50 protein-coding genes, 1 tRNA gene and 1 pseudogene are annotated in these 56,566 nt (G+C 68.7%); 34 read left to right on the top strand and 18 right to left on the bottom strand.

From position 1 onward, the window contains the following. The first annotated feature begins 500 nt into the window (after positions 1 to 500). Together ACWEFL_RS24870 and ACWEFL_RS24865 are read left to right on the top strand one after the other, a co-directional pair. Positions 501 to 1,064, top strand: coding sequence for a hypothetical protein (locus ACWEFL_RS24870; protein WP_451716523.1), 564 nt, complete (start codon positions 501 to 503; stop codon positions 1,062 to 1,064). 33 nt (positions 1,065 to 1,097) lie between these two features. After that, on the top strand, positions 1,098 to 1,601 hold the full coding sequence (locus ACWEFL_RS24865) for a response regulator transcription factor (protein WP_451716522.1): 504 nt from the start codon (positions 1,098 to 1,100) through the stop codon (positions 1,599 to 1,601). A 249-nt stretch (positions 1,602 to 1,850) separates the two neighbouring features. On the opposite strand, the gene lepB is transcribed toward ACWEFL_RS24865, so the two are convergent. The 3 genes from lepB to ACWEFL_RS24850 form a co-directional block, all read right to left on the bottom strand. Then, the gene (gene lepB, locus ACWEFL_RS24860; protein WP_451716521.1) at positions 1,851 to 2,516 is read right to left on the bottom strand and encodes a signal peptidase I; all 666 of its coding nucleotides are present in this window, start codon (positions 2,514 to 2,516) and stop codon (positions 1,851 to 1,853) included. Between the two features lie 718 nt (positions 2,517 to 3,234). Further along, positions 3,235 to 3,522: a hypothetical protein gene (locus ACWEFL_RS24855; RefSeq protein ID WP_451716520.1), complete on the bottom strand. Its 288-nt coding sequence runs from the start codon at positions 3,520 to 3,522 to the stop codon at positions 3,235 to 3,237. Positions 3,523 to 3,620: 98 nt separating this feature from the next. After that, positions 3,621 to 4,754 (bottom strand): IS630 family transposase, encoded by a 1,134-nt coding sequence (locus ACWEFL_RS24850; protein ID WP_451716518.1) that lies wholly within the window; start codon positions 4,752 to 4,754, stop codon positions 3,621 to 3,623. A gap of 443 nt (positions 4,755 to 5,197) precedes the next feature. Here ACWEFL_RS24850 and ACWEFL_RS24845 point away from each other — a divergent pair, with 443 nt between their 5' ends. Genes ACWEFL_RS24845 through ACWEFL_RS24835 form a run of 3 tightly spaced genes read left to right on the top strand, consistent with a single transcriptional unit; the run spans position 5,198 to position 8,324 of the window. Beyond that, positions 5,198 to 6,484: a hypothetical protein gene (locus ACWEFL_RS24845; protein ID WP_451716517.1), complete on the top strand. Its 1,287-nt coding sequence runs from the start codon at positions 5,198 to 5,200 to the stop codon at positions 6,482 to 6,484. Continuing rightward, positions 6,484 to 7,629 (top strand): DUF262 domain-containing protein, encoded by a 1,146-nt coding sequence (locus tag ACWEFL_RS24840; RefSeq protein WP_451716516.1) that lies wholly within the window; start codon positions 6,484 to 6,486, stop codon positions 7,627 to 7,629. The genes ACWEFL_RS24845 and ACWEFL_RS24840 overlap by 1 nt, the downstream gene beginning before the upstream one ends. Next, positions 7,626 to 8,324, top strand: a complete 699-nt coding sequence (locus ACWEFL_RS24835; RefSeq protein ID WP_451716514.1) for an MAE_28990/MAE_18760 family HEPN-like nuclease — start codon at positions 7,626 to 7,628, stop codon at positions 8,322 to 8,324. Before ACWEFL_RS24840 ends, ACWEFL_RS24835 begins: the two co-directional genes overlap by 4 nt. 195 nt (positions 8,325 to 8,519) lie before the next feature. Here the strand turns inward: ACWEFL_RS24835 and ACWEFL_RS24830 are convergent, their stop codons facing one another. From ACWEFL_RS24830 to ACWEFL_RS24815, 4 genes are read right to left on the bottom strand one after another with little or no spacing between them, the layout of a single operon-like run. Then, positions 8,520 to 8,894, bottom strand: a complete 375-nt coding sequence (locus ACWEFL_RS24830) for a hypothetical protein (protein ID WP_451716512.1) — start codon at positions 8,892 to 8,894, stop codon at positions 8,520 to 8,522. After that, positions 8,888 to 9,253 carry a hypothetical protein gene (locus tag ACWEFL_RS24825; RefSeq protein ID WP_451716511.1) on the bottom strand — a complete coding sequence of 122 codons (366 nt, stop codon included), beginning with the start codon at positions 9,251 to 9,253 and terminating at the stop codon, positions 8,888 to 8,890. Before ACWEFL_RS24825 ends, ACWEFL_RS24830 begins: the two co-directional genes overlap by 7 nt. Continuing rightward, positions 9,247 to 9,732, bottom strand: coding sequence for an ATP-binding protein (locus ACWEFL_RS24820; protein WP_451716568.1), 486 nt, complete (start codon positions 9,730 to 9,732; stop codon positions 9,247 to 9,249). Before ACWEFL_RS24820 ends, ACWEFL_RS24825 begins: the two co-directional genes overlap by 7 nt. 10 nt (positions 9,733 to 9,742) lie before the next feature. Further along, the gene (locus ACWEFL_RS24815) at positions 9,743 to 10,150 is read right to left on the bottom strand and encodes an NUDIX hydrolase (RefSeq protein ID WP_451716566.1); all 408 of its coding nucleotides are present in this window, start codon (positions 10,148 to 10,150) and stop codon (positions 9,743 to 9,745) included. A gap of 108 nt (positions 10,151 to 10,258) precedes the next feature. Between ACWEFL_RS24815 and ACWEFL_RS24810 the strand changes: the two genes are divergently transcribed. Beyond that, on the top strand, positions 10,259 to 11,047 hold the full coding sequence (locus tag ACWEFL_RS24810) for a GntR family transcriptional regulator (protein WP_451716509.1): 789 nt from the start codon (positions 10,259 to 10,261) through the stop codon (positions 11,045 to 11,047). 107 nt (positions 11,048 to 11,154) lie between these two features. Next, positions 11,155 to 11,842: pseudogene (locus tag ACWEFL_RS24805) on the top strand (tyrosine-type recombinase/integrase); the annotation flags it as partial. A gap of 52 nt (positions 11,843 to 11,894) precedes the next feature. On the opposite strand, the gene ACWEFL_RS24800 reads toward ACWEFL_RS24805, so the two are convergent. After that, positions 11,895 to 11,968 (bottom strand) — tRNA-Gly (locus ACWEFL_RS24800). A 479-nt stretch (positions 11,969 to 12,447) separates the two neighbouring features. Between ACWEFL_RS24800 and dcd the strand changes: the two genes are divergently transcribed. Together dcd and ACWEFL_RS24790 are read left to right on the top strand one after the other, a co-directional pair. Next, complete coding sequence (dcd, locus tag ACWEFL_RS24795; RefSeq protein WP_399245410.1) at positions 12,448 to 13,023, top strand: dCTP deaminase; 576 nt, start codon at positions 12,448 to 12,450, stop codon at positions 13,021 to 13,023. Positions 13,024 to 13,036: 13 nt separating this feature from the next. Continuing rightward, positions 13,037 to 13,534: a phosphoribosyltransferase gene (locus ACWEFL_RS24790; RefSeq protein WP_451716507.1), complete on the top strand. Its 498-nt coding sequence runs from the start codon at positions 13,037 to 13,039 to the stop codon at positions 13,532 to 13,534. A gap of 112 nt (positions 13,535 to 13,646) precedes the next feature. Here ACWEFL_RS24790 and ACWEFL_RS24785 read toward each other — a convergent pair whose 3' ends face one another. The 3 genes from ACWEFL_RS24785 to ACWEFL_RS24775 form a co-directional block, all read right to left on the bottom strand. After that, complete coding sequence (locus tag ACWEFL_RS24785) at positions 13,647 to 14,543, bottom strand: Yip1 family protein (RefSeq protein ID WP_451716506.1); 897 nt, start codon at positions 14,541 to 14,543, stop codon at positions 13,647 to 13,649. Between the two features lie 314 nt (positions 14,544 to 14,857). Continuing rightward, on the bottom strand, positions 14,858 to 17,152 hold the full coding sequence (locus ACWEFL_RS24780) for a heterodisulfide reductase-related iron-sulfur binding cluster (RefSeq protein ID WP_451716505.1): 2,295 nt from the start codon (positions 17,150 to 17,152) through the stop codon (positions 14,858 to 14,860). Positions 17,153 to 17,333: 181 nt separating this feature from the next. Then, positions 17,334 to 17,861 (bottom strand): sugar transferase, encoded by a 528-nt coding sequence (locus ACWEFL_RS24775; protein ID WP_451716504.1) that lies wholly within the window; start codon positions 17,859 to 17,861, stop codon positions 17,334 to 17,336. A gap of 545 nt (positions 17,862 to 18,406) precedes the next feature. Here ACWEFL_RS24775 and dnaK point away from each other — a divergent pair. The 4 genes from dnaK to ACWEFL_RS24755 all read left to right on the top strand — a co-directional run bounded on the left by dnaK (position 18,407) and on the right by ACWEFL_RS24755 (position 22,671). Next, positions 18,407 to 20,275 (top strand): molecular chaperone DnaK, encoded by a 1,869-nt coding sequence (gene dnaK / locus ACWEFL_RS24770; protein WP_451716503.1) that lies wholly within the window; start codon positions 18,407 to 18,409, stop codon positions 20,273 to 20,275. Beyond that, complete coding sequence (gene grpE / locus ACWEFL_RS24765) at positions 20,272 to 20,958, top strand: nucleotide exchange factor GrpE (protein WP_451716501.1); 687 nt, start codon at positions 20,272 to 20,274, stop codon at positions 20,956 to 20,958. The genes dnaK and grpE overlap by 4 nt, the downstream gene beginning before the upstream one ends. Positions 20,959 to 21,021: 63 nt before the next feature. Continuing rightward, complete coding sequence (gene dnaJ, locus ACWEFL_RS24760; RefSeq protein ID WP_451716500.1) at positions 21,022 to 22,203, top strand: molecular chaperone DnaJ; 1,182 nt, start codon at positions 21,022 to 21,024, stop codon at positions 22,201 to 22,203. 6 nt (positions 22,204 to 22,209) lie between these two features. Next, complete coding sequence (locus ACWEFL_RS24755) at positions 22,210 to 22,671, top strand: heat shock protein transcriptional repressor HspR (RefSeq protein ID WP_451716499.1); 462 nt, start codon at positions 22,210 to 22,212, stop codon at positions 22,669 to 22,671. Positions 22,672 to 23,068: 397 nt separating this feature from the next. Here the strand turns inward: ACWEFL_RS24755 and ACWEFL_RS24750 are convergent, their stop codons facing one another. Further along, positions 23,069 to 24,052: a helix-turn-helix transcriptional regulator gene (locus ACWEFL_RS24750; RefSeq protein WP_451716497.1), complete on the bottom strand. Its 984-nt coding sequence runs from the start codon at positions 24,050 to 24,052 to the stop codon at positions 23,069 to 23,071. 126 nt (positions 24,053 to 24,178) lie between these two features. On the opposite strand from ACWEFL_RS24750, the gene ACWEFL_RS24745 reads away from it, so the two are divergent. Together ACWEFL_RS24745 and ACWEFL_RS24740 are read left to right on the top strand one after the other, a co-directional pair. After that, entirely contained in the window at positions 24,179 to 24,451 is a 273-nt protein-coding gene (locus ACWEFL_RS24745) for a hypothetical protein (RefSeq protein ID WP_451716495.1), read from the top strand. Further along, complete coding sequence (locus ACWEFL_RS24740; protein WP_451716494.1) at positions 24,448 to 24,768, top strand: (2Fe-2S)-binding protein; 321 nt, start codon at positions 24,448 to 24,450, stop codon at positions 24,766 to 24,768. Before ACWEFL_RS24745 ends, ACWEFL_RS24740 begins: the two co-directional genes overlap by 4 nt. A 447-nt stretch (positions 24,769 to 25,215) precedes the next feature. Here ACWEFL_RS24740 and ACWEFL_RS24735 read toward each other — a convergent pair whose 3' ends face one another. Next, positions 25,216 to 25,626 (bottom strand): pyridoxamine 5'-phosphate oxidase family protein, encoded by a 411-nt coding sequence (locus tag ACWEFL_RS24735; protein WP_451716492.1) that lies wholly within the window; start codon positions 25,624 to 25,626, stop codon positions 25,216 to 25,218. A gap of 126 nt (positions 25,627 to 25,752) precedes the next feature. Between ACWEFL_RS24735 and clpB the strand changes: the two genes are divergently transcribed. Together clpB and ACWEFL_RS24725 are read left to right on the top strand one after the other, a co-directional pair. Then, the gene (gene clpB / locus ACWEFL_RS24730; protein ID WP_451716490.1) at positions 25,753 to 28,386 is read left to right on the top strand and encodes an ATP-dependent chaperone ClpB; all 2,634 of its coding nucleotides are present in this window, start codon (positions 25,753 to 25,755) and stop codon (positions 28,384 to 28,386) included. Positions 28,387 to 28,644: 258 nt separating this feature from the next. Beyond that, positions 28,645 to 29,187 (top strand): YbjN domain-containing protein, encoded by a 543-nt coding sequence (locus ACWEFL_RS24725; RefSeq protein ID WP_451716488.1) that lies wholly within the window; start codon positions 28,645 to 28,647, stop codon positions 29,185 to 29,187. Between the two features lie 102 nt (positions 29,188 to 29,289). Here the strand turns inward: ACWEFL_RS24725 and ACWEFL_RS24720 are convergent, their stop codons facing one another. From ACWEFL_RS24720 to ACWEFL_RS24710, 3 genes are all read right to left on the bottom strand, one after another. Next, positions 29,290 to 30,465 carry a glycosyltransferase family 39 protein gene (locus ACWEFL_RS24720; protein WP_451716564.1) on the bottom strand — a complete coding sequence of 392 codons (1,176 nt, stop codon included), beginning with the start codon at positions 30,463 to 30,465 and terminating at the stop codon, positions 29,290 to 29,292. A 372-nt stretch (positions 30,466 to 30,837) separates the two neighbouring features. Then, positions 30,838 to 32,592 carry a methionine--tRNA ligase gene (metG, locus tag ACWEFL_RS24715; protein WP_451716486.1) on the bottom strand — a complete coding sequence of 585 codons (1,755 nt, stop codon included), beginning with the start codon at positions 32,590 to 32,592 and terminating at the stop codon, positions 30,838 to 30,840. A 358-nt stretch (positions 32,593 to 32,950) separates the two neighbouring features. Then, positions 32,951 to 34,261 carry a pyridoxal phosphate-dependent aminotransferase gene (locus ACWEFL_RS24710; RefSeq protein WP_451716485.1) on the bottom strand — a complete coding sequence of 437 codons (1,311 nt, stop codon included), beginning with the start codon at positions 34,259 to 34,261 and terminating at the stop codon, positions 32,951 to 32,953. A 151-nt stretch (positions 34,262 to 34,412) separates the two neighbouring features. Here ACWEFL_RS24710 and ACWEFL_RS24705 point away from each other — a divergent pair, with 151 nt between their 5' ends. The 8 genes from ACWEFL_RS24705 to ACWEFL_RS24670 all read left to right on the top strand — a co-directional run bounded on the left by ACWEFL_RS24705 (position 34,413) and on the right by ACWEFL_RS24670 (position 44,123). Beyond that, positions 34,413 to 34,748: a hypothetical protein gene (locus ACWEFL_RS24705; RefSeq protein ID WP_451716484.1), complete on the top strand. Its 336-nt coding sequence runs from the start codon at positions 34,413 to 34,415 to the stop codon at positions 34,746 to 34,748. Positions 34,749 to 35,234: 486 nt separating this feature from the next. Next, positions 35,235 to 35,789: a DUF2617 family protein gene (locus ACWEFL_RS24700; protein ID WP_451716482.1), complete on the top strand. Its 555-nt coding sequence runs from the start codon at positions 35,235 to 35,237 to the stop codon at positions 35,787 to 35,789. Between the two features lie 416 nt (positions 35,790 to 36,205). Then, on the top strand, positions 36,206 to 38,014 hold the full coding sequence (locus ACWEFL_RS24695) for a polyamine aminopropyltransferase (RefSeq protein ID WP_451716481.1): 1,809 nt from the start codon (positions 36,206 to 36,208) through the stop codon (positions 38,012 to 38,014). Positions 38,015 to 38,197: 183 nt separating this feature from the next. Beyond that, positions 38,198 to 39,295: an SRPBCC domain-containing protein gene (locus tag ACWEFL_RS24690; protein WP_451716479.1), complete on the top strand. Its 1,098-nt coding sequence runs from the start codon at positions 38,198 to 38,200 to the stop codon at positions 39,293 to 39,295. A gap of 237 nt (positions 39,296 to 39,532) precedes the next feature. Further along, positions 39,533 to 40,324, top strand: a complete 792-nt coding sequence (locus ACWEFL_RS24685) for an aldose epimerase family protein (RefSeq protein WP_451716477.1) — start codon at positions 39,533 to 39,535, stop codon at positions 40,322 to 40,324. 234 nt (positions 40,325 to 40,558) lie between these two features. Further along, a complete protein-coding gene (gene pyrE, locus ACWEFL_RS24680) occupies positions 40,559 to 41,107 on the top strand; it encodes an orotate phosphoribosyltransferase (RefSeq protein ID WP_451716475.1) in 549 nt (182 codons plus the stop codon). Between the two features lie 198 nt (positions 41,108 to 41,305). Beyond that, a complete protein-coding gene (fbaA, locus tag ACWEFL_RS24675) occupies positions 41,306 to 42,352 on the top strand; it encodes a class II fructose-bisphosphate aldolase (RefSeq protein ID WP_451716473.1) in 1,047 nt (348 codons plus the stop codon). Positions 42,353 to 42,593: 241 nt separating this feature from the next. Further along, the gene (locus ACWEFL_RS24670; protein ID WP_451716471.1) at positions 42,594 to 44,123 is read left to right on the top strand and encodes an MFS transporter; all 1,530 of its coding nucleotides are present in this window, start codon (positions 42,594 to 42,596) and stop codon (positions 44,121 to 44,123) included. Between the two features lie 159 nt (positions 44,124 to 44,282). On the opposite strand, the gene ACWEFL_RS24665 is transcribed toward ACWEFL_RS24670, so the two are convergent. Beyond that, the gene (locus ACWEFL_RS24665; protein ID WP_451716469.1) at positions 44,283 to 44,720 is read right to left on the bottom strand and encodes a hypothetical protein; all 438 of its coding nucleotides are present in this window, start codon (positions 44,718 to 44,720) and stop codon (positions 44,283 to 44,285) included. A gap of 253 nt (positions 44,721 to 44,973) precedes the next feature. Here ACWEFL_RS24665 and ACWEFL_RS24660 point away from each other — a divergent pair, with 253 nt between their 5' ends. From ACWEFL_RS24660 to ACWEFL_RS24625, 8 genes are all read left to right on the top strand, one after another. Further along, entirely contained in the window at positions 44,974 to 45,387 is a 414-nt protein-coding gene (locus ACWEFL_RS24660; protein ID WP_451716467.1) for a DUF3151 domain-containing protein, read from the top strand. 202 nt (positions 45,388 to 45,589) lie between these two features. Further along, complete coding sequence (locus tag ACWEFL_RS24655; protein ID WP_451716466.1) at positions 45,590 to 46,411, top strand: tryptophan 2,3-dioxygenase family protein; 822 nt, start codon at positions 45,590 to 45,592, stop codon at positions 46,409 to 46,411. After that, complete coding sequence (kynU, locus tag ACWEFL_RS24650) at positions 46,404 to 47,891, top strand: kynureninase (RefSeq protein ID WP_451716464.1); 1,488 nt, start codon at positions 46,404 to 46,406, stop codon at positions 47,889 to 47,891. The genes ACWEFL_RS24655 and kynU overlap by 8 nt, the downstream gene beginning before the upstream one ends. Before the next feature lie 129 nt (positions 47,892 to 48,020). Beyond that, the gene (locus ACWEFL_RS24645; protein WP_451716462.1) at positions 48,021 to 49,013 is read left to right on the top strand and encodes an alpha/beta hydrolase; all 993 of its coding nucleotides are present in this window, start codon (positions 48,021 to 48,023) and stop codon (positions 49,011 to 49,013) included. Between the two features lie 163 nt (positions 49,014 to 49,176). Further along, positions 49,177 to 49,998 (top strand): NAD(P)H-binding protein, encoded by an 822-nt coding sequence (locus ACWEFL_RS24640; RefSeq protein WP_451716461.1) that lies wholly within the window; start codon positions 49,177 to 49,179, stop codon positions 49,996 to 49,998. 239 nt (positions 49,999 to 50,237) lie between these two features. Beyond that, entirely contained in the window at positions 50,238 to 51,548 is a 1,311-nt protein-coding gene (locus ACWEFL_RS24635) for a sensor histidine kinase (RefSeq protein WP_451716460.1), read from the top strand. Then, positions 51,545 to 52,327 carry a response regulator gene (locus ACWEFL_RS24630; RefSeq protein WP_451716458.1) on the top strand — a complete coding sequence of 261 codons (783 nt, stop codon included), beginning with the start codon at positions 51,545 to 51,547 and terminating at the stop codon, positions 52,325 to 52,327. Before ACWEFL_RS24635 ends, ACWEFL_RS24630 begins: the two co-directional genes overlap by 4 nt. Before the next feature lie 139 nt (positions 52,328 to 52,466). Continuing rightward, complete coding sequence (locus tag ACWEFL_RS24625; RefSeq protein ID WP_451716456.1) at positions 52,467 to 53,672, top strand: cytochrome P450; 1,206 nt, start codon at positions 52,467 to 52,469, stop codon at positions 53,670 to 53,672. Positions 53,673 to 53,814: 142 nt separating this feature from the next. Here the strand turns inward: ACWEFL_RS24625 and ACWEFL_RS24620 are convergent, their stop codons facing one another. Further along, positions 53,815 to 54,000, bottom strand: a complete 186-nt coding sequence (locus ACWEFL_RS24620; RefSeq protein WP_451716454.1) for a hypothetical protein — start codon at positions 53,998 to 54,000, stop codon at positions 53,815 to 53,817. Between the two features lie 208 nt (positions 54,001 to 54,208). Between ACWEFL_RS24620 and ACWEFL_RS24615 the strand changes: the two genes are divergently transcribed. Further along, the coding region (locus ACWEFL_RS24615; RefSeq protein WP_451716452.1) for a WD40 repeat domain-containing protein at positions 54,209 to 56,566 on the top strand (2,358 nt) is incomplete at its 3' end.

Genomic DNA, 56,566 nt, shown 5'->3' with positions numbered 1-56,566 from the left:
GTCGTACGACCTGCCCAGTTGAGCAGCCGCTGTTCCGCCCGTAAGCGCCGGGCGGAACAGCGGCTGTGCCATCGTACCCGCGCACGAAGGACCCCTGATGCGACTGCTGCACGGCCGGCGGACCGGCACCCCGCTTCTGGCACTCACGCTCGGCACCTGCGCCCTGCTGCTCACCGCCTGCTCCGGTGGCGGCACGGCGGACAAAGCAGGCGGCGAGCCGGAGCTGGGCGCGATTCCCAAGATGCTGGCGACCGCCGGGCTCGAATTCCCCCTCGACGCCTACGAAGCCACCATCGCGGAGCGCACGGCAATCACCCAGGCGCGAAAGAAGCTGGAGGTTCAGTGCATGGCGCGGTACGGCTTCATCTACACGCCTCCGCAGATTCCGGAAACGGGCAGCGGGACGTCCAACACCCGACTCTACGGTGTGGTGGACGCCAAGATCGCCGCCCGGTACGGATATCAGAATCCTCGCACCGTCTCTGCCCCCCCGGAAGCCGGTGGCGAGGCCGCTCACCAAGGCCGAGGAACTCGCTTTGCACGGAGATCCCCAGCTGAAGCCGGAGGAAATCCCGGCGAGCCAGGAGGAAGCCGAACGCGAAGGCGGCGGCAAGCAGAGGATCGCTGGAAAGGCCGTGCCGGTGGGCGGATGCGTCACCGAGGCGTCCCTCAAGGTCCACCGGCCGCAGGGGAACGCGGTGGAACCGCTCTACATCTTCAACCTCAAGGCCGAAGCGCAGTCCCTGGCGCGTGCCGACTCCCGCGTCCGTGAGAATTCGGAGCAGTGGTCCGCCTGCATGCGCGAGGCCGGATACTCCGTCACCGACCCGATGGACGCGACCGATGAACTCGGTTACGAAGGCGACCGGTTGTCCTCTCCGGCCGCGATCACAGCGGCCAAGTCGGATGTCGCGTGCAAGGAGAAGGTCAATCTGGTCGGCGTGCGCTACACGGTCGAATCCGCCTACCAGAAGCGCGTGATCGACAAGAACGCCGAGACCCTGGACCTCGCCCGGAAGCAGTTGGAGGACCGCCTCAAACTCGCCGCCCGGTTGGACGGTTGATCCGCACCCACCGCACCGGTACCCATTGACCGCGTGGCGAGAGGGGGGTGCGTACCTATCCGGCCCCGGCGTGGTCCGATCTCCGTAATCCGTTGCCGACACCATCCCCCGCGTGGAAGCCTTGTCGCGAGGCGATGGCGTCGATTCCGTCGCTCAAGCACACCTCCGGGGGCCACGCTCGTGTCCGAGGACGCCTTACCGTCGTGCAGTGCGGTTTCGCTTCATTGTCCACACAGGACCCGCGACCCCGTCACCACAGCCCTCGCCCGAGTCGGTTCGCTGACCGCACGAGAGAGGGAGGTCTTCTGCCTCTTGGGCCGCGCCGAGTCGAACACGGAGATCGCCGAGTGCCTCGGCATCGGCTCCCGCACCGTGAAGTTCCACATCACGAACATCCGCCGGAAGCTGGGCCTGCTCAGCCATCACCTGCTGTGCGCCGCGTCCTACGTGCACAGCAGGTCGGCCCCCCACCTGACCGGTCCTACGCCTCCTGTCACCGACTGCGCCCGGTCGGCGCCCCAGTCGACGTCGTGCTGAAGCTCCCTGCGGGTGCGCAGCCCCGCCCCTGAGCCGAACACAGGTCGACGGGTTGGTCGGTGGGAGCTGGGTCGGGGCCGGTGTTCGTAGGTGAGGGTGGTGCCCGGCTGGTGGACCGATATGCCACCTCGGCCGTCCTGGAGTCAGTGAGTATGGAATGGCTCCGGTAGTGGACCCTGTCGCCGATCGCGCCCTGACCCACCGAGCCGCCGCGCTCACGCCGGCCACAACACACATGCTCAAGATCGCTTAGGTCAGGGGCCACGGCGGCACAGCCGCGAGCGACCGCCGGGCACGCCGCCCGGCCGCGTACCCTCCGATCCCCAGGCCGATCCCGACCAGGGTCAGCACGATCCCGAGGACCCCGAGCGCCACCGACACCGCTGGCACAGTGAAGCCCTTATGCACTCGCCCGAGCACCCCGGAGGCCGCGACGCTGCCCGACTGCTTGTCGAGGAAGTACCGCGAGTCGTTCGAGTTCCCCCGGTGGTCGCCCAGCAGGAACAACCGCCCGTCCGGCACCTTCACGTCGTACGGTCCGGTAGTCGGGTTCACTTCGCCGCGCATCACATACGGTTCGTCGACCGGCTTCCCGTTCACCGTGATCCGACTTCCGTCGCTCACCACATGATCGCCGCCCATCCCGATGACCCGCTGCAGGACCGGTCTGCCCTGATAGCGATCGGGCACATGGACGAGTACGACATCACCCCTGCGTATCTCGCCCGCGTCGATGCGGTCGATGACCAGCCGCTCACCTGGGCGGTACGTGGGCTCCATCGCCTCGCCCGTGACGGTGGCCCCCTGGTAGTTCGTGAGGAAGTACCCGATGCCCCCCAGCGCCAGGATCAGCCCGAGTGGCACAAGTACCCAGGCCGCGACTCTCAACCCGCTGCCCACTCCCCGCTGCCGCATGAACACCCCTCCCTTGAACCGCCCGAGGCCAGGCGGACCGGTAGAGGCTAAGCGGTCTCGGAGCGGGTACGCACCTCACCCCAAGGCAGCATCGGTCGGTGGAGTCTCTGGCCCAGCCAAGTGCCGGCGCAGGGGCCCAGGAGCATCAGCCTGGAAGATCGGCGCGGAGCGGACCGGAGGCGGGAGCGGAACGAACGACGAGTGCTTGGTGGGCGAGCGTGGCAAGCCGTTCCGGCGGCCCCTGAAGTGGTCTAGATAAAATTCAAGGCCGCGGCCTCTGGCCTGGGCCTTCTCCATGGAGCGGGTGACGAGAATCGAACTCGCGCTCTGAGCTTGGGAATCAGCGATCCGAGGATGGCGTCCGAGTGCTGACCTGCGCCAATGCTCTCCCTCGACGCGTCAGGAAGAGCAATTGCTTGACCGCTGCTGACCGGTGTCCGCTGGCCCTTCTGGCATGACCATGGCACGGAGACCTCCTCGTCCCGAAGTAACTGGGGTGGAGGCTCTGCCTGGGGCTGGTGTGCCTCTCACCTGCGCTGATGGTCCGCAGGCGTTCACCCTCGTCCGCCGCTGTTCATCGGCGTTGTCATGCAGATAGACACCCATGGCTGCTGCGCCGCTTGCTTCGCTGCCGCGTTCCGCGCGTGAGCTTCGCGGTGCAGTCGTCGTTCGTAGTCCCAGATCTGGCGGGCTACGGGGGCACTGGTTGCAGTTCGGATCAGCCGCTCGTTTTCACGATCCACCAAGAAGGGACCGTTGCCTCCCAACCGAGGGTGCTGTCCGCTCCGACCGTCTCTGACTGCCCCCAGTAGAAGATCCACTCGAACGGCAAGGCCCCCACGCGCAGGATCTCAAGGTCGTACGTTACGTGGCCCCGCACGTCGTCGATCTCGGAAAGCACCAGTGGGCGCGCGCCCTCCCCTGTCAGCATCTTCCGATGATGACAGGGCACCATCACATACTGGTTCGGGTACACCCGCTTCAGGGGTTCGATCACCGAGCGCATACGGGGCCACGTCCGCGCCTGCCGCTGAGCGTGGCGCCGGCATCGCCAACGAGAACGATGTGAGCCGTGGAGCGGGGACAGGTACTGCTAGTGCCGGATCAGGCAATGTTTGCCCTGTTGACGACCTTGTGTAGGTGTTTGTCGGCGGCGTGGCGGTTTCGCCAGATGATGTAGCGGCGGATCATGCTGCCCTGTTCCTTGTGGGTGGCGTGGTCGGTGCCGTCCAGGGCGAAGTCGCGCAGGGCGGTGAACTGGGCCTCGATGCGGTTGAGCCAGGAGCTGTTGGTCGGGGTGTAGGCGAGTTCGACGTTGTTCGCCGCGGCCCAGTCGCCGACCAGGCTGTCCTTGGCCGTGGTCAGGTGAGGGGCGAAGTTGTCGAGCACGATCGCGATCCGGATGTGCGGCGGGTAGAGGCTGCGCAGGTAGCGGCAGAACTCCAGGAACCTCGTGCGGTTCTTCGTCGGCTTGATGTGGCCGTAGAGCCTGTCCCGGGCCAGGTCGTAGGCGGCGAACAGGTGCCTGACCCCGTGCGGGCGGGTGTAGGTCGCCCGGCGCCGTCGGCGGGGTTCCCGGTCGGGGTCCTTGTGCTTCCCGCCGCGTTCGGCCCACTGCCGGCCGGGGTGGGGCATCAGGTTGAGCGGCCCGAACTCGTCCAGGCAGAAGACGACTTCGGGCTCGCCGTCCTCGGGTATCACCTCGCCGTCGGCGATCGCGTAGAGGTGCTCGACCCGGGCCTTCCTGGCCGCGTAGTCGGGGTCGCGGGAGGTTTTCCAGGTCTTCAGGCGTTGAAAGGAGACGCCTTCCTCGCGGAGCAGGATGCGAAGGCCCTCGTGGCTGATGTCGTCGACCACCCCCTCGGCGACCAGGAAGTCGGCCAGCCTGGCCAGGCTCCAGGTGGAGAACGGCAGGCCGTGCTCGGCCGGCCTGGACTTGGCGGTCTTCTTGATCTCGCGCCGCTCGGGCAGCGTGAACGTTCTCGGCCTCCCGCCCCTGTACTTCGGATACAGCGAGCCGAAGCCGTCGGTGTTGAAGTTGCGGATCACGCCCCGGACCCGGTCCGCGCTGGTGAACGTCACCTCCGCGATCCCCGCCACCGGCATGCCCTGCGCGGACAGCAGCACCATCTGCGCCCGCCGCCAGGTCACCACCGAACCCGTACCGCGGCGTACGATCCGCAGCAACCGCCTGCCCTCGCCGTCATCAATCTCCCGCCCCCGCACACGTTCAGCCACCCGATCATTCTGACCGTACGGCCCCACCCCACGCAGCAACCACGCACCGACTCATCACAGGGCGAACCTTGCCTGATGCGGCACTAGCCCAGATCGGTGGCCTTTTTGAGCACTCCTCTGCGTCGCGGGTTGGGCCAGTAGCGGTGCAGCGCTGCCAGTGGGTTCTGTCGGTACTGAGCGGTGATCGTCAACTGTCCTGAAAACGCAGAGGCTTAAGCCATGCAGTTTTAGCTCTCCCATCAATTTAGGCTTGCCCCGTTTTGCGTGCCCGGCATGCTCCTGAGAGGTAGGCCGACGCGCCCTGTTCCCTTGTCAGGGAAGCTGACCTCGACTGTCGCTGGCCAGCCGCACTTCGTTTGTTTCTTCGGACAGTTGACAACAGGTCTCGTTTCATGAGATAGACTGGAGCAGTCGATATTGCGCACTCTTAAGAAAGAAGGCTTGTGGAAGGCCAGGCTGATTTCATTGGTAACAGTCACGCTCAGGAGGCATCGGCTTCTCTTCCTGCGAAAAATCCTCCTGGCCAAGTTGTAAGTGGTTCCCTATCTCCCAAGAGGCCAGCAACAGAATCGGCTGGAATGGCGGATGCCTTCCCATACTATGCCGGTTTCTCATTCGAGTGGGCATGCAGCAAAATTAAAGAAGCTCGATCTCAGGACCAGCTGACAATTCTGGATCCTTGGAATGGTAGTGGAACAACGACACTTGCGGCCAACTTTAATGGCCACAGATCTGTTGGAACAGACCGCAATCCCATTGCTAGCCTGGTCGCACAGCTTCGTTGCTTGACTCCACCAAGCACAGTAGTACTCGAGAATCCAACAGTCGCTAATTCAGGGACTAATCGAGATTCGGACCCGTTGAATAATTGGTTTGCCGCTGAGACAGTCACGAGAGTACGTGACTGGACTGAGAGCCTTTCTCTCGCCCCAACAAGTACTCGCACGTTGGGTATGGTCGGCCTGTTCAGAGTCGTAAGAGGGCTCACCAAAAAATTCGGTGGAAGTAACCCCACCTGGGTCAAGCGCGCAAAGAGTCAAGAAGATTTGATTTCTACTTCACCAGGTGAGATTGACCGCTTGGTGGTCGAAGAGCAAAGAATTTTGAAAAAAAGGCTGACAAATACTAGTCGTACCAGTTCGCAGGTTACTCTGCTCACGGCAAATGCCAATCAGCTCCCTATTTCTGACTCCTCGGTGGATTTTGTACTCACTTCACCGCCTTACCTAACACGAATCGACTATGCTGTTGCTTACTCTCGAGAGTTGGCACTTCTAGGAATCGATGTTTTCGCGGATCGCTCCATTCGCTCATCTCTGATGGGTACTACTTTGATTCGCAACGCGGACGGTTTCACCCCGAGTTTCGGCGCTTCTGGGAGGAAACTACTGGAAGATGTTGCGTCACATCAGAGCAAAGCATCTTCTGGCTACTACCTCAAGCAAACTCGGCAATACTTGAGTGACTTGAGCCAGGGGCTGAATGAAATTACTCGAGTTTCCAAGCTCGAGACTGTAATGCATCTCGTGGTTCAAGATTCCTACTATAAAGATATCCCCGTTCCGCTAGCAGAAATCTGCATCGACGAGGCACAATTGCGAGGGTGGGTGCTTGAAGACAAGGAAGAATTTCCTGTGCGGAGACTTCTGACTTCTCTAAATAAGTCAGCACGCGCTTACATCAAGGGAGAAGTGGCGGAGAGCGTCGTCACTCTGAGGAGGAAAAGGTAGTGACGAGCGAAATCACCCCAGTTACGCCCGACGAACTGATTCAAGCTGTCGATAAGAAGATCTCTGCGGTTCGCACCCAGAGCCTGGACTTCTCCTTCAATGAACTGGCCGACATGCATGCTGATGGCGAGCTGATCATTGACCCAGAGTTCCAGAGAATGTTTCGCTGGTCGGAAGGCGGCCAAGCCCGATTCATTGAATCCCTGCTTCTTGAGCTCCCAATTCCTCCCATCTTTCTGATTGAAAGAGAGGACAGGGTCTATGAATTGATCGATGGCCTTCAGAGAATCTCTTCATTCTTGCACTTCAGGGGTCAGCTGAAGATTGACGATGAGCTTCTTGAGCCGCTAGTTCTCTCGGACTGCGATATCGTGAAAGAGCTTAACGGCAAAACATACGCCGACTTGCCGCGCGCTCTCGAAATTAAGCTGAAGCGGAGTTATATCAGAGCGGAGATTCTCAGGAAAGAGAGTGACCCTCGCCTCCGTTACTACATGTTTAAGAGGTTGAATACTGGCGGCGAGAGGCTTGCTGAGCAGGAAGTCAGGAATGCAACTATCCGACTCCTATCTAATGAATTCAATCACTTCATTGTGAATCTGAGTAAGGATGTAAATTTTGCATATTCAGTGGATGCGATCACTGAAAACGCAAAGAAGCGGAAGTTTGATCAAGAACTTGTATTGAGGTTTTTCGCCTTCAAGAATGTGCGACACCTCTACAAGCATGATATCGCAGACTTCCTAACTGACTACCTTGAAGATGTATCAGATTCGAACGTCGATACGGACTTCGACTACGAAGCTGAAAGGGAAGTGTTCGAGAAGACCTTCTTGGTGATCAGGAAGATTGCAGAGTGTCTTGATTACGGCTCTAAGATCTTCGGTACTGTGACAGCAGGAGGCCAGCCGAAGGCCCAGTTCTCCGTTTACCATTACGAGGGAATTGTCTTGGGGCTTCAGCCTGTCATCGATAGAATTGACCCGGAAAATCCTGAAACGATTGAACCGCTGTCCGCTGTAGTGCGAGAAGGGAAGGCAGACAGGGAGTTCCTGAAGGCGACCGGCGGAGGGAAAAACGAGCGAAATGCCTTGCGTGCGCGAATCGAGTACTTCTCAGAACGATTTGAGAGGGCTTTGGGTTGAACATCGCAGACCTGAAGGCCGAACTCGAAGAGGATCTTGTTTGGCGGCTAGACGAGCTTCGTCACCTCAAGAACCGACTGTTGGGGGATGAACCTCGCGATCAGTGGTCTGCGGCGTCAATGCGCACCATTCTTGTGATGCAGTACGCGCATCTCGAAGGTTTTACTCGAAACGCCTTTGCGGTGTACGTTGATGTCATCAATAGCGAGTCGCTTATGGTCAAGGACATGCAGCCACAGCTCATGGCGGCCGCTTTGACAGAGGAATTTGACGCAGTCCGTAAGAATGTAAATTCAGACGGAGATAAGGATGAAGATGGTCGGCTGACTCGAAGGGCAAAGAATCAGGTTGCCTTCGTCGAGAAGATGCATGCTATAGCTGATTCTCCCGTCACTCTCGTTTCGGAAGTAGTGGCATCTATGGAGATGAACCTAGGGCGCGACGTTTTGAGGCGTTGCCTGTATATGCTTGCAATTCCGGGCAGTCAGGTCCCTAAGGCGCAATACAGTGCAATCGAGTTTGTGAAAAATGCGCGGAATGATATAGCTCATGGAAGCCGCAAGGAGCGCATTTCGGTCGGAATGTTTGACGCGCATCGGCAGAAGTGTGAACAATTTATGAAGGATTTGATCCGTCTAATTACCTTGGCTGCCTCCAGTGGATGGTTCAGGAAGGGGGCAATCGAAGTTGACTGATCGAAAGGTCCGCGTAGCCGACCGCCCCAGCCACGACGTACCCCTTCTCTAACCTCAAGCGGCTTACTGCTCTGCGCGCGGCACGGGCGTCGGCCGGGCTGGAGTGGGGCGGAGACAGGAGCGCAGGCCCGGCCGGGGCCGGGCCGCGCGCGGCGCGCTTGCGCGGCGCCTTGAACCCGTAGAGAAGGTTGTAACTCACTGCCCGTCCGGTGGGCTGAACTGGTCTGTGCACGCGGGGGGTCGGCCTGTACTGCGGTGTGCTAGGGGTAGGAAGTGGACTGGGTGGGCGGTCCAGGTGATGCGTTGGCCGGTGCTGGTGAAGGAGACGTTGCAGGGCTTGCCCTGGCGTAGTGCCTCTGCCATGGCCTGGCGGCCTTCGTAGAGCCATTGCCATGCCTGGGCTGCCGAGTTGTCATCGAGTGCGGAGGTGATCGTGTTGAGTGCGATGGCGATCCAGCGGACGGCCTGTCCGGCGGAGTGGGCGTCGAATGCGGCGAGCCGTGTCGGGGCCGTTCCGTCCTTCCCGCCGGTCCAGCATTCGCACCAGTAGCCGGGGGTCGGCTTCACCATCGGTTGCCCTTCGGACGGGTGGGGGTGGCGGTGATGACGTACGTGGTGTGGTCGTCGTGGAGGGTGAGGCGGTAGGCGTGGCCTGCCGCGAGGGAGCTGAGGGCCCGTTCGTGTTCGCGTGCGTCGTTGAGCCAGTGGCGGCCGGGGCGTGCGTATGGGGTGTCGAGCTGGTCGGCGACGGCGGCCGTGCGTTCGCGGAGCCAGCGCAGTGCGAGGCGGGGAGTGGTTGCCGTGCGCGAGCCGAGCGGGATCGTCTCCGGCGGGGCACCTCCGGGTTCATAGCGGGGGCGGGCCGCTGCCCGGCATTCGTAGGTGGTCCGGTCGGCGGCGGGGAGTAAGCCCACAAGGTGCGTCACCACGGGTGGCCTCCGCTGGTCGGGCTCGTGAAGAGTTCGGCGGTGACCGTGCGGCCGTGCTCTCCGTGACGGATCTCGACGCGATGGGCGAGTGCGTTGACGATGCCCAGTCCCCGGCCGTGTGCGGCTTCGTCGGAGGGGCGGCCGATCGTGGGGACGCTGTCGGTGGTGCCGGCGTCGGTGACCGAGAGGGCGACGCAGCGGGCCAGGACGGCCACGGCCAGGTGGAAGCTCCCGTGCCCGGCGGAGTCTCCGGGCGCTCTGCGGCCGCTGGCGGTGTGGAGGATCGCGTTCGCGCTCAGTTCGCTCACGATCAGTTCGGCGTCGTCTGCCAGCGGGGAGCCGCGCAGGATGTCGCGGGTCCAGCGGCGGGCGCGGCTGACCTCTTCGGGTAGACCTGGGCAAGTGAGTCCCCAGCCCCGACCCTTGCTCGTATACTCGTGTGTACAAGTTCCTCCGTGCTGATCGGCCGCTGTGTGCAGCAGGTTCGGGCTAGACGAGTTTCACGCCGTCGTGGGCGCGTACGGCAGGCGGGGACGCCGCGTCCATCGCGTCCAAGACGCGGATCGCGTACGCCTCGTCGGCGAGTTCGGTGACCTCTTCACGGGTGACCCACCGCAGTGCGCGGGTCTCGCTCCCGGTGGCCGGGGTGCCGTCGGCTGCCTCGCAGCGGAAGACCAGCGAGACGATGAGGCCCTTCATGTTCTTGTAGACACCGGTGAGGGTCGCGGGAAGCGCGATCTTGACGCCGGTCTCTTCGAGGACTTCGCGTTGCAGCGCCTCGGGGATGGTCTCCTCGCGTTCGAGGACTCCGCCCGGCGGTTCCCAGTGGCCGTTGTCGCGCCGCTGGATCAACAGGGCCCGGCCCCGGTCGTCCACGATCACTCCGGCGACGCTCATGGAGTGCGGGCGGTCAGTGCTCACGTTCCTCGGGCCCTCTCGGCTGACCAGGCTCTCCACCGTAGCAGCGAAACTCACCCACTCGTCTAGATACCTAAAGGAGTGCACATGCCCTCACTCCCCTCCGCCGCGCTCGGGGCCCTCGACCCCACGAGCGACCGCGCGGTCTTCCGGCAGATCGCCGACCAACTGCGCGAGGCGATCGACCGCGGCCGGTTCAAGGAGGGGGAGAAACTGCCCTCCGAAGCCGAGCTGGTCGAGCATTACGGGGTCTCCCGGATGACCGTACGGAACTCCTTCTCGATCCTCCAGGGCGAGGGCCTGGTCCATGCCGAGCACGGCAGGGGTGTGTTCGTGCGTCCCCGGCCGCCCGTGCGGCGGCTCGCCTCCGACCGGTTCGCCCGTCGCCACCGCGATCAGGGCAAGTCCGCGTTCGTCGTGGAGGCCGACGCGGTCGGCGGCCACCCCCAGGTGGACAGCCTGGAGGTCAAGGAGGAGAAGGCGAGCCAGGACATCTCCACCCGGCTCGGCTCCGTACGCAGGGTCCTCGCCCGTCACCGCCGCTACCTGCTCGACGGGCGGCCGGTCGAGTTCGCCACCTCGTACCTCCCGCTCGACATCGCACGCGGTACGCAGATCGCCGAGCCGAAACTCGGCCCCGGCGGCATCTACGCCCGACTCGAAGAACTCGGCCACCACCTCGACCACTTCGAGGAGGAGATCCGCGCCCGCATGCCCTCACCCGCCGAGGTGAAGACGCTCCGGCTCGCCTCCGGCGTGCCCGTGATCCATCTGATCCGCACCGCGTACGACACCGAAGGGCGGGCCGTGGAGGTCTGCGACACCGTGATGGCGGCGGACGCGTACGTCCTCAACTACCAGCTCCCGGCGACCTGACCACGCCAACGACGGCAGCGCGCAAGGGCACTCCCGAAACGGCCGTCCAACACCCCCGCCTGTTCGCTACCTTCACGGCTCCTGGCTTCGGCCTGGTTCACCACTGGCCGAGCCGCATCAAGGGCGCGGGCATAGGAGTCGTCCGCCGAACGGCAGATCGCCACCGTGGACCAGGTCGACGCTCTCGCCGATGCGCTGGGGCCGAGCTGGCGGCTGATGGTCTTCCTCGGGGCCTACGGGCCGATGCGGCCCGAGGAACTGGCCGAGCTGCGGCGGAAGGATGTGGACCTTGACGCGGTGGTGGTGCGGGTGCGGATGGCAGCGCCCGAGTTGACGACCGGCCGTCGTGCCGAAGGGCCGACCAAGTCCGAAGCGGGGACGCGTCGGGTCGTTCTGCCGGCGTTCCTGCGGACCGATCTGCGGCGGCATCTCGACTGGTACGCGGAGAAGGAGCCGGACGGGCTGCTGTTCGTGGGTGAGCGGGGCAAGCCATTCCGGCGGTCCACCTTCGGGCGGAAGTAGCGTAAGGCGCGTACCGCGGTCGGGCTCCCCGCTGGCTTCCGGTTCTACGACCTTCGTCACACGGGGCACACCCTCGCGACCCGTTCCGGAGCCACCCTCAAGGACACGATGGTCCGGGCCGGACAGTCGTCCGAGCGGGCGGCGCTGATCTATCAACACTCGGATCTCGACCGGCAACAGGAAGTCGCGCACGGCCTGGATCAGCTCGTGCGGGCGGCCCGTCAGAAGGACCGTGACCGGCCTTCTGGTGCGGATCTGGTGCGCGACGCCTGATGTGGTCTAGACAACAATCAAGGCCCCGGTCTCCGACCAGGGCCTTTGTCTGTGGAGCGGGTGACGAGAATCGAACTCGCGCTCTGAGCTTGGGAAGCTCATGTTCTACCATTAAACTACACCCGCGTGGCGGCCGACGATCGAGAACCGCAACGCCGCTCACTCTACCCCATCGCAGGCCCCAGGCGTATGACGCCGCGGGGCCTCATTGCTGTGTGGGTGGCCCGGAGTGCGGTGGATGTGGGTGCGCGGCAGGGGAGTTGAGGCGTAGCGTGGTGGGCGGAGTGCCGCTCCAGGGCGGGGAGGGTTCATACCCTAATGTGGGCGTTCGTCCGCATTTCTTGGGGAAGGGACCTGATGGACTTGATGGAGCGCACCGTCGTCCGCTGTGCCGAGGGGCACGTCTTCACTACCGCTTCGTTGCCGATGCAGCAGCTCGGAACCCGGCGGATCGGACCGGGGAGGCTCATCCGGTGTCCGCGGTGTGCGCGGCTGCGCAATGTCGTGCCGGTGGAGGTCGGTAGGTAGTCGGCCGGCAGGAGAGGCGGGGCGCGCACGGGCCGTCCGGGTGAGGTGGGTCCGTGCGCACTGCGTATCCTCGGGGGGTGCTTCTCTCAGACAAGGACATCCGTGCCGAGATCGACGCCGGACGGGTGCGCATCGACCCGTACGACGAATCCATGGTGCAGCCCTCCAGCATCGATGTGCGGCTGGACCGCTACTTCCGGGTGTTCGAGAACCATCGCTATCCGCATATCGATCCGGCGGTCGAGCAGGCCGATCTGACGCGTACGGTCGAACCCGAGGGTGACGAGGCGTTCATCCTCCATCCGGGGGAGTTCGTGCTGGCGTCGACGTACGAGGTCATCTCGCTGCCCGACGATCTGGCGTCGCGGCTGGAGGGCAAGAGTTCGCTTGGGCGGCTCGGGCTCGTCACGCACTCGACCGCGGGCTTCATCGACCCCGGGTTCTCCGGGCACGTCACGCTCGAACTCTCGAATCTCGCGACGCTGCCGATCAAACTCTGGCCGGGAATGAAGATCGGTCAGCTGTGCATGTTCCGGCTGAGTTCGCCGGCGGAGTTCCCGTACGGGAGTGAGCGGTACGGGTCCCGCTACCAGGGACAGCGGGGGCCGACGGCCTCGCGGTCGTTCCAGAACTTCCACCGGACGCAGGTGTGACGGTGTGGCGGGTGTGAGCGACGCTCGGGAGAACCTGACGTACGAGATGTTCGGGACCGCGGTCCGGGAGCTGGCGCAGGCCGTGGCCGACGACGGGTACGAGCCCGACGTCGTGCTCTCGATCGCGCGCGGCGGGGTGTTCGTGGCCGGCGGGCTGGCGTACGCGCTGGACTGCAAGAACATCCATCTGGTGAACGTCGAGTTCTACTCGGGCGTCGGGCAGACGCTGGAGATGCCCGTGATGCTCGCCCCGGTGCCGGACGCCATCGACTTCAGCGACAAGAGAGTGCTGATCGCCGACGATGTCGCCGACACCGGCGCGACGCTCAAGCTGGTGCATGACTTCTGCCGGGATCACGTTGCCGAGGTGCGGTCCGCGGTGATCTACGAGAAGCCTCACTCCACCGTGAAATGCGAGTACGTGTGGAAGCGCACCGAGGCTTGGATCAACTTCCCGTGGTCGGTCGAACCGCCTGTCGCGCGGCGTCAGGGCCGGATTCCGGACGCCTAGATCCAGACGGTATGGGTCTGCCGGTGGGCTTCTTCGGCCGCAGCGCGACCCGGACCGTACCGGGCGCGCGCCCGATCGCGTCGAGCACGACCCGGCTCGTGCCCAGCGTGAGCTAGATCGTGCCGAGCTTGATGATCGACAGCAGCGCGATCAGCTGGATCGCGGACGCGCCCAGCGCCTTCGGCCACGGCAGGTCGTGCGACTTGCTGACCATCACGGTGAACAGGGCGCCCGCGCCCAGCCAGGTCGCCCAGCCGAGGAGCTGGACCAGGGAGTTCTCGCCGCCGAGGAAGAGGGCGAAGAGAAGGCGGGGCGTGTCCGTGATGGACATGATCAGCATGGAGAGGCCGACGGTCGGCTGCCAGGCGCCCGTGCCGCCCAGCTGGCGGGCCAGGGTGTGGGTCACCGCGCCCAGGATCAGGCCGCCGATCACGAACGCGATCGCCGTCGTCAGGACGAACGGGATCGCGGTGGAGAGGGTCGCGTTGATCGTCTCCTCGCGCGGCTCGTCCAGGCCGAAGATGGCCAGCAGGCCGTAGAGGAACGTCACGACCAGCGCCGGGCCCCACACCGGGTAGTCCCGCATCTGGAGGAACGTCGCGCCCGGGCGCAGGACGACGCCGCTCAGGAGCTGCTTCCAGTGCAGCCGCGGGCCCACGGGGGCGGCGGGGGCGTTGCCCGCCTGGTAGGTCGCGCCCTGGCCGTAGGGGTCGTTGGTGGAGAACACCTGCGTGTGGCCGGGGTTGTTCGCGTACGGGTCGTGGTACGGGTCGCCCTGCGGGGGGCGCTGCTGCTGGTGCGGGTCTCCGTAGTACTCCGGTTCCCCGTACGGGCCCTGGGGCCTCTGCCCGCCCTGATGGCCGCCGCCGCCGGGATAGCCGCCCTGATGGCCGCCGCCCGCCTGGGGCGGCCACGGCTGCTGCCCGTACGGGGGCGCCTGTGGTGCCTGCGGTGGTCGCTGCTGCTGCGTGCGGTTGTCCCGGCCGCGTCCGATCCTGAATCCAGCCACGCTTTCGAACGTACCCGGTTCCGCTGTGCGCTGAGGCTGCCCGGCGGGATGAGGGGCCCTTTGCGGCCGACCTGTGACATCCCTTAGGGGGTCCCCGGGGGGTTGTCCCCAGGTGGCGGACGCTCCGGGAACGCCGCCGCCGTCACTCCCGTCCCGGTGGTTCCGGGAGCCCCACCTCCGCGCCGCCGGATCCCGCCTCCATATCGCCGGATTCCGGCTCCGTACGGACGGAAGCGGGTGGTCCCGCCCCGAGGCAGTGCCACCCGCTTCCGTTTGCCGTTTGCCGTCGCCGGTCGGCGCGGCCCTGTGACCGGCTACTGCACCGGTTCGGGCTCCGGCGCGTCGGTCGGTTCCTCGTCGGGGGCCGGGTCGGCCGGGGGAGTCTTCACCGAGTCGAGGAGGAGCTGTGCCACGTCCACGACCTTGAGGTTCTCCTTCGGGGCGACGCCCTTCACGGAGCCGCCCTCGGCCGCGGCCTTCTTGCTGTTGACGGAGTCGGTGAGCATGACGAGGCAGAAGGGGCAGGCGGTGGAGACGATGTCGGGGTTGAGGGAGAGCGCTTCGTCCATGCGCTCGTCGTTGATGCGCTTGCCGATGCGCTCTTCCATCCACATACGGGCACCGCCGGCGCCGCAGCAGAAGCCGCGTTCCTTGTGGCGGTGCATCTCCTGCTGGCGCAGACCGGGGACGGCGGTCATGATCTCGCGCGGGGGCGTGTAGATCTTGTTGTGCCGGCCGAGGTAGCAGGGGTCGTGGTAGGTGATCAGGCCCTCGACGGGGGTGACGGGGATCAGGCGGCCCTCGTCGATGAGGTGCTGGAGCAGCTGGGTGTGGTGGATGACCTCGAACTCGCCGCCGAGCTGCGGGTACTCGTTCGCGATCGTGTTGTAGCAGTGGGGGCAGGTCGCGACGATCTTCTTCGCGGACTTCGGCTTGCGGGTCGACTCGTCCTCGTCATCTTCGCCGAAGGCCATGTTCAGCATCATGACGTTCTCCTGGCCGAGCTGCTGGAACAGCGGCTCGTTGCCCAGGCGGCGCGGGGAGTCGCCCGTGCACTTCTCCTCGCCGCCCATGATCGCGAACTTCACGCCCGCGATGTTCAGGAGTTCCGCGAACGCCTTGGTGGTCTTCTTGGCCCGGTCCTCCAGGGCGCCCGCGCAGCCGACCCAGTACAGATAGTCGACCTCGGTGAGGTCCTCGACGTCCTGGCCGACGATCGGCACCTCGAAGTCGACCTCCTTGGTCCACTCGACGCGCTGCTTCGGCGCCAGGCCCCAGGGGTTGCCCTTCTTCTCCAGGTTCTTGAGCATCGTGCCCGCCTCGGACGGGAACGCGGACTCGATCATCACCTGGTAGCGGCGCATGTCGACGATGTGGTCGATGTGCTCGATGTCGACCGGGCACTGCTCGACGCACGCGCCGCAGGTGGTGCAGGACCAGAGGACGTCGGGGTCGATGACGCCGTTCTCCTCCAGGGTGCCGATCAGCGGGCGCTCGGCCTCCGCGAGCGCGCCCGCGGGGACGTCCGCGAGCTGCTCGGCGGTCGCCTTCTCCTCGCCCTCCATGCTCTTGCCGCCGCCGGCCAGCAGATAGGGGGCCTTGGCGTGCGCGTGGTCGCGCAGGGACATGATCAGCAGCTTGGGGGAGAGGGGCTTCCCGGTGTTCCAGGCCGGGCACTGCGACTGGCAGCGGCCGCACTCCGTGCAGGTGGAGAAGTCGAGGATGCCCTTCCAGGAGAAGTGCTCGACCTGGGAGACGCCGAACACGTCGTCCTCGCCCGGGTCCTCGAAGTCGATCTCCTTGCCGCCGCTCGTCATCGGCTGGAGCGCGCCGAGCGCGGACGCGCCGTCCGCGTTCCGCTTGAACCAGATGTTGGGGAAGCCGAGGAAGCGGTGCCAGGCGACGCCCATGTTGGTGTTGAGCGAGACCGTGATCATCCAGATCAGCGAGGTGCCGATCTTGATCATGGCGGTGAAGTAGATCAGCGTCTGGAGGGTGGGCACGCTCAGGCCGTCGAAGGCCAGGACGAGGGGGTACGAGACGAAGTACGCGGCCTCGTAGCCGTCCACGTGGTGGATCGCGCCCTCGAGTCCGCGCAGGACGAGGATCGCGAGGCCGATGACGAGGATGACGTACTCGACGAAGTACGCCTGCCACGCCTTGGAGCCGGCGAAGCGGGACTTGCGGCCGGCGCGGGAGGGCAGATTCGCCAGCCGGATGGCCATCAGGACGAGGATGCCCGCCACGGTCATCAGGCCGATGAACTCGATGTACATCTCGAACGGCAGGAAGCCGCCGATGACCGGGAGCATCCAGTCGGCCTTGAAGAGCTGTCCGTACGCCTGCAGCAGGGTCGGCGGCAGGGTGAGGAACCCGATCGCGACGAACCAGTGGGCGAAGCCGACGATTCCCCAACGGTTCATCCGGGTGTGGCCGAGGAACTCCCGGACCAGGGTCAGCGTGCGCTGCCGGGGCGCGTCGGTGCGGCTGCCCGCGGGGACGGCCTGACCGAGCTGCACGAAGCGGTAGATCTGCGCGACGGCTCGCGCGATGAGCGCGACGCCGACCACGGTCAGAACCAGCGACACGATGATCGCGGCGAGCTGCATTTCGGGGCTCCTCGGGCCTGCGAGGGTGGGTGACTGTAAGGCTAATTCAGCACAGTTGGGGCGATTGAGCACCGTGTGCCATGTCACTTGATAATACTAAGCGGTAACTTAATCAGTCCGTGCTGAGAGTACCCATTTCCGCCGCCGCACTGTTAGCCACTCGGCCGGTGATCTGCGTCGCTCAGGCTTGCCTCAGCAGGGGTGCACGTCGCGGGCTCCGGCCCCGTACGGCTGCGGGGAGCGTGCGGGCCAGGATCGTCAGGTCCATGCCCAGCCAGTGCTCGCGCACATAGTGCAGATCGAGTACGGACATCTCCTCCCAGGGCAGTCCGGACCGGCCCCCGATCTGCCAGAGCCCGGTGATTCCGGGGCGTACGGCGCTCCGGGCCCTCTCCTCGGCGGTGAGGATCCTGTCCGGCGGCAGCGGGCGCGGGCCCACCAGAGACATCTCGCCGCGAACGACGTTGATCAACTGCGGCAGATGGTCGAGGTAGTGACGGTGCAGCAACCGCCCCACGGCGGTGGCCGGAGCCATCCGGAACGTCCGCATCGCGAACGGCCGGCCGTCCCGTCCGGAACGCTGCCTGTGTACGAGGACGGGGCCCGGCGAGGTCGCGGCGATCGCGGCGGCGAGGGCGAGGAGCGGTACGGCGAGGAGCAGGAGAAGGAGGGCGCCGCCCAGGAGATCGACGGCTCGCTTGGCGGGCATGGGCGCACTTCCTCACTGGGGTCGCTCGGGGTTGCTCGGGGTTGCTCGGGCCGGTCGGGTTCGGTCGGCCCTGGTCGGGTCCGGTTGGGGCCCGGTCGGGTCCCGTCGGGTCGGGCCCGGTCGTCGGGGGCGCGCTGGAGCCGGGGCGGGTTCCGGGCGGTTCCGCCATGGCTCTGTGGCGGCTCTGGGGTGGCTGTGGGCTTTCGGGGGCGCGTGGCGGCCGTTCGGGTGGTCTCTGTGGAGGTGACGGCTTCCGGCGGGTCCGGGGGCCCTTGGTGTCCGCTCATGGATTTGACGGTGTTCGGTGTATTTGTAAGCCATTGAGAGGTGCGGCCCCGGCATGACGCGCTCCGGAGTGGCCCGACCGCACCCGGTGCGGCCGGGCGCGGCCCTGGGCGAGGGTGGGGCGACGGCAGGATGAGAGCGGGGTGAGGATAAGGGCGGGATAAAAGTTGAGTGGGCTCGACTCAGGTCTGTTGACTCGGGCGGGAAGGTCATGCATCCTTGAGCCAGATCCACTCAAGTAGTCAGCTGGAGGAATTGACATGGCACGTGCGGTCGGCATCGACCTGGGCACGACTAACTCCGTCGTCAGCGTTCTGGAGGGCGGCGAGCCCACCGTCATCACCAACGCCGAGGGTGCCCGGACCACGCCGTCCGTCGTGGCCTTCGCGAAGAACGGTGAAGTGCTGGTCGGCGAGGTCGCCAAGCGCCAGGCGGTGACCAACGTCGACAGGACCATCCGGTCGGTCAAGCGCCACATGGGCACCGACTGGAAGATCGAACTCGACGGGAAGAACTTCAACCCGCAGCAGATGAGCGCCTTCATCCTGCAGAAGCTGAAGCGCGACGCGGAGTCCTACCTGGGCGAGAAGGTCACCGACGCGGTGATCACCGTCCCCGCGTACTTCAACGACTCCGAGCGCCAGGCCACCAAGGAGGCCGGTGAGATCGCCGGTCTGAACGTCCTGCGGATCGTCAACGAGCCGACCGCCGCCGCCCTGGCCTACGGCCTGGACAAGGATGACCAGACCATCCTCGTCTTCGACCTCGGTGGCGGCACCTTCGACGTGTCCCTCCTGGAGATCGGTGACGGCGTCGTCGAGGTGAAGGCCACCAACGGTGACAACCACCTCGGTGGTGACGACTGGGACCAGCGCGTCGTCGACTACCTGGTGAAGCAGTTCGCCAACGGCCACGGCGTGGACCTGGGCAAGGACAAGATGGCCCTCCAGCGTCTGCGCGAGGCGGCGGAGAAGGCGAAGATCGAGCTGTCGTCCTCCACCGAGACGACGATCAACCTCCCGTACATCACGGCGTCCGCCGAGGGCCCGCTGCACCTGGACGAGAAGCTCACGCGCGCCCAGTTCCAGCAGCTGACCGCGGATCTGCTGGAGCGCTGCAAGACCCCGTTCCACAACGTCATCAAGGACGCGGGCATCGCGCTCTCCGAGATCGACCACGTCGTTCTCGTCGGCGGCTCGACCCGTATGCCCGCCGTCGCCGAGCTCGTCAAGGAGCTGACCGGCGGCAAGGAGGCCAACAAGGGTGTGAACCCGGACGAGGTCGTCGCCATCGGCGCCTCGCTCCAGGCCGGTGTCCTCAAGGGTGAGGTCAAGGACGTCCTGCTCCTCGACGTGACCCCGCTGTCCCTCGGCATCGAGACCAAGGGCGGCATCATGACCAAGCTCATCGAGCGGAACACCACGATTCCGACGAAGCGCTCCGAGATCTTCACGACGGCCGAGGACAACCAGCCGTCCGTCCAGATCCAGGTCTACCAGGGCGAGCGCGAGATCGCCGCGTACAACAAGAAGCTCGGGATGTTCGAGCTGACCGGTCTGCCGCCGGCCCCGCGCGGGGTCCCGCAGATCGAGGTCTCCTTCGACATCGACGCCAACGGCATCATGCACGTGACCGCGAAGGACCTGGGCACGGGCAAGGAGCAGAAGATGACCGTCACCGGCGGCTCCTCGCTGCCGAAGGACGAGGTCGAGCGGATGCGCCAGGAGGCCGAGCAGTACGCGGACGAGGACCACCGCCGCCGCGAGGCCGCCGAGACCCGCAACCAGGGCGAGCAGCTCGTCTACCAGACCGAGAAGTTCCTCAAGGACAACGAGGACAAGGTCCCGGGCGAGGTGAAGACCGAGGTGGAGAGCGCCGTCTCCGAGCTGAAGGAGAAGCTCAAGGGCGAGGGCGACAACTCCGCCGAGATCCGCACCGCCACCGAGAAGCTCGCGGCCGTCTCCCAGAAGCTCGGCCAGGCGATGTACGCCGACGCCCAGGCGCAGCAGGCCACGGCCGGCGACGCGCAGGGTGACGCGGGCGCGCCCGGTCAGGCCAAGGCGGACGACGATGTCGTGGACGCCGAGATCGTCGACGACGAGAAGGACGCCAAGGGCGGTGCGGCGTGACGGAGGAGACCCCGGGCTTCGACGAGAAGTCCGACGTTCCCTCCGGCGCCACACCTGACGACGCCGCCGAAGCCGCTGAAGCCGCCAAGCTCTCTGCCAAGGAGGGGGAGGCGGCCCCGGCAGGGGACGCAGCCAAGATCACCGGTCTGACGGCTCAGCTGGACCAGGCCCGTACCGCTGTCAACGAGCGCACGGCCGACCTCCAGCGGCTCCAGGCCGAGTACCAGAACTACCGCCGCCGCGTGGAGCGCGACAGGGTCAGCGTCAAGGAGATCGCCACGGCGACTCTGCTGGGCGAGTTGCTGCCCGTGCTCGACGACATCGGCCGCGCCCGTGACCACGGGGAGCTGGTGGGCGGTTTCAAGTCGGTCGCCGAATCGCTGGAGACGGCGGTGGCGAAGATGGGCCTCCAGCAGTTCGGCAAGGAGGGCGAGCCCTTCGACCCGACGATCCACGAGGCGCTGATGCACAGCTACGCCCCGGATGTCACCGAGACGACGTGCGTCGCGGTGCTCCAGCCGGGGTATCGCATGGGCGAGCGGACCATCCGCCCGGCGCGGGTCGCGGTGGCCGAGCCCCAGCCGGGCGCGGCCCCGGCGTCCGCCAAGGATTCCCAGGACGCCAAGGACTCCAAGGGAGCGACGGCTGACGGCGAGGAGAGCGGTGGCCCGGACGAGGGCTGACGCTGCGGAGGAAGTCGCGGAGGAAGTGAACGTCCGGAGGACCGTCCGGAAGGAGGGACGTCGATGAGCACGAAGGACTTCGTCGAGAAGGACTACTACAAGGTCCTCGGCGTCCCCAAGGACGCCACCGAGGCGGAGATCAAGAAGGCGTACCGGAAGCTCGCCCGCGAGTTCCATCCGGACGCCAACAAGGGCGACACCAAGGCCGAAGAGCGTTTCAAGGAGATCTCCGAGGCGAACGACATCCTCGGGGACGCCAAGCGGCGCAAGGAGTACGACGACGCTCGGGCTCTCTTCGGCAATGGCGGCTTCAGGCCCGGTCCCGGTGCCGCCGGCGGTTCCTTCAACTTCGACCTGGGCGACCTCTTCGGAGGCGCCCAGGGCGGGCAGCAGCAGGGAGCCGGTGGCTTCGGCGGCGGTCTCGGCGATGTCTTCGGCGGGCTGTTCAACCGCGGCGCGGGCGCGGGCACACGCGTTCAGCCGCGCCGCGGCCAGGACATCGAATCCGAGGTCACGCTCAGCTTCACCGAGGCGGTCGACGGGGCCACGGTCCCGCTGCGGATGTCCAGCTCGGCCGCGTGCAAGGCGTGCGCGGGCACCGGTGACAAGAACGGCACCCCCCGCGTCTGTCCGACCTGCGTCGGCACCGGGCAGGTCTCGCGCGGCGGCAGCGGCTCCTTCTCGCTGACCGACCCGTGTGTGGACTGCAAGGGGCGCGGTCTGATCGCGCAGGACCCGTGCGAGGTCTGCAAGGGCAGCGGGCGCGCCCGTTCCTCGCGGACCATGCAGGTCAGGATCCCGGCGGGCGTCTTCGACGGCCAGCGGATCCGGCTGCGCGGCAAAGGCGCGCCCGGTGAGCGGGGCGGCCCGGCCGGCGATCTCTACGTCGTCGTCCACGTCGGCGCGCACCCCGTGTTCGGCCGCAGGGACGCCAACCTCACGGTCACCGTGCCCGTCACCTACACCGAGGCGGTGCTCGGCGGCGAGGTGAAGGTGCCCACCCTCGGCGGACCGCCGGTGACGCTGAAGCTGCCCGCCGGAACACCCAACGGACGGACGATGCGCGCCCGCGGCAAGGGAGCTGTCCGCAAGGACGGCACCCGTGGTGACCTGCTGGTCACCGTCGAGGTCGCGGTTCCCAAGGATCTGAGCGACAAGGCGAAGGAAGCGCTGGAGGCGTACCGCGAAGCCACCGCGGACGAGGACCCGAGGGCCGAGTTGTTCCAGGCCGCGAAGGGAGCATGAGAGTCCATGGACGGAAGGGACCCGAGGGACGGTAGGCGTCGCAACCCCTACCAGCTGACCGATGAGTCGCCGGTGTACGTCATCTCGGTGGCGGCCCAGCTCTCCGGCCTGCACCCGCAGACTCTGCGCCAGTACGACCGGCTGGGCCTGGTCTCCCCGGACCGCACCGCGGGCCGGGGGCGGCGCTACTCCGCCCGCGATATCGAACTGCTGCGCACCGTCCAGCAGTTGTCGCAGGACGAGGGCATCAACCTCGCCGGGATCAAGCGCATCATCGAACTGGAGAACCAGGTCGCGGCGCTTCAGTCCAGGGTCGCCGAGCTGTCGGCGGCGGTCGAGGGCGCGGCGGCGGCGATGCGGCAGCGCGAGGCGCAGGTGCATGCCTCGTACCGGCGCGATCTCGTGCCGTACGAGGATGTGCAGCAGGCGAGCGCGCTGGTGGTGTGGCGGCCCAAGAGGGGCGAGTAGGCGCGCAGGCGCGTACGGGAGTGTCCTCGGGGGGTTCCCACGGACGGACCCCGGTCGGACCCTGGTCGGGCTCCGCGGGTCTTTGCCGGGCTGCGGCGGGCTCCGGCGGGCCTCCGCGCGCTCTCCGCGCGCCTCAACGGCGTTGCGCTGCCGCGTGGATGGGCCTGCGCGGCCCACTCGGGCCCGTACAGCCGTGCGGCGAGGTAAACCCGCTGCCGGAGGTTTATCGCCCGGCACCGCGCCGTCTGGCGCGTTTCGCTCGGGGGTGCCGTCGGTCGCTCGGGTCCGGGCGGTGTACCGGTCGTTGTCCGGGCCGGGCCCCGGAACCACCCGGCCCTGGTCTTCCCGCCGTTCGGCTGGAAACCGTCGCCCCCGGTGAACTCCGGGGGCGACGGTCTCAGGAGTCGTGCTCCAGAACCCCCGACTGCGCGATGAGATAACCCAGTTGGGTACGGCTGCCGCTGCCGAGCGAGGACCCCAGCTTGGCGATATGGGCCCGGCAGGTGCGGACGTTCATCCCCAGCCGGCGTGCGATCGCCTCGTCCACATGGCCCTCCACCAGCAGCTTCGCGATGGAACGCTGGACTCCGGTGATGCCGTCCAGATCGGGTCCGTACGAGATCGGCTGCTCCCACGGAAGTCCGTGCAGCCAGAACTGCTCGAAGACGCCGACCAGATACTCGACGATCCCCTTGTGCCGCAGCTCCAGTGCGAAGAGACGGTCGCTGCTCGCGGGGATGAAGGCGACCTTCCGGTCGACGATGATCAGCCGGTCGATGATCTCCTCGAGCGTGCGCACCTCCACTCCGGCGGGTGCGACCTTCTCCATGTAGGAGAGCGTGGCGGGGTGGTGCCGGGCGGTGTGCTGATAAAGCGTGCGCATCCGCACACCGCGTTCGATCAGGGGTTCTACCCGGCGCAGCGCCTTCTCCAGGGAATGCGGTTGGCGCCCGCTGCCCGGCTGGACTGTGAGAAGCTCCTGCGTGCAGTCGGCGGTGACCTGGTCGAGTGTCGCGTTGATGCGGTTGAGTCCCTCAAGGACGGTTATTCCCTGTGGAACGGTGGAATTCTGAGCTGTGAACGCCATGAATGGCTCAAGAGCGTCGGCGAGCGCCACGGCCCGTCGCCGCCGCTCCTGAATCTCCCTCTCGATGGGGTGAATCAGCTGTGACAGTGCGGTGGTTGGAGGGACCGGATGGAGCCATTCGCCGTCGTACGGATCCGGGTCGAGCAGGGCGAGGTCGAAGAGACACGGTGTGGATTCGGCTACTGACCGGGCGATACGCCCGGTGCGCAGAGCGGTGATGTAAAGACTCTTTCCCGCCTCGCACAGCTTGCCGTCTGAGTGAGGGTGTCCGACTTCGCCCTCGATAGACGCCATATGTACCCCCTCATGTTCCTGCAATACAGGAACATGATGCCTGCCGTCGCTGGTGCAAGCGTTCGGAGTGAGACATCGTCTTATGCGCGGGGGAGGAGGAATGATCAAATGAGGTGGAGAACACCCATGTCTAGGACGGTACGTGCTCTATGTGCCCTTGCCCTGGCGGCGGCCGCGCTGGGTGCGGTGGCTTACAGCGGTGAGCCCTCCTGGGAAGCCCGCTCCGTCGGCACGGTGACGGCGGGGTCCCAAGGCGAGCCTTCGTGGGAGTCGGCCGCCCCGGACACGGCGTGGGGCGGGAACCTTCCGCCGGACACCTCGTGGGGCGGCGCCGTCTCCGTCGGAGTCATCGTCGGCGAGCCCTCCTGGGAGCTCTCTCCCGAAAGCGCACGAGCATGACCGTTCCCCCGGACGACCGGACCTTCCGGCGCGAGATGGAGACGGCCTACCGCTCGGGTTGGCACTTCATCGACCTGGTCACGGCGATTCCCCACAGCGGCGACTCGTTGATGGTCACCCTGTTCGGAGAGCCGATCGTCGTGGCTCGTGAGGAGGACGAGGACGTCCGCGCGTACCGATGCCTCCGGCGGCCGCGTGGTGCACCGCAGCCGGTCCGCTGTGCCATCCGGTACGGCATGATCTTCGTCAACTTGGACCAGCGCGACCACCAGATGGCCGAGCCCGACACCACCACCGCCACCCCCCGCAGTGCCTGAGCGATTCCCCCGTCGTTCCAAATCGCTCCGGCACTACCCCCACACAGCGGCGCCATCGCGGACCTGAAACGCGATGGCGCCGCTGTGCTGCGTGTGCGCTGGGCCGCGCGGGCGGCGCGGGGGCTTGTCCGTGCGGGTTGCATGCTGCCGCAGGGGGCGCGGGGTCTTGTCCGGTGCGGGTTCGGGCGTCCTCCGGGCTCGACTCCTCGGGGTCGGCGGCGTACAGGCCCAACGGTCAGGAGCCCGGGTTTTGCCGCCGATCCCCTGCGGGGACGACCCTGCACACCCCCTCTCTGAGGGAGACGGGAACGCACCGCCCTCGGGGTGTGCCGGAATCGCGAAACTCGAGCTCCTCGGGGAGCGCGGAGGCGTGCGGGTAGCGACCGCCCCTCGCGCCCGCCGGGCACCCTCGCGCCCGCCGGGCGCCCCCGCCCCCGCCGCGTACCGTCATGCCCGCCCGAGCGCCCGGCTCACCGTGATCTCGACGGCCACCCGGTCCGGGTTGGGTCCCGGCATCCGCCCGTACCGTTCCGCGTACCGCCGCACCGCGTCCTCGACCACCTCCGGCTCGGTCCGTACCCGCGCGCGGCCCTCCAGCGTCGCCCAGCGCCCCCGGTCCACCTGGCAGACCGACACCCGTGCGCCGCCCTCGTCCGGCGACCCCAGGATGTTGGCGACCTTCCGGCTGCCCTTGTTGGTGATCACGCGCGCGATACCCGTCTTCGGATCGAACGTCACGCCCACCGGAACGACATGCGGGCTGCCGTCCTGCCGCAGCGTCGTCAGCGTGCAGAGCTGGTACTCGCGCCAGAACGCGAGGTACTCGGGGCTGAGGTCCTTCAGATCTGTGGTGGCCATGGCGCCAAGCGTAGGGACGACCGGGATGGTGGCCCTATCATTGAGTGGAATAGACTCAACTTTATGCAGGTTGATTGAGTCAGTGTGCTGAGTTGCCGTGCTGACCGCAAGGAGGAGAGACCACACGTGGACGCCGAGCTGACCAACAAGAGCCGGGAAGCCCTCAATGCCGCCACTGACCGGGCGGTGTCCGCGGGACACCCCGATCTGACCCCCGCGCATCTGCTGCTGGCCCTGCTCACGGGACAGGGACGGCAGGCGAACGAGAACATCGTCGATCTCCTGGCCGCCGTCGAGGCCGACCAGGCGGCCGTACGGTCCGGGGCGGAGCGCCTGCTGGCCGCACAGCCCAGCGTCACCGGCTCCACCGTCGCCCCGCCGCAGCCGAACCGGGAGTTCCTGGCCGTCGTCTCGGACGCCGCCCAGCGCGCCAAGGAACTGGGCGACGACTATCTCTCCACCGAGCATCTGCTGATCGGCCTCGCCGCCAAGGGCGGACAGGCCGGCGACGTGCTCGCCGAACAGGGCGCGACGGCGAAGAAGCTGCTCGACGCCTTCGAAACGATCCGGGGAGGACGCAGGGTGACCACACCTGATCCCGAGGGACAGTACAAGGCGCTGGAGAAGTTCGGCACGGACTTCACCGCCGCGGCCCGCGAAGGGAAGCTCGACCCCGTCATCGGCCGCGACCAGGAGATCCGCCGGGTCGTGCAGGTGCTCTCCCGTCGTACGAAGAACAACCCCGTCCTCATCGGCGAACCGGGCGTCGGCAAGACCGCCGTCGTCGAAGGGCTGGCCCAGCGGATCGTGAAGGGCGACGTTCCCGAGTCCCTGAAGAACAAGCGGCTCGTCTCGCTCGATCTCGGCGCGATGGTCGCGGGCGCGAAGTACCGCGGCGAGTTCGAGGAGCGGCTGAAGACCGTCCTCTCCGAGATCAAGGAGAGCGACGGCCAGATCATCACCTTCATCGACGAGCTGCACACCGTCGTCGGCGCGGGCGCGGGCGGCGACTCGTCGATGGACGCGGGCAACATGCTCAAGCCGATGCTGGCCCGCGGCGAGCTGCGCATGGTCGGCGCGACCACCCTGGACGAGTACCGCGAGCGGATCGAGAAGGACCCGGCGTTGGAGCGCCGCTTCCAGCAGGTGCTGGTCGCCGAGCCGACCGTCGAGGACACCATCGCGATCCTGCGCGGACTCAAGGGCCGTTACGAGGCGCACCACAAGGTCCAGATCGCCGACTCCGCCCTGGTGGCCTCGGCCACCCTCTCCGACCGGTACATCACCTCGCGCTTCCTGCCCGACAAGGCCATCGACCTCGTGGACGAGGCCGCCTCCCGGCTCCGGATGGAGATCGACTCCTCGCCCGTCGAGATCGACGAGCTGCAGCGCGCCGTCGACCGGCTGCGCATGGAGGAGCTGGCTCTTCGGAACGAGTCCGACCCCGCGTCCCGGCAGCGGCTGGAGAAGCTGCGCCGCGACCTCGCCGACAAGGAGGAGGAGCTGCGCGGCCTCACCGCCCGCTGGGAGAAGGAGAAGGAGGGCCTCAACCGGGTCGGCGAGCTGAAGGAGAAGCTCGACGAACTCCGCGGCCAGGCCGAGCGGGCCCAGCGCGACGGCGACTTCGACTCCGCGTCCAAGCTGCTGTACGGGGAGATCCCGACCCTGGAGCGGGAGCTGGCCGAGGCGTCCGAGGCCGAGGAGTCGGCGCGTTCCGGCAGCCGCCCCACCATGGTCAAGGAGGAGGTCGGCCCCGACGACATCGCGGACGTGGTCGGAGCCTGGACCGGCATCCCGGCCGGGCGGCTCCTCGAAGGCGAGACGCAGAAGCTGCTGCGGATGGAGGACGAGCTGGGCCGCCGGCTCATCGGCCAGAGCGAGGCCGTACGGGCGGTGTCCGACGCGGTACGGCGTACCCGCGCGGGAATCGCGGACCCGGACCGGCCCACCGGATCGTTCCTCTTCCTCGGACCGACGGGCGTCGGCAAGACCGAGCTGGCGAAGGCCCTCGCGGACTTCCTCTTCGACGACGAGCGGGCCATGGTCCGCATCGACATGTCCGAGTACGGCGAGAAGCACTCCGTCGCCCGGCTGGTCGGCGCGCCTCCCGGCTACATCGGTTACGAGGAGGGCGGGCAGCTCACGGAGGCGGTGCGCCGCCGTCCGTACAGCGTGGTCCTGCTCGACGAGGTGGAGAAGGCGCACCCCGAGGTCTTCGACATCCTGCTCCAGGTGCTCGACGACGGGCGGCTCACCGACGGCCAGGGCCGGACGGTCGACTTCCGCAACACGATCCTGATCCTCACCTCCAACCTGGGCAGCCAGTTCCTGGTGGATCCGACGGTGACCGAGGACCAGAAGAAGAAGCAGGTTCTGGAGGTCGTCAGGGTCTCTTTCAAGCCGGAGTTCCTGAACCGGCTCGACGATCTGGTGGTCTTCTCCGCGCTCACCCAGGACGAGCTGAAGCGCATCGCGGGGCTCCAGATCGACCGGCTCGGCAGGCGGCTGGCCGAGCGCCGACTGACGCTGGACGTCACCCCCGCCGCGCTGGAGTGGCTCGCGGAGGAGGGCAACGATCCGGCGTACGGGGCACGGCCGCTGCGGCGGCTGGTCCAGACGGCGATCGGCGACCGGCTCGCGAGGGAGATCCTCGCGGGAGAGGTCACGGACGGCGAAACGGTCCGGGTGGACCGCTTCGAGGACGGGCTGATCGTCGGCCCGGCCACCGGTCCGGCCCCGGCGCCCGCGAAGACGCTGTAACCGTTCGGGACGGCCGCCGACGCGTCGGCGGCCGTCCCGAACCCCGGGTGGCTCGACGCGCCGCGAGGTGTACGTACGCGGCCCTCTCCCGACACCGCCGGAGCCCCGGCACCCGCCTCCCGAGGCCGGTGCCGGGGCTCCTCCGTCGGCACGGGAGGGAGTTTGTGGAAGCAAACAGGACGGCACGTGGGGTGGGGGTTGCCAGTGAGGCACCGGGATGGGGGAGGATGGCGGCATCCGTACGAAGGGAAATCCACGGTGACCATCGATCCGTCCTCGATTCCGAATTTCGGGGGCCAGCCCCAGCCCCAGGCCGCAGGACCGGCGGGCCCCGTCGTTCCCGACCAGGACCTGATCAAGCAGCTTCTGGACCAGATGGAACTGAAGTACGTCATTGACGACGAGGGCGATCTCGCCGCCCCGTGGGAGGCGTTCCGCACGTACTTCATGTTCCGGGGCGAGGCGGAGCAGCAGGTCTTCTCCGTCCGGACCTTCTACGACCGGCCGCTGCCCGTCGACGACCGGGCCCAGATCCTGGAGACCATCGACGAGTGGAACCGCAACACCCTCTGGCCCAAGATCTACACCCACCTCCACGAGGACGAGGAGGGCGGCGCCACCATCCGGCTGATCGGTGAGGCGCAGATGCTGATCGGCACCGGCGTCAGCCTGGACCACTTCCTCCAGTCGACGGTCGGCTGGGTCAGCGCGTCGATCGAGTTCGACAAGTGGTTCGCCGAGCACCTCGGCATCAAGCCGGAGGACGGGCCCGAGGACGAGAAGCCCTCGGACGACGCCTGAGACCGGTTCGCGGACGGCCGCTCCCCGAGGCCGGCCCGTGGACGGCCACTCGTCGGTGCCGAGCCGTGGCGGCGCGTGGTGCGGAGCGCGCCGTCGCGTCCTCTACAGCGCGATCGGGGACAGTGTCAGCAGATACGTCCCATAGGCGAACGAGAGCCCGGCCAGGGCGGCGGTCACGGCGACCCCCGCCCGCGGCCGGGCTTTCGCCAGTGCCAGCGCCACGGGCAGCAGCAGCGGGAACGCGGGCAGCAGAAAGCGCGGCTTCGACTCGAAGAACCCCGACCCGCCGATCGTGATCAGCACGAGCACCCCGGTGTAGACGACCAGGGCGGCCGGTGGCCGCTCCAGCACCAGCAGGACGAAGAGCGCCGCCGAAGCCAGCACGATCAGCAACGCCATCACCAGGGCGAACACCGTCGGCCGCAGCACGATGTCCCGTACCACCCCGAACGCGCCGGCCCCGAAGTCGAACCTCGACGTCCAGCCGCGCTGCACCGCGAAGTAGCCGCCGAGCGGATCGCCCTTGCGGAAGCCGACGTACAGCACATAGGCGCACCAGCCCAGCGGGGCGAGCGCCGCGCCGAGCCAGATGCGCCAGGAGGCGGGCTCCGGGGTGTCGGCCGGGCGCAGCCCCCGCAGCGGGTCCGGCCCGCGCCGCCGGTAGCGCCGGAGGAGTTCGGCGGCGGCGACCGCGGTCACCGCAGCCGCCACCGCGATCCCGTTGGGCCGGGCCAGGCCCGCCAGCGCGGAGAGGACGCCCGCCCACACCCAGTGGCGGGTGAGCACCGCGTACAGGGCCCAGGCGGCGAAGGCGGTGAGCACCGGTTCCGTGTACGCCATGGTCAGCACGATCGAGTGGGGGAGCAGGCCCCACAGCAGCACCAGCACGGTCGCGGTGCGCTGCCCGTACAGCCGCTCCCCGATCGCGTAGATCCCGAGGGCCGCCACGCCCGCCGCCGTCCAGGAGATCAGCAGCCCGACGGTCCCGCTGGTCACCGGCAGCACGGCCGACACGGCCCGCACCAGGCCCGGGTAGAGCGGGAAGAAGGCCAGATCGCTCTGGACCGCGCCGTCGGGCCAGCTCAGGGTGCGGCCGTAGCCGTGTTCGGCGATCAGCATGTACCAGTCGGAGTCCCAGGCCCTGCCGAGGATCGCCCGCGGCCGACGGCCGATGTGCCAGGCCCAGCCCGCCATCACCAGCAGCCCGGTCAGCCGCGCCGCCGCGAACAGCCCGAGCGCGGGTGCCGCCCGTAGGAGTCCGGCACGCAGGCGGGCCATCGACGGGGTGCTCGCCGCCGTTGCTTCGTCGAAGGTCTCGGCGGACAGGGGGCACCTCCGGGCGCGCACAGGGTCGGTCCACCCGACCATGGGCGGCCGGGGCGGCTCGCGCGAGCGCTGAAGACCGGACGGGGCCGTCTGACTCCCGGTTCCCACCCGGTCGGAGGAACGGCCACGTGTCGCACGTGACTCGGCCCGCCCGGCGCTCCCGCCGACGCGTGCCCGCCATGTGGCTGTCCGGTCCGTGTGCGGGAAGGCCCGGCAGGGACCAGGCGGGTCCCGCGTGCGGAGGAACCTGCAACGGCGCCGGGAGCGTTCACGCCCGTACCGTCCGGGCATAGGCGTCGGACGGTACGGACGGCGGGATGTCCGTCAGGCTTCCGGGGCGCCGCCGAAGCGTTCACGGTAGGACTCCAGGTCCTCCTCCGTGATTTTCGCGAAGAGGACCGGCGGCACGGTGAACGCGGTGCCGGCGGGGACGCTGTTCAGGGACTTGGCCTGGTCGGCGGTCACCCAGGTCGCGGTGTCGCCCTCCAGCGCGAAGGCCCCGCGCATGGCGGCGGCCGTGGCCGGGATGAACGGCTCGGAGACGACCGCGTACAGATGGATCAGATTCATCGCCGTACGCAGGGTCAGCGCGGCGGCGTCCGGGTCGGTCCTGATCTCCAGCCAGGGGGCCTTCTCCTCAAGGTAGGAGTTGCCCGCGGACCACAGGGCGCGCAGCGCGGCGGCGGCCTTGCGGAACTGGAGCGCTTCCATGTGCTCCTCGTACTCGGCGAGCAACCGTGCGATCTCCTCGCCCAGCTTCGCCTCCGCCTCTCCCCCGGAGCCTTCGGCCCGGGAGGTGCCCCCAGCCGCGTTGCCCGCGGGGACCTCGTCGCCGAACCGCTTGCGGGAGAAGGACAGCACACGGTTGACGAAGTTGCCGAGGGTGTCGGCCAGGTCCTTGTTGACCGTGGTGGTGAAGTGCTCCCAGGTGAAGGAGGAGTCGTCGGACTCAGGGGCGTTGGCGATCAGGAAGTAGCGCCAGTAGTCGCCGGGGAGGGTCTCCAGCGCCGCGTCCGTGAAGACGCCGCGCTTCTGGGAGGTGGAGAACTTTCCGCCGTAGTACGTCAGCCAGTTGAAGCCCTTGACGACGTCGACCTTCTTCCACGGTTCGCGCACCCCGAGTTCGGTGGCCGGGAACATCACCGTGTGGAAGGGGACGTTGTCCTTCGCCATGAACTGCGTGTAGCGGACGGTGTCGTCGGCCTCGTACCACCACGACTTCCAATCGCGGGTTCCGCCGTCCCCGGCGGCGTCGGACCACTCCTTCGTCGCCGCGATGTACTCGATCGGGGCGTCGAACCAGACGTAGAAGACCTTGCCCTCGGCCGCGAGGTCCGGCCAGGTGTCGGCCGGGACGGGCACACCCCAGTCGAGGTCGCGGGTGATGGCGCGATCGTTCAGGCCCTCGGTCAGCCACTTGCGGGCGATGGACGTGGACAGGTGCGGCCACTGCGCGCTGACGGCGGCGATCCACTCCTCGACCTCCTGCTGGAGCTTGGACTGCAGCAGGAAGAGGTGCTTCGTCTCGCGGACCTCCAGCTCCGTGGAGCCGCTGATCGCCGAACGAGGGTGGAGCAGGTCGGTCGGGTCGAGGACGCGGGTGCAGTTCTCGCACTGGTCGCCGCGGGCCTTGTCGTAGCCGCAGTGCGGGCAGGTGCCCTCGACGTACCGGTCCGGCAGGAAGCGACCGTCGGCAGGCGAGTACACCTGGCGGATGGAGCGCTCCTCGATGAAGCCGTTCTCGTGCAGCTTGCGGGCGAAGTGCTGGGTGATCTCGGCGTTCTGCCGCGAGGAACTCCGGCCGAAGTAGTCGAAGGCCAGCTCGAAGCCGTCGTACACGGCCTTCTGCGCGACGTGGGCCTGCGCGCAGAACTCTGCGACGGAGAGCCCGGCCTCCTTGGCGGCCAGCTCGGCCGGTGTGCCGTGCTCGTCGGTGGCGCAGATGTAGAGGACGTCGTGACCGCGCTGGCGGAGGTACCGGGAGTACACGTCCGCCGGAAGCATCGACCCGACCATGTTGCCCAGGTGCTTGATCCCGTTGATGTAGGGAAGCGCGCTGGTTACCAGGTGTCGAGCCATCCTCGGATGCTCCATTTCGTACGTACGGCGCCGGTGGCGCTGCCACGGGCGGACCCAGGTCGGGAGGCCGCAGGACACGACCGAGAGGTCGCAACGGCGTCACAGACGGTGACGGTTGAATGTGTTTGCAGGCCGTGGGCATCGTATCGAAGGAGTCCTGCGCCGTTCGCGGAGATTTCAGCGCGGAAGCGGCAGCCCACGAAGGCAGCCTACGGCGGCAGCCCACGAAGGCGCTCGGCCGTCCGAGACAGGCGGCCAAGCGAGTCTCGTACGGCCGAGGCGCCCTCATCCTAGGGCGAGCGGAGGATGTCGGCGGAGCGCTGACAGTCCCCGACACCCGAGGGCGTGAGGTCAGCCGTCAGCCGGCCAGGCGTCGCAGCCGGCCGGCCGCCTCGTGGAGGACGTCGTCCTGCTTGCAGAAGGTGAAGCGGACCTGGCTGCGACCGGCGTCCGGGTCGTCGTAGAAGACGGAGTTGGGGATGGCGACGACGCCGCAGCGTTCGGGGAGGGTGCGGCAGAAGGCATAGGCGTCCTTCTCGCCGAAGGGGGTGATGTCGGTGGTGATGAAGTACGTGCCCTCGGGCTGGTAGACCTCGAACCCGGCCGTTCGCAGGCCGTCGGCGAGCAGGTCGCGCTTGCGTTGCAGATCGGCGCGGAAGCTCTCGAAGTACGTGCTCGGCATCCGGAGCGCCTCGGCGATCGCGTACTGGAACGGGCCCGCGCTGACGTACGTCAGGTACTGCTTCGCGGACCGGACGGCGGCGATCAGCGGAGCGTCCGCCATGGCCCAGCCGACCTTCCAGCCGGTGAAGGAGTAGGTCTTGCCGGCGGAGGAGATGGAGACGGTGCGCTCGCGCATGCCGGGGAACGTGGCGATCGGGACGTGGGCGGCACCGTCGAAGACCAGGTGCTCGTATACCTCGTCGGTGACGACGAGCAGGTCGTGTTCGACGGCGAGCGCGGCGATGGTCCTCTGCTCTTCGGGGGTGAGGACCATCCCGGTCGGGTTGTGAGGGGTGTTGAGGAGAAGGAGGCGGGTCCGCGGGGTGATCTTGGCCCGCAGCTCGTCCAGGTCCGGGCGGAAGGACGGGGCCCGCAGGGTCAGGGGTACTCGCTTCGCGCCGGCCATCGCGATGCAGGCCGCGTAGGAGTCGTAGAAGGGCTCGAAGGCGATCACCTCGTCACCGGGTTCCAGCAGCGCGAGCATGGTCGCGGCGATCGCCTCCGTCGCTCCCGCGGTGACCAGGACGTCCGTGTCGGGGTCGAAGCTCAGGTCGTAGAAGCGGCGCTGGTGGTCGCTGATGGCGGTGCGCAGCTCGGGGACGCCCGGACCCGGCGGGTACTGGTTGCCGCGGCCGTCGCGCAGGGCCCGTACCGCCGCCTCTCTGATCTCCTCGGGGCCGTCGGTGTCGGGGAAGCCCTGGCCGAGGTTGAGGGAGTTCGTCCGTACGGCGAGCGCCGACATCTCCGCGAAGATCGTCGTGCCGAACTCCGCCAGCCGGCGGTTGAGCAGCGGTCGGGCCGGCGGGTTTCCGTCCGGGCCGCCCGGTCCGTTTCCTGTGGCGCGTCCGCTGCCCGTGCCCGGTCCGTTTCCTGTGCCGGGTCCGGTCGTTCCCGCGGGGTGGTCCGGGAGTGAGGGGCCGGCAGCGCGTTCATCCATGGTCGCCATGTCGTCATCCTGTGCGGAAGCTCTGGACTTGCTCAAGTCTGCTTTGGCCCGAGTAGCCGGAGGGCATCCCCACCACACGCGAGAAGGGGCCGTCCCGCAAGGGCGCGAGGGGGCTCGCTTCGGGGGATTCGAGAAGGACGGTGAGAGACCGATGGGGGCTTACCTGGGAATGCTGATCGGCCTGGTTCTCCTGCTGGGACTGGCGGGGGCCGTGCTGTTCTGGGCGAAGAAGACCCGCCCGCGGCGGGGCGGGGCCGAGGACCGTGCGGCGCGGCTGGCCGCGGCCCGCTCGGATGTGCGCAAGCGGCGGCAGCTCGCCCGCGCGGCGGACCAGGACGGCGGCGGTGGCGGCGGTGACAGCGCCGGATTCTGGTGGTCGTCGGGCGGCTCGGGGTCGTCGGGCGACAGCGGCGGCGGGCACAGCTGCGGCGGCGGCAGCAGTAGCTGCGGTGGAGGAGGCGGCGGCTGTGGTGGGGGCGGCAGCTGACCGGCACTTGACCGGGAGGACGCCTCGCCCGCCGGGCAGTTCACCGGGCGGAGCCGCCCGATCGAACGGGGCGTCTTCCGGTGAACCGGAACCGTCCGGACCGTACGGCATGGACCAACCGGTACCGGATGGAAACGATCGGCACGAGATCGGCGGAGGCGGCTGACACGGGGCAGCCGGTCCGCGAGCGGGGAAGGCACCTGACGGGAGACGACTCCCGTCAGGTGCCTCTTTCTGTATGAACATCTGTATGAACAGATGAACCGCTAGGCCCCCTAGGGGATGGAAACCCCTCGAACATGGGTAAAAACTCTGTCAGCCCCGCTCACTTCATGGTTCCCTCGCTGACGGAACCTGTTGGAACCATCCAGCCCTCGGGTCAGCTTTGAACCCGAGCAGGCGGTCCCCCTCACTTGTTGTCATCGCCGCTCAGGGCCGCCTCAGGTCCACGTATCCACCGCCGAAGCGTGTTTGCGGAGCCGACCCATGCTCACGACCCTCCATACCGCCTACACAGACACCCGTGCCGACGACCTCGCCTGGGCGCTCGGTCGGGAGCCCCTTCCCGCCCTGGCCGTCCTCGATCTCGAACTCGCCGGCGCGAAACTCCAGCTGAGACTGCTCGGGGCCTCTCATCAGGTGCTACTGGAGCAGGCGCAGGGCAGCTGCTCCGAGACCGTCGCCTGCATACCCGGCAGCAGCACGCCCCTGCCTCTGGGGGTGGCAGAGAAGCTCGGCGACTGGGAGTACGAGTTCGCCGCCCGCGTCGAGACGCTCTCGGAGGGATCGTTCGCCGGGCGGGCGCAGGAGCTGTTGGCCCTGGTCACCGACCATCCGCACTCCCTCGCCGGAACCTTTCCGGGCTCCCCGCACGCCTTCACGGCGATGATGGCCCAGCGGCTGGAGAGCCAGGTTCTGTGGCGTACATGGCACGCCTATCCGCAGGAGCGGCGGCTCGTCGTCACCCGTACACGCGTCGGGGCCCTTCCCCAGGACGCCGGAACCGGAACCACGCACCGCTCCGAACCGGCGCTGTCATAGCCCGCTGACGTGACGTGCGGGAACGCCGGTGGTACTCCGCCGTGGCTGCCCGCGCGGTGATGGCGTGTCCGCGCGGCGGTACTCCGTCGCGGTGGTACTCCGGCGCGATGCGCCCGCGCGATGGTTCTGTGCCCGGCGCGTGGTTGCGGTCCGTCGTCACTGTGTGCTTCCGTGCTCCGCCCCGCGATTCTGTGCATCGCCCGTCGCCTCCGCGCGCCGTCGCAGTCCGTCACAGCGATCTTCTACGGAGTTCAACGAGCCCAACGAGCCCAACGAGCCCTGTGCGTTGGGGTTCGTAGGCGGGTCGCGCGGAACTCGCGGGGCGCCGGGCCCCTGCCGTCTCCTCCGTCTCCCCCACCCCAGGAGCACACGTGTGGGTGACAGAATGTTCGACAATCGTGACGTAGCGTTACTGCATGATCGACCGGCCACAACAGGTGTTACCGCCCCAGGGTGCGTTGGTTCTGCCGGTGCGCCCCGAGGCGGGCCGGTTCCTCGTGCTGCTGGTGGTCTTCGTCTGCGCCGCCTGCGGGCTGGTGTACGAGCTGGAGCTGGTCGCCCTCGCCTCCTACCTGATCGGCGACTCCGTCACCCAGGCGTCCGTCGTGCTGTCCCTGATGGTCTTCGCGATGGGCGTCGGCTCGCTGCTCGCCAAGCGGCTGCGCTGCCGGGCCGCGTTCGGATTCGGCGTGCTGGAGCTGGCGCTCGCGCTCGTCGGCGGCTGTGCGCCGATGGTGCTGTACGCGTCGTTCGCGTGGTTCGGCCAGTCGCACACCGTGCTCGTCACCTTCTCTCTCGCCATCGGGGTGCTCATCGGCGCGGAGATCCCGCTGCTGATGTCCCTGATCCAGCGCATCTCCCGGCGAGACGCGGACGGCACGGTGGCCGATCTGTTCGCCGCCGACTACGTCGGCGCCCTCGTCGGCGGGCTCGCGTTCCCGTTTCTCCTGCTTCCCTGGCTCGGTCAGCTCTCCGGCGGCCTGCTGACGGGGGCGGTCAACGCCGTCGCGGGCGGAACGCTCGTGCTGTGGCTCTTCCGCCGCGATCTGACCGCCCGCTCCCGTGGCTGGCTGCTGGCCGCCAATGCGCTGGTCCTCGCCCTGCTGGCCACGGCGACCGTCCTGGTGGACGACTTCGAGCGGGCCGCGCGCCAGGCGGTCTACGGCGATCAGGTGCGGGTCGCCCTGCGGACCGGCGTCCAGGAGATCGTGCTCACCGGCGGCCGTTCGGGGCCGGTGGACCTCTTCCTCGACGGACGGCTGAGAGTCAGCGGAGAGCACGCGCACCGCTACCACGAGGCGCTGGTCCACCCCGCGATGCTCGGCCCGCACTCCCGCGTGCTGATCCTCGGCGGCGGCGATGGGCTCGCCGCGCGCGAGGTCCTGCGTTACGGGGGCGTCGCCTCGGTGACCGTCGTCGAGCTGGATCCCGGAATCGCCCGCCTCGCGCGCGAAGACCCGGCGCTTTCGGCGCTCAACGGGCGCTCCCACAGCGACCCACGGATGCGGGTGGTATACGAGGACGCGTTCAACTGGCTGCGCCGGCCACGGGACACCGGGCCCGGCTCCTCCTCCGTCGCAGGGTCCTCTGGCGCACGGTCCTCCGTCGCAGGGTCCTCCGGCGCGCGATCCGGCGCGCTCTCGGGTGCGTACGACGTGGTGGTGGCGGATCTGCCCGACCCCAGGATCACCCAGAGCACCAAGTTCTACTCGCAGGAGTTCTACGGGCTGGTCGCGAGGATCCTCGCCCCCGGCGGGCGGCTCGTCGTGCACCCCGGTCCGATCGCCGCCCGCCCGCACACGTACTGGACGGTCGAGGCGACGCTGCGCGCGGCCGGTTTCGGCACCAGCCCCTATCGGGTTCCCGGGCCGCCACCGGTCTCCGGTTTCGCCGCCGGTCCCGGGCCCTCCTCCGACGGACGCTCCGACGGCCCCTCCTCCGGTGGCCGCTCCTCTGGCGGTTCCCCGCGCGGCGGTTCCTCCTCCGACGGTCCCTCGCGCGGCGGATCCGGTGGCAGGTCCGGCGGCGAGGACTCCCTGCCGCAGGACTGGGGCATGCTGCTCGCTGCGGTGGGCAGGGCCCCTCAGCTCGGCCTCGGCCCCGACGCTCCCCGGCTCCGGTCGCTGACGCGTGCGGGGCTCGTGGAGTACGTGTGGCAGGCGGAGCGTACGAGAAGGCCGGGCCTGCCTCCCTCGACCCTGGTGCATCCCCGGTACAGGGAGTGAGCCGTCCGGGTGAGCGGGCCTCCGTACGCACCTCGCCACGGTCCCGACCTTGGCCCCGCCGTTACCGGTCCGGGCCCGGACCGGGCACGGCGCGGAATCGGCACCGGCTCGGCCCGCCGTGACACCCGGTACACGAAGCGGAAAGGCAGACGCCAAGGGCTGGTCTGAGTACGCTCGACTTCCATGGACCACGAGGTGTTCGTTCCGGTTCCGGCAGAGACCCTCCGAGAGACACTCAGGGACCCCGCGCGGGTGGCCGGCTGTGTCCAGGGGCTCCAACAGAATGCCGACGACCCACAGGAGTCCGCGGGCCCGCTCGCCGGGCGGCTCAAGGTCCGTATCGGCAACCACACCATCACCTACCGCGGCGCTCTGCGCATCGTGGAGCAGGGCGACGTCTTCACCGTCGAGGGCGAAGGGACCGAGGCACGGGGCGCCGGCTCGGTGAAGGTGGCGCTCACCATCGGCCTGACGGAGACGGACGGCGGTACGACCCTGGGGTTCACCGGCACATCCCATGCGGACGGACGGCTGGCGAAACTGCCGGAAGGCTCGGCAGAGCAGGCGGCCCACCGGCTGCTCGACCGGTTCGCCGAACGGCTCGCGGAGGTGGCGACGGAACAGTCCGCCTCCGACGCGCCCGGCCCCGGCACGCCCGACGCCGCCGATACCGAGGCTCCCTCCGGCCCGTCCGGTGTCTCCGCAGAGGAGACGGACGAGGCGACGGCGGAATCCGCCCCCGAAGCGTCCGAAGCATCCGCCTCCGAAGAGTCCGATCAGGGCGGCGGTGGGGAATCCCCGAAGGATCGGACAGAGCCCCCGACGGGGTTCGACGCCCCCGTGCCGCCGCCCGCGTCCGGAGCGGACGCCGCGTTCGACGAGTCCGAGGAATCCGCCGACTTCGGCGGCCTCCACGGCTTCGACGAGATGGACAGCGATCTGAGCGACGATCTGAACGGGCTCGGCGACGACGTGGACGAGGACGAGGACGAGGACGCGGACGACGAAGACGAGGACGAGGACGCGGACGTGGACGACGAGCTGGGCGGCTTCGGGGACATCCCGGATGAGCCGCCCGCCGAGGCGGCCCACGCCCGGCGCACCATGATCGGCCGCAGTGCCGAGGAGGTGGACCACGCTCCGCCGCGCGGCCGGTACGCGCCCACACCCGCCCCCGACGCGGCCACCGCCGGACTGCCGCTGCGCTGGATCGCCCCCGCCGCCGCGCTCGCACTCGCGTCCGCCGTGGTGCTCGGCCGCGCACTGCGCCGCCGGAGGTAGTCGGGACCGGCCGCCCCGACGGGACCCCGACCGGCCGCCCCGGCAGCCCCCGGCTGACGCCCCCCGGCCGACGGCCCCCGCGCGACCGCCCCGGCCGATCGCTCCGACAGACCAACCCGACCATCCGGGAGGGTCGACGGGGCCGACCGGCCGTCCAGCAGGCCGCCGGGACGGCCATGGGGAGCAGTCGCCGGAACCCCCGGTCGCACCCACGGACCCGGCCAGTAGTGTCGGGGTGTGAGCAGCGAAGAGAGCGTCCGGCTGGCAGCCGGAGACGTCGAGATGACCGTGCATCCGCAGAACGGCTGCCGGGCCGCGAGTCTGACGATCGATGGCACCGAGCTGCTGCGCCAAGGGGAGCACTATGGATCGTTCCCGATGGCTCCGTGGTGCGGCCGGGTCGGGAACGGTCTGTTCCGCAACGGCGCCGACCCCCACCAGCTTCCGCTGAACTCCCCGCCGCACGCCATCCACGGCACGGTCCGTGACACCGCCTGGCACACCGCCCGCGCGGGCAAGAGCGAGGCGGTCTTCACCACCGAACTGGGCGAGCCATGGCCGTACGCCGGTCGTGTCACCCAGCTCTTCGAGCTGACGCACGACTCCCTGACGCTCACTCTCGCCGTCGAGGCGTATGAGAACTCCTTTCCGGCGCAGGCCGGCTGGCACCCCTGGTTCCGGCGCAACCTCGGCTATGCCGATGCGCGGATCGATTTCGAGCCGGTATGGCAGGAGGAGCGCGGCGACGACCATCTGCCGACCGGCCGTCGGATCGACCCCCGGCCCGGCCCCTGGGACGACTGCTTCGGCATGCCCGACGGGGTCTCGGTCCGGCTCATCTGGCCCGAGCAGCTGGAGCTGACCGTCACCAGCCGGACCGAGTGGGCCGTGATCTACGACGAGCAGGCCGAATCGATCTGCGTGGAGCCCCAGTCCGGCCCGCCGAACGGCCTCAACACGCTTCCCCGGCTCGTCACCCCCATCGACCCCCTGGAGATCTCCACCACCTGGAGCTGGCGCCGGCTCTGACCGGCGACCGGCGACCGATCCGGATCCCGGTCCGGCTCCGATAGACGGCGGCTCCGGCCGATGGCGGGTCCGGCAGGCGGCGGGCCGGCCCGGACGGGGCTCCGGGCCGGAACGGAGCTTCGGGGCCCGAATGCGGGCTGCGACGCCGCATACGCTCTGACCAGTGCCGATTCCCTCGGCGTCGGGAGCGGCCCGTGGGAGACCTCGGCTCATGGGGGACCTAAGCTCATGGGCATGACTGACGTACGCGCTGAGCTGCTCCAGCAGATCAAGGACAAGGCCGTGGTGCACGGCAAGGTGACCCTCTCCTCGGGTCTTGAGGCCGACTACTACGTGGACCTGCGCCGGATCACGCTCGACGGCGCGGCCGCGCCCCTGGTCGGTCAGGTGATGTCGGAGCTGACGGCCGATCTCGACTTCGACTGCGTCGGCGGACTCACCCTCGGCGCGGACCCGGTGGCGACCTCGATCCTGCACGCTTACGCCGCACGCGGCCGTCGCGTGGACGCCTTCGTCGTACGCAAGGCGGCCAAGGCCCATGGAATGCAGCGCCGGGTCGAGGGCCCGGACATCAAGGGCCGCCGCTGTCTGGTGGTGGAGGACACCTCCACCACCGGCGGCTCCCCGCTGGCCGCCGTCGAGGCCGTACGCGAGGCGGGCGGCGAGGTCGTCGCGGTGGCCACGATCGTGGACCGGGCGACGGGCGCGGGCGAGAAGATCAGCGGTACGGCCGGGGTGCCGTATCTGTACGCGTACTCGCTGGAGGAACTGGAACTCTCCTAGCTGTACTGGTAGCTGTGCTGGCCCCGGAAGCAGCCGTATCGGCCCGGAAGTCGTGGACCGTTTCACGTGAAACGGCGACGGACCCGCGGCAGGCCCGTGGGCCGGGCAGGGTAGTCCTGTCGGGAGTCTGGAAAGATGGGGCGCGACGATGACGTCGCCCCAAGGTCAGGGCCAGTTCATATCGCCGAACCGCACATCATGAGGAGCGGACAGATGCCCATCGCAACCCCCGAGGTCTACAACGAGATGCTCGACCGGGCGAAGGCAGGCAAGTTCGCCTACCCGGCCATCAACGTGACCTCCTCCCAGACTCTTCACGCCGCCCTGCGCGGCTTCGCGGAGGCCGAGAGCGACGGCATCATCCAGATCTCCACCGGTGGTGCGGAGTTCCTCGGCGGCCAGCACAACAAGGACATGGTCACCGGCGCGGTCGCCCTCGCCGAGTTCGCGCATATCGTCGCCGCCAAGTACGACGTCACCGTCGCGCTGCACACCGACCACTGCCCCAAGGACAAGCTGGACGGCTATGTACGTCCGCTGCTCGCCGTCTCCGCCGAGCGCGTCGCCAAGGGCCAGGACCCGCTGTTCCAGTCCCACATGTGGGACGGTTCGGCCGAGAACCTCGCCGACAACCTCGCCATCGGCCAGGAACTGCTGGCGCAGGCCGTCGCCGCCAAGATCATCCTTGAGGTCGAGATCACCCCGACCGGCGGCGAGGAGGACGGCGTCAGCCACGAGATCAACGACGAGCTGTACACCACCGTCGACGACGCGCTCCGCACCGCCGAGGCGCTCGGCCTGGGCGAGAAGGGCCGCTACCTGCTGGCCGCGTCCTTCGGCAATGTCCACGGCGTCTACAAGCCGGGCAATGTCGTCCTCCGCCCCGAACTGCTCCAGGACCTCCAGGTCGGCGTCGCCGAGAAGTACGGCAAGCCCGCGGGCAGCCAGCCGTTCGACTTCGTCTTCCACGGCGGCTCCGGCTCCACGGCCGAGGAGATCGCGACCGCGCTGGAGAACGGCGTCGTGAAGATGAACCTCGACACGGACACGCAGTACGCCTTCACGCGTCCCGTCGCGGCCCATATGTTCCAGAACTACGACGGCGTGCTGAAGGTCGACGGCGAGGTCGGCAACAAGAAGACCTACGACCCCCGGACCTGGGGCAAGCTCGCCGAGGCGAGCATGGCCCAGCGTGTCACGGAGGCGTGTGCGGCGCTGCGCTCCACGGGGACGAAGCTGAAGTAGCGGACTGCCCGCGCGGTCCGCTCCGCGCGGGTTACCACCGCCGAACCCGCCTGCGCTGCCGCTGCGGTTTCTCGCTGGGTTTCCGCGGGTTTCCGTGGGTTTCCGCGGGCGAGGGCCTGGTGTTCCATCGGAACGCCGGGCCCTCACTCCTGCGGGTGGACCGTCGGCACTCGTGCGGGTGGACCACCGGCCAGGGGACGCGTGGGTCGCCAGGGGCCATGGGCGCTGGGATGATCCCCGTATGGACTCCAGCGCGCCCGGCGCCCGCGACAGCGTGTCCGCCCCCGGGAACATCAGGCTCTCCACGGCCACCGGCCGCTGGGTGGTCTTCACGACCGTTCTCGGCTCCAGCATGGCCCTGCTGGACTCGACCGTCGTCAATGTCGCCCTGCCCCACATCGGGGACGACCTCGACACCGACCTGGCCGTCCTCCAGTGGACCGTCAACGCCTACATGCTCACCCTGGCCGGGTTCATCCTGCTCGGCGGGGCGCTGGGCGACCGGTACGGACGGCGGAAGATCTTCGTCATCGGCGTCGTCTGGTTCGCCATCGGCTCGCTGCTGTGCGGGCTCGCGCAGGACGGGACCTCCCTGATCATCGCCCGTGCTCTCCAGGGCATCGGCGGCGCGCTCCTCACGCCCGGCTCGCTCGCGCTCATCCAGGCCAGCTTCCACCCCGACGACCGGGCCCGCGCGGTGGGGCTGTGGTCCGGGTTCGGCGGTGTCGGCGCGGCGATCGGCCCGTTCGTCGGGGGCTGGCTGGTGGACGGGCCCGGCTGGCGCTGGGTGTTCCTGATCAACGTTCCGCTGGCCGCGCTCTGCGTCCCCGTCGCGCTGCGGCACGTACCCGAGTCCCGCGATCCGCGGGCCCACCGCGACCGCTTCGACATCCTGGGCGCGGTGCTCGGCGCGGGGGCGCTGACCCTGGTGACCTATGCGCTGATCGCGGTGCACTGGTGGGCCGGGATCGTGGGAGTCGCCGTCGGGGTCGTGTTCGTCCTGGTCGAGCGGCGGCGGCCGGACCCCATGCTGCCGCTGACGATCTTCCGGTCCCGCCAGTTCACGGTGATCAATATCGTGACCCTGTGCGTGTACGCGGCCTTCGGCGGCTTCTTCTTCCTGATCGCGCTCCAGCTCCAGGTGGTGTCCGGGTACTCCGCGCTGGAGACGGGGCTGGCGCTCCTGCCGACGACCGTGATGATGCTGCTCTTCTCCGCGAAGTCCGGCGAACTGGCCGAGCGCATCGGGCCGCGCATTCCCCTGACCGTGGGGCCGCTGCTCTGCGCGGCCGGGTTGCTGCTCATGCTGAGGGTGGGGCAGCACGCCTCGTACGTGGTGGATGTGCTGCCCGCGCTGCTGGTCATGGGACTGGGCATGGTGAGCCTCGTAGCGCCCCTGACCGCGACCGTGCTGGCCTCCGTCGACACCGCGCGGGCCGGTATCGCCAGCGGCATCAACAACGCGGCGGCCCGTGCGGCGGGCCTGCTGGCGGTGGCGGCGCTGCCGCTGCTGGCCGGGATGGGCCCGGAGGCGTACCGCTCGGCGACACAGTTCGGGGAGACGTTCCGGCGCGCGATGCCGATGTGCGCCGCGGTGCTCGTGCTCGGGGCGATCGTGTCGGCGGTGTGGGTACGGCGACCCGCCGAGGTGGATACGCGGCCGGAGTGCCGGGTGAACTGCGGGGTGGGAGCGCCGCCGCTGGAGCGGGGACGGAAGGGCGTGGAGGGTCCGGGGTCCGCGTCGGCGGGCCCGCAGGCCGCGGACACCTGACACGCTCCCCGGCGGCGCGGTGGTATCCGTGGCGCAGTGGTATCCGTGGCGCGGTGGTGGCTCGGCCTCCTGGGCGGCCGACGCGCGCCGGGGCGGGACACGGCCGCCGTCGGCCCTCCGGTCAGGGGCGCGGTGTACCCCCGACGAGCCCGCCCGACCCTACTTGCAGATGCCCTTGGGCCCCGTCACACCCGGCCGGACCTCGAACTCCACCCGGTGCCCCGCCTTGTCGGTGAAGATCGCCTCCGTAGCGGACGTCACGGTCATGGTGCCCTTCTGGGAAGGGTTGCCCCAGCCGTCGGGCGGGTTCCCCGAGCCGTCGGAGAGAGGCGTCTTGGCCACGAAGTACGTCGAGCCGATCTGGGCTCCTTCGATGCCGCAGTGGGTGTAGAGCTCGAAGGGCATCTTCCGGATGTACGGCGACGCCGAGCCGTCCGCCCCGCCCGTCCCGGCCTTCGTCCCCGTGCCGGCCGTCGTCCCCGCGCCGCCCTGAGCGCCCGTCTCCGTCCGGGTATTCGGCGAGGCGTCGGTACAGCCCGTCAGTACCACGGTGGCCAGCGCGAGTGCGAGGACTATCCGTACACCTGTGTCAGTCATGGCCTTTCGACGCCCGCTCCCGGCCAACGGTTCCGCACGTCACGACCGTGAGCGATTCGGGGACACGGGCCGGAGCTCGGGAGTACGGAGAGACCGGGGGACTACGCGGAGTGCGGAAGACACGGGAGGCACGGACGGTACGGGAGGCACGGACGGTACGGACGGCGCGGAACGTACGGCGCGGAACGTACGGGAGGTGCTGAGGCACGGCTGGAATGGCTGCTGCCCGCGCGGGTGAGGGAGACTGGAACCCATGGGCATTCATGAAAATCTCCTCGGGGGCCCGCCCCCGACGCACCTTCCCGACGATCCCGAGCCGCGCGAGCTGCTCGCCTCCGGGGTCGACCCGGCTGATGTGGCCGCCAAGTACCCGACGTCGTCCCTGGCCTGGGCGCGGCTGGCCGACGACGCGTACGAGAACGGGCGGATCGTGGAGTCGTACGCGTACGCCCGGACCGGATACCACCGCGGCCTGGACTCGCTGCGGCGGAGCGGCTGGAAGGGGCATGGGCCCGTGCCCTGGGAGCACGAGCCGAACCGCGGGTTCCTGCGGGCGCTGCACGCGCTCGCGCGGGCCGCGCAGGGGATCGGCGAGCAGGAGGAGTACGAGCGCTGCTCGACGTTCCTGCGGGACTCGTCGTCTACCGCCGCGGACACTCTCGGCTGACCGCCGGAACCCCCGGCAGCGGTGGGCCATGGACACGTCCGGCTGACCGCCACCATGTTGAAAGCACTCAAAAAGGCTCGCGCCCCTCGGAAACAAAGCCTAGAGGTGGCGCGAGCCTGGGTTTAGGATGCGCGTGGGGACCGGGGCTCCCGAGCCAACAGGAAGGGGCGGACCGCTACCCGGACACGTCGAGGAGACAGCGATGTCACATGACGCTGCCCCGCATCTGGATTTCGCGGGCACTACTCCGTACGAGGACTACGTCCAGGCGGATGTCCTCACCCACCTCCAGCGCCCGCTCTCCGATGATCCCGGAGAGATGGTCTTTCTCGTCACCACGCAGGTGATGGAGCTGTGGTTCACCGTCATCGTCCATGAGTGGGAGACCGCCACCGGCGCCCTGCGCGAGGACCGCGTGCCCGTGGCGATGGACGCGCTCAAGCGTTCCGTACGGGAGCTGGAAGCCCTCAACGCCTCCTGGAAGCCGCTGGCGCAGCTGACGCCCATGCAGTTCAACTCCTACCGCAGCTCACTCGGCGAGGGGTCGGGATTCCAGTCGGCCATGTACCGGCGGATGGAGTTCCTGCTCGGTGAGAAGTCGGCGTCGATGCTGGTTCCGCACCGGGGCGCGCCGCGTGTGCACGCCGAACTGGAGAAGGCGCTGCACCAGCCGAGCCTGTACGACGAGGTGCTGCGGCTGCTCGCCCGGCGCGGCAAGGCCGTGCCCGAGGCTGTGCTGGAGCGTGATCTCTCACTGAAGTACGAGCCGAACGAGGCCGTCGAGGCCGTGTGGACCGCGATCTACGCCGAGCCCGACCAGCACACGGAACTCGTACGGCTCGGTGAGGCGCTCACCGATGTCGGCGAACTCGTCTGGCGATGGCGCAACGACCATCTCGTGGCGACCCGGCGTTCCATGGGCTCCAAGGTCGGCACGGGCGGCTCGGCCGGGGTGGCCTGGCTGGAGAAGCGCGCCCGCAACAACGTGTTCCCCGAGCTGTGGACGGCGCGCAGCCATGTCTGAGCGACAGATGGAGTCCGAGCGACAGATGGAATCGGAGCGGTCGACGGTGTCCGAGGGACAGATGGAATCGGAGCGGTCGACGGTGTCCAGGCGGCCGGTGGTGTCCGAGCGGTCGACGGAGGCCGGACGGCCCGCTGGGTCCGGGGCCGTGGTCTCCGAGCGGCCCGCTGGGCCCGGCCGGCTGGCGGCCGAGGCCGCCCGACTGGACGCGGCCGATGAACTGGCCGACGTCCGCCGCCTCTTCACCCTCGACGAGGGCGTCTATCTCGACGGGAACTCGCTGGGGGCCCTGCCCGCCCATGTCCCCGCGCGGGTCGCCGATGTCGTCGCCCGGCAGTGGGGTGAGCTGCGTATCCGCTCCTGGAGCGAGAGCGGCTGGTGGACCGCGCCCGAGCGGATCGGGGACCGGATCGCACCGCTCGTCGGGGCCGCGCCGGGACAGGTCGTCGTCGGCGACTCCACCAGTGTCAACGTCTTCAAGGCCGTGGTGGGCGCGATCCGGCTGGCGGACCCCGGACGGACGGACATCGTGGTCGACGCGACGACGTTCCCCAGCGACGGGTACATCGCCGAGTCGGCCGCCCGGATGACCGGGCGGCGAATCGTTCCCGTCGAGCCCGCCGAACTGCCCTCCGTACTCGGACCGGACACCGCCGCCGTACTGCTCAATCACGTCGACTACCGCAGCGGACGCCTCCACGATCTGCCGGGGCTGACGGCGGCGGTCCACGGAGCGGGCGCGATCGCCGTCTGGGACCTGTGCCACAGCGCGGGCGCGCTCCCGGTCGGCCTGGACGAGCACGGTGTGGACCTCGCCGTCGGCTGCACCTACAAGTATCTGAACGGGGGCCCCGGTTCACCGGCGTATCTGTACGTCGCCAGTCGGCATCAGGCCGCCTTCGACTCGCCGCTGCCCGGCTGGACCTCCCACGCCGACCCCTTCGCCATGACCCCCGGCTACCTGGCCGCCGACGGTGCGGCGCGGGGGCGGGTCGGGACGCCGGACATCCTGTCCATGCTGGCGCTGGAGGCGGCGCTGGACGTCTGGGACGGCGTCTCCATCGACTCGGTACGGGCGAAGAGCCTGGCGCTGACCGACTTCTTCCTGGAGTGCGTGACCGAGTACACCGGGGGCGCACAGGGGCCCGGCGGCTCGGACAGCGGTACCGGCGACGCGGGAAGCGGTCCCGGCGGCTCGGACAGCGGTACCGGCGTGGGCAGCGGTACCGGCGGCTCGGGGAGCGGCAGGCTCCGTTCGCTGACTCCGCGGGCGCACGCTGAGCGCGGCAGCCAGGTGTCCCTGCGGTGCGCCGAGGCTCCCGCGGTCATGGAGCGGCTCATCGCCCGTGGCGTCGTAGGTGATCTTCGCAGGCCGGACGTGCTGCGCTTCGGATTCACCCCCCTGTACGTGGGGTTCGCGGACGCCGAGAAGGCGGCGGCCACACTCGCCCGGGTCCTGGAGGAAGTACCCGCGGCTTGATATGACACCGGATCTGACCAGCGGCGGACTGATAACGTCCCCGCTGGTCAGGTCATTTCCGCGGCCCCTGCCACCAGTTGCCGAAGTCCGCGGGTCGATTCCGTGACTGCTTCGGAAGGTTGGAACCGTATGCCGGACCCCGTGGCCCGTGACGCCGCCGAGACAGAGTCGGCGTTCTCGCATCCCGCCGTCGCGCCGGATGCGTCCCTCGCGTACGGCGATCACCCCGATCAGGTCATCGACTTCTACGCGCCGCGCGACGGGCGGGACGGCGCGCCGCTCGTCGTCGTCCTGCACGGCGGGGCCTGGCGGGCGGCGTACGACCGGTCGCATATCACCCCCTTCGCGGACTTCCTGGCGCGGCGCGGGCTCGCCGTCGCGAACGTCGAGTACCGGCGAGGGCCGGGGATTCCGCAGCAGCGGCGGGACGAGAGCGGCGGCGATGGCGGCGGCAGGGGCGGGCGCGACGCCGTCGGCGGTGACGCGGGGGCTGGTACCGGCGTCGAGTCCGGTGTCGGTGTCGGGGCCGGGGTTGATGAGGCCGGTGCGGGGTCGCCGGTCGCGGGACGCTGGCCGGATACGTTCGACGATGTGGCCGCCGCGCTGGACGCGCTGCCCCGGCTCGCCCGCACGGCGCTGCCCGACGCGGACATCCGGCGCACCGTGCTGACCGGGCACTCCGCCGGCGGGCACCTCGCGCTCTGGGCCGCGGCCCGCCATGTGCTGCCTCCGGGGTCGCCCTGGCGGCTGTCCGCGCCGCCGCCGCTGCGGGGAGTCGTCGCGCTCGCGCCCATCGCCGACTTCACCCGCGCCGTGGAACTCGACGTGTGCGGTGGAGCCGTACAGCAGCTCCTCGGCGGGGAGCGGGAGTTCGAGGAGCGGAGCGCGCACGCCGATCCGGCCGCGCTGCTGCCGACCGGGATCGCCACCGCCATCGTCCAGGGGCGTACGGACATCACCGTTCCGCACGGCGTGGCCGAGGCGTTCGTGGAGGCGGCGGCGAAGGCGGGCGAGACGGTCGGGCTCACCCTCCTGGAGGACGTGGGGCACTTTCCGCTCATCGACCCGGCGGCGGACGCGTGCGCGGTGGTGGCGGAGGAGATCGCCCAGCTGGCGTGGTGACCGGAGACGGGCGGGGAAGCCGGGGGAGCGTGGGGAGTCTGGAAAGCCCGGGGCGCCTGGGAGGCCGGGGGAGCCTGGGAGGCCGGGGACGAATGGATGCGTTCCCGGCGGCGTCCGACTGTTGAGGACACTGCCTGTCCGCAAGGATGCCTACGGTTGTCCCATGTTGAATCTGGTAACCGGAGCAACCGGAAACGTCGGCCGTCAGGTGGTCCAGGAACTGCTCGACCGGGGACACCCCGTGCGGGCGCTGACCCGCGATCCCGCGAAAGCGGATCTCCCTCCGGGTGTCGAGGTCGTACGCGGAGACCTCACCGAACCCGAGTCACTGGCCGGGGCCCTGGAGGGGGTGACCGGGCTGCATCTGATCACCTTCGGCGGTCCGTACATGGCTCCGCTGGAGACCGGGCCCCGCATTCTGGAGCTGGCGCGGGCCGCGGGCGTACAGCGGATCACCGTGCTCCACGGCGGCGGGCAGACTCCGCTGGAGGACGCGGTCAAGGCGGGCGACATCGCGTGGACCGTGCTCGTACCGGTGGAGTTCATGTCGAACGCCCTGGAGTGGGCGGACTCCATCCGCGCCACGGACGAGGTGCGTGAGCCCTTCGTGGACCGGCTCAGCGCGATGGTCCACGAGGCCGACATCGGCGCGGTCGCGGCGGTCGCGCTCACGGAGGACGGCCACGCGGGGAAGGAGTACGGGCTCAGCGGGCCCGAAATCCTCACCCTCAAGGACAAGACGGACGCGATCGCGGCGGCGCGGGGCCGGGAGATCCGGCTCGTCGAACTCTGCCGCGAGGAGGCGGTCGCGCAGTGGCGGGCGGCGGGCCATCCGGACGACGTGATCGAGTTCCTGCTGACGATCTACGGAAACACGCCGGAGGTGGGGCGGACGGTGGTGGACACCGTGGAGAGGGTGACGGGGAAGAAGGCCCGCACCTTCTCTGAGTGGGCGGCCGCCCACGCGGAGGTGTTCCGGGCGTAGCCGCGACGGCGGGTGGGCGTGCTGGGGTGGGGCGCGGACAGGGGGCGCGCCCCCTACGGCGGGGCCGGCCCGATCCCACCAGGTCCACCGGAACGTGCGGGTGAAACAGGTCCACCGGAACGTGCGGGTGAAACAGGTCCACAGGGCCGTGCGGGGGAGCGGTAGTCCTCAAGGCGGACGGCACGGAATCCATAGCGGTGCTGACGACGTCACCCGTTCGGCCGCATACCGTTCTGTACGTGACCGAGACCTCCCGCAGCCCCGAGTACCGTCTGGCCGCCGACGTCCTGAGCGGACTCCGGCAGGACCTCTTCCACGATGTCTTCGGCTACCGGCCCCTCGCCCCGATGGGTACGGACGGGCCGCTGACCCGGCGTCTGCCGGAGAGGCCGCGCGAGTTCGCGAAGTGGACCCCGCACGCCGTGATCCTCGCGGTGGCGGGGTTCACGCTGCTCGGCGGGGCCGCCACCTACGGTTCGGGCCTCTTCGCCGTCTTCATGGGGCTCGTCCCGGCGCTGACGATCGCGATGACGCTGATCAGACCGGTGGGCGCCTTCTGGGTGTCGCTGGTGTTCGGGCCCTTCCTGAGCCTGGTCGTCGGCTCCTACAGCGACTGGCCCTGGTCGGCGCCGGCGTTTATCGCGCATGTGACGGTGATGACCGTGACGACCCTCAGGACCCGGCCGCGCACCGCGGTCTGGATGTGGACGCTGACCGCGCTGGCCGGGCTCTTCATCGAGTCCCTGATCTCACGGTGGCCGAGCGGCAACGCCTCGGCGATGCTCACCGTGTCGGCCCTGTTCCTGCTGGCCGCGACCGTGGTGAACGTGCGCCGCACGGCGAAACTGGAGGTCGCGGCCGAGCAGAGCGTGACGGCCGTCGAGCGGGACAGGCGGACCCTGCTGGAGGAGCGGACCACCATCGCGCGGGAGCTGCACGATGTGGTCGCCCACCACATGTCGGTCGTCGCGATCCAGGCGGAGGCCGCGCCCTACCGGGTGGAGAACCCGCCGCCGGAGCTGGAGCAGGCGTTCGTGACCATCCGCGAGAACGCGGTGGCCGCGCTCACCGAGCTGCGTCGCATCCTCGGAGTCGTACGGGCGGAGGACTACGAGGCCCCCGACGCGCCCCAGCCGGTCCTCGCCGATCTCGACCGGCTCCTCGGGAACGTCCGCGAGGCGGGCCTCGAAACGGAGAAGACGGTCACCGGAGCGGTACGGCCCCTGCCGCAGGGCGTCGAGCTGTCCGCGTACCGCATCATTCAGGAGGCGCTGAGCAACGCGCTCCGGCACGCGCCGGGCTCGTCGGCGAAGGTGGAGATCTCGTATGTGCTCGGCGGGCTGGGGCTGCGGATCGTCAACACAGCCGCGCGAGGGCTCGTCAAGCCGTCGCCGGGCGCGGGGCACGGGATCACGGGGATGCGGGAGAGAGTGGCGATGCTGAACGGTGAGATGACGGCCGAGGAGACGGAGGACGGCGGCTACGAGGTGACCGCCTTCATTCCCGTGCCCGTCGCCGAGATCCGGGCGACCGGGGAGGAGACCTCATGACGACCGGCGGCCCCACAGGACTCACCGGACCGACCGGACCGACCGGACCGACCGGACCGACCGGACCGACCAGACGTACGGGACCGGCCGAACCGACCGGACGTACGGGACCGGCCGGCCCGACGATCCGTGTGCTGATCGTCGACGACCAGATGATGGTCCGCGAGGGCTTCTCCGTCCTGCTGAACGCGATGCCGGACATCGAGGTGATCGGCGAGGCCGTCAACGGCCGCGAGGCCGTCACCAAGGTGGCCGAGCTGGCCCCCGACGTCGTCCTGATGGACATCCGGATGCCCGAGCTGAACGGCATCGAGGCCACCCGCGAGATCGTCACGGCGCACACCGGGTCCAAGGTGCTGGTGCTGACGACGTTCGACCTCGACGAGTACGTGTACCAGGCGCTGCGCGCCGGAGCGTCCGGCTTTCTGCTGAAGGACGCGTCCGCGCGGCAGCTCGCCGACGGGGTACGCGTGGTGGCGGCCGGCGAAGCGCTGCTCGCGCCGACGGTGACACGGCGGCTGATCACCGAGTTCTCGAGGCTGGCGCAGTCGCCCAGGACACCCGCCCTGGCGCAGGTCGGCGATCTCACCGAGCGGGAGACCGAGGTGCTGGTGCTGATCGCACAGGGGCTGTCGAACGCCGAGATCGCCTCGCATCTGATGGTCGCCGAGTCCACGATCAAGACGCATGTGAGCAGGGTCCTGGTGAAGCTGGGGCTGCGGGACCGGACGCAGGCGGCGGTCTTCGCGTACGAGGCACGGCTGGTCACTCCTTCGTAGGCTCGCGCGGCTCTGAGCGCTCGCGTGGCTCCGCTCGCGCCGGGTTCCGCGGTTTCGTCCGCGGTGGGTGGCGGGCCGGGTCCGTACGTGTACCGGGCCGGGCTGGTCAGCGGGGGGTTTCGGGGGTTAGCGTCCGCATATGAACGCACTTTTCGAACCGTGGTCGCCCGCTTTCGTCGCCAATCCGTACCCCGCGTACCAGCGGCTGCGGGCCGGTGGGCGGGTGCACTGGTTCGAGCCCACCCGGCAGTGGCTCGTACCGCATTACGCGGATGTGTCGGCGCTGCTGCGGGACCGGCGGCTGGGGCGCACGTATCTGCACCGCTTCACCCACGAGGAGTTCGGGCGTACGCCTCCGCCGCCCGAGCACGAGCCGTTCCACACCCTCAACGACAACGGCATCCTCGATCTGGAGGCCCCCGACCACACCCGTATCCGGCGGCTGATCACCAAGGCGTTCACGCCCCGCACGGTGGCGGCGCTGGAGCCGACCGTACGGCGGCTGGCGGCCGAACTGGTCGCGGAGCTGAAGAAGGCGGGCGGCGGCGATCTTCTCGCCGATGTCGCGGAACCGCTGCCGGTGGCCGTGATCGCGGAGATGCTGGGCATCCCCGAGGCCGACCGGCATCTGCTGCGGCCCTGGTCGGCGGATATCTGCGGGATGTTCGAGCTGAATCCGTCCGAGGACACCGCGCGCAAGGCGGTCACGGCGTCGCTGGAGTTCTCGGCGTATCTGCGGGAGCTGATCGCCGAGCGGCGGGAGAGGCCGGGCGACGATCTGGTCTCGGCGCTGATCGCCGCGTATGACGACGGAGAGCGGCTGAACGAGCAGGAGATGATCTCCACCTGTGTGCTGCTGCTGAACGCGGGTCACGAGGCGACCGTCAACACCACGGCGAACGGCTGGTGGACGCTGTTCCGGCACCCCGAGCAGCTGGCGGCGCTGCGGGCCGACCACTCGAAGCTGTCCACGGCCGTGGAAGAGCTGATGCGCTACGACACCCCGCTCCAGATGTTCGAGCGCTGGGTCCTCGACGACATCGAGATCGACGGGACGGTCATTCCGCGCGGCTCCGAACTGGCCCTGCTCTTCGGTTCGGCCAACCGGGACCCGGAGCGCTTCGAGAACCCGGAGGAACTGGACCTCTCCCGCACGGACAACCCGCACATCACCTTCGGCGCGGGCATCCACTTCTGCCTGGGCGCGCCCCTCGCCCGGGTCGAGCTGGCCGCGTCCTTCGGCGAACTGCTGCGGGAGGCGCCGACGCTGCGGCTGGCGGAGGAGCCGGAGTGGAAGCCGGGGTATGTGATCCGGGGGGTGCACGAGCTGCGGGTGGAGCTGTAACGGGCGGGTTGAGCGCGCGCCGGGTGGATGGCACCGGGTGGGTGGCCGGGACGCCCGCCGGGGCGAGCCCGGTCGGCCGCCGGGTACGGGGAGACTCCGCACCCCCTGCCGGGAGGTGCGGAGTCTGCGCGCACGCTCGGGTTCACTGGATGAGGCCGCGCAGGGCGGGAACGCTGATGCCGGTGGTGGACAGGCCGACCAGGACGGCGCTCGGGACGCTGCCCGTGGACCAGAAGGCGAGGGTTCCGAGGACCGCACCGAAGACGACGGCGGCCAGCAGGACGAGGGCCGCGTGGACGGTGAGGAAAGGCTGCTTGGTGTTCGTCATGACTCCATGGAAGCCCTGACAAGCGCCTGACCTGCATAAACAGAACAAGCCGGATGTCATCCAGCCATCCGTGAACATCGCGGGACAGCGTCGGCTGTTCCGCGAACACCCGTCCCGAACCGCGCTCCGTTCCGACCTGTTCCGGAAAGTTCTCCCTTGTACCGTGCAGGCCCTCTACGGTGGCGGAACGCACCATCCAGGGGGACAGATGACGATGGTCAACGGCACCAGCGACGGCACCACGGACGGCACCACCGACGGCGGCTTCGACGAACAGCTCCGGGCATTCGCCGCCAGGCTCGTCCGGTTGCGGATCGAACGGGGCGAACCCTCACTCCGGACGATCCAGCGCAGGGCCGACAAGCACGGACTGAGCCCGCTCTCGCCCCCCACACTGAGCGCGGTCTTCGCCGGGGAACGCCTCCCGAAGATGGACACGGTCATCGACCTCGTCCGCACCCTGATGCTCCACGACGAACACGGCGAGGAGAACGCCCTCCTCGCCCGGAGCGACCCCGCGCTCCGGCCCTGGCGCACCGACTGGACCACCCTCAGGACACTCAGGGGCGGTACGCGTCGCGCCGCACCTCCCAGGGCCTGGAAGTCCGAGCCTGTGCCGGAGCCTGCCGCGCAGGCGCAGGCGCGGGTACCCGGACCCGGACCCGCACCCGTACCGGCAGCGACACCCGCACCGGCACACCCTGACCCCGTACCACTCAAGCTCCAGCCACCAGCGCCCTCAGTCCAGAGCCCAGGCCGGTACCGGTACACCAGGACACTGACCGGCCACAGCGGTTGCGTGGCCGGGGTGGTGTTTTCCCCCGATGGTCGGCTTCTGGCTTCTGCTGGTGCTGATGCGTTGGTGCGTTTGTGGGATCCGGCTTCTGGTCTGCCGGTTGGTGAACCCCTCGCCGGTCACACCGCAGCGGTCAACGGGGTGGCGTTCTCCCCGGATGGTCGGCTTCTCGCCACGGTCGGCGACGACGGGTCGGTGCGTTTGTGGGATCCGGCTTCTGGTCTGCCGGTTGGCGAGCCCCTCGCCGGTCACACCGCAGCGGTCAACGGGGTGGCGTTCTCCCCGGATGGTCGGCTTCTCGCCACCGCTGGTTACGACGAGACGGTGCGGCTGTGGGACCCGGCCACAGGCCAGCAGGTCCGTGCCCCCCTCGCCGGTCATAGTGGCACGGTGTTCGGGGTGGTGTTTTCCCCTGATGGTCGGCTTCTGGCTTCTGCTGGTGCTGATGGGTCGGTGCGTTTGTGGGATCGGGCTTCCGGGGTGCCGCTTGGTGGGCCCCTCACCGGCCACCGTGGCTGGGTGTTCGGGGTGGCGTTCTCTCCTGATGGTCGGCTTCTGGCTTCTGCTGGTGCTGATGGGTCGGTGCGTTTGTGGGATCGGGCTTCCGGGGTGCCGCTTGGCGAGCCCCTTACCGGCCACACCGGCTGGGTGTCTGGGGTGGTGTTTTCCCCTGACGGTCGGCTTCTGGCTACTGGTGGTTACGACGAGACGGCGCGGCTATGGGACCCGGCTTCCGGTCTGCCGGTCTGCGAGCCGCTCACGGGCCACAGCGACTATGCCCGCGCGGTGGCGTTCTCCCCTGACGGTCGGCTCCTCGCCACCGCCAGTGACGACCAGACAGTTCGGCTGTATGAACGGGAACAAGACGACTCGGTCATCAGGCAACTCAGCACTGTGGCCAAACGCATGCTGTCCACCGTGCTCAAGCAGCCTCGCCTGTCGATCAGCCTCACCCTCACCGGCCATACCGGCAGGGTGTTCGGGGTGGAGTTCTCCCCTGATGGTCGGTTCCTGGCCACCGCCAGTGCCGATGAGTCGGTGCGTTTGTGGGATCCGGCTACCGGTCTGCCGGTCGGCGAGCCGCTCACCGGCCACACGCAAACAGTGTCCGAGGTGGCGTTCTCCCCGGATGGTCGGCTCCTGGCCAGCACCAGCTACGACCAGTCGGTGCGTTTGTGGGATCCGGTCATCAGCCGTCAGGTCGGCGACCCCCTCACCGGTCACACCGACACGGTGGTCGGGGTCATGTTCTCTCCTGATGGCCAGCTTCTGGCCACCACCAGTTACGACGAGACGGCCCGTTTGTGGGATCCGGCGACCGGCCGTCAGGTCGGCGAGCCGCTCACCGGCCACACAGGCAAGGTGTTCGAGGTGGCGTTCTCCCCGGATGGTCAACTCCTTGCCACCGTCGGCGAGGACCAGTCGGTGCGTTTGTGGGATCCAGCGACCGGCCGTCAGGTCGGCGAGCCTCTCACCGGCCATACCGGCAGGGTGTTCGGGGTGGTGTTCTCCCCTGATGGTCGGTTCCTGGCCACCGTCAGCGCCGATGAGTCGGTGCGTTTGTGGGATCCGGCTACCGGTCTGCCGCTCGGCGAGCCCTTCACCGGCCATACCAAGTCCGTGTACGGCGTGGCGTTCTCCCCTGATGGCCGGCTCCTGGCCACCAGCAGCCTCGATGAGTCGGTGCGTTTGTGGGATCCGGCTACCGGTCTGCCGCTCGGCGAGCCCTTCACCGGCCATACCAAGTCCGTGTACGGCGTGGCGTTCTCC

Source organism: Streptomyces sp. NPDC004838 (assembly GCF_053600955.1).
The sequence above is the reverse complement of the archived record's forward strand: the minus strand, read 5'-3'. Positions and strand labels throughout refer to the sequence as shown.

Coding starts and splice junctions, on each gene's coding strand:
- lepB (WP_451716521.1), bottom strand. CDS start 2,516: ATGCGGCAGCGGGGAGTGGGCAGCGGGTTGAGAGTCGCGGCCTGGGTA.
- ACWEFL_RS24855 (WP_451716520.1), bottom strand. CDS start 3,522: ATGCGCTCGGTGATCGAACCCCTGAAGCGGGTGTACCCGAACCAGTAT.
- ACWEFL_RS24830 (WP_451716512.1), bottom strand. CDS start 8,894: ATGGTGAAGCCGACCCCCGGCTACTGGTGCGAATGCTGGACCGGCGGG.
- ACWEFL_RS24815 (WP_451716566.1), bottom strand. CDS start 10,150: ATGAGCGTCGCCGGAGTGATCGTGGACGACCGGGGCCGGGCCCTGTTG.
- ACWEFL_RS24810 (WP_451716509.1), top strand. CDS start 10,259: ATGCCCTCACTCCCCTCCGCCGCGCTCGGGGCCCTCGACCCCACGAGC.
- ACWEFL_RS24780 (WP_451716505.1), bottom strand. CDS start 17,152: ATGCAGCTCGCCGCGATCATCGTGTCGCTGGTTCTGACCGTGGTCGGC.
- ACWEFL_RS24775 (WP_451716504.1), bottom strand. CDS start 17,861: ATGCCCGCCAAGCGAGCCGTCGATCTCCTGGGCGGCGCCCTCCTTCTC.
- dnaK (WP_451716503.1), top strand. CDS start 18,407: ATGGCACGTGCGGTCGGCATCGACCTGGGCACGACTAACTCCGTCGTC.
- dnaJ (WP_451716500.1), top strand. CDS start 21,022: ATGAGCACGAAGGACTTCGTCGAGAAGGACTACTACAAGGTCCTCGGC.
- ACWEFL_RS24755 (WP_451716499.1), top strand. CDS start 22,210: ATGGACGGAAGGGACCCGAGGGACGGTAGGCGTCGCAACCCCTACCAG.
- ACWEFL_RS24750 (WP_451716497.1), bottom strand. CDS start 24,052: ATGGCGTCTATCGAGGGCGAAGTCGGACACCCTCACTCAGACGGCAAG.
- ACWEFL_RS24745 (WP_451716495.1), top strand. CDS start 24,179: ATGTCTAGGACGGTACGTGCTCTATGTGCCCTTGCCCTGGCGGCGGCC.
- ACWEFL_RS24740 (WP_451716494.1), top strand. CDS start 24,448: ATGACCGTTCCCCCGGACGACCGGACCTTCCGGCGCGAGATGGAGACG.
- ACWEFL_RS24735 (WP_451716492.1), bottom strand. CDS start 25,626: ATGGCCACCACAGATCTGAAGGACCTCAGCCCCGAGTACCTCGCGTTC.
- ACWEFL_RS24720 (WP_451716564.1), bottom strand. CDS start 30,465: ATGGCCCGCCTGCGTGCCGGACTCCTACGGGCGGCACCCGCGCTCGGG.
- metG (WP_451716486.1), bottom strand. CDS start 32,592: ATGGCTCGACACCTGGTAACCAGCGCGCTTCCCTACATCAACGGGATC.
- ACWEFL_RS24710 (WP_451716485.1), bottom strand. CDS start 34,261: ATGGCGACCATGGATGAACGCGCTGCCGGCCCCTCACTCCCGGACCAC.
- ACWEFL_RS24705 (WP_451716484.1), top strand. CDS start 34,413: ATGGGGGCTTACCTGGGAATGCTGATCGGCCTGGTTCTCCTGCTGGGA.
- ACWEFL_RS24700 (WP_451716482.1), top strand. CDS start 35,235: ATGCTCACGACCCTCCATACCGCCTACACAGACACCCGTGCCGACGAC.
- ACWEFL_RS24695 (WP_451716481.1), top strand. CDS start 36,206: ATGATCGACCGGCCACAACAGGTGTTACCGCCCCAGGGTGCGTTGGTT.
- ACWEFL_RS24690 (WP_451716479.1), top strand. CDS start 38,198: ATGGACCACGAGGTGTTCGTTCCGGTTCCGGCAGAGACCCTCCGAGAG.
- pyrE (WP_451716475.1), top strand. CDS start 40,559: ATGACTGACGTACGCGCTGAGCTGCTCCAGCAGATCAAGGACAAGGCC.
- fbaA (WP_451716473.1), top strand. CDS start 41,306: ATGAGGAGCGGACAGATGCCCATCGCAACCCCCGAGGTCTACAACGAG.
- ACWEFL_RS24670 (WP_451716471.1), top strand. CDS start 42,594: ATGGACTCCAGCGCGCCCGGCGCCCGCGACAGCGTGTCCGCCCCCGGG.
- ACWEFL_RS24665 (WP_451716469.1), bottom strand. CDS start 44,720: ATGACTGACACAGGTGTACGGATAGTCCTCGCACTCGCGCTGGCCACC.
- ACWEFL_RS24660 (WP_451716467.1), top strand. CDS start 44,974: ATGGGCATTCATGAAAATCTCCTCGGGGGCCCGCCCCCGACGCACCTT.
- ACWEFL_RS24655 (WP_451716466.1), top strand. CDS start 45,590: ATGTCACATGACGCTGCCCCGCATCTGGATTTCGCGGGCACTACTCCG.
- kynU (WP_451716464.1), top strand. CDS start 46,404: ATGTCTGAGCGACAGATGGAGTCCGAGCGACAGATGGAATCGGAGCGG.
- ACWEFL_RS24645 (WP_451716462.1), top strand. CDS start 48,021: ATGCCGGACCCCGTGGCCCGTGACGCCGCCGAGACAGAGTCGGCGTTC.
- ACWEFL_RS24640 (WP_451716461.1), top strand. CDS start 49,177: ATGTTGAATCTGGTAACCGGAGCAACCGGAAACGTCGGCCGTCAGGTG.
- ACWEFL_RS24630 (WP_451716458.1), top strand. CDS start 51,545: ATGACGACCGGCGGCCCCACAGGACTCACCGGACCGACCGGACCGACC.
- ACWEFL_RS24625 (WP_451716456.1), top strand. CDS start 52,467: ATGAACGCACTTTTCGAACCGTGGTCGCCCGCTTTCGTCGCCAATCCG.
- ACWEFL_RS24620 (WP_451716454.1), bottom strand. CDS start 54,000: ATGACGAACACCAAGCAGCCTTTCCTCACCGTCCACGCGGCCCTCGTC.